The organism is Aromatoleum diolicum (assembly GCF_012910955.1).
Classification (GTDB): domain Bacteria; phylum Pseudomonadota; class Gammaproteobacteria; order Burkholderiales; family Rhodocyclaceae; genus Aromatoleum; species Aromatoleum diolicum.
Genome location: NZ_WTVQ01000013.1, coordinates 1 through 57671, shown reverse-complemented (window position 1 = coordinate 57671; position 57671 = coordinate 1). Strand labels below are relative to the sequence as shown.

The 57671-nt window shown below is 62.9% G+C and carries 51 protein-coding genes and 1 pseudogene; 16 read left to right on the top strand and 36 right to left on the bottom strand.

Annotated features, from left to right (window positions below; all coding sequences use genetic code 11):
• Positions 1-30: 30 nt before the first annotated feature.
• Genes GPA25_RS09695 through rpsB form a run of 17 tightly spaced genes read right to left on the bottom strand, consistent with a single transcriptional unit; the run spans position 31 to position 15391 of the window.
• A complete protein-coding gene (locus tag GPA25_RS09695) occupies positions 31-825 on the bottom strand; it encodes a TrmH family RNA methyltransferase (protein WP_169260173.1) in 795 nt (264 codons plus the stop codon).
• A gap of 19 nt (positions 826-844) precedes the next feature.
• Positions 845-1300 (bottom strand): CopD family protein, encoded by a 456-nt coding sequence (locus GPA25_RS09690; protein WP_169260172.1) that lies wholly within the window; start codon positions 1298-1300, stop codon positions 845-847.
• Positions 1297-1911 carry a ribonuclease HII gene (gene rnhB, locus GPA25_RS09685; protein WP_169260171.1) on the bottom strand — a complete coding sequence of 205 codons (615 nt, stop codon included), beginning with the start codon at positions 1909-1911 and terminating at the stop codon, positions 1297-1299. The genes GPA25_RS09690 and rnhB overlap by 4 nt, the downstream gene beginning before the upstream one ends.
• Complete coding sequence (lpxB, locus tag GPA25_RS09680; RefSeq protein WP_169260170.1) at positions 1884-3059, bottom strand: lipid-A-disaccharide synthase; 1176 nt, start codon at positions 3057-3059, stop codon at positions 1884-1886. Before lpxB ends, rnhB begins: the two co-directional genes overlap by 28 nt.
• A 4-nt stretch (positions 3060-3063) precedes the next feature.
• Positions 3064-3834: an acyl-ACP--UDP-N-acetylglucosamine O-acyltransferase gene (gene lpxA, locus GPA25_RS09675; RefSeq protein WP_169260169.1), complete on the bottom strand. Its 771-nt coding sequence runs from the start codon at positions 3832-3834 to the stop codon at positions 3064-3066.
• A complete protein-coding gene (gene fabZ / locus GPA25_RS09670; RefSeq protein ID WP_169260168.1) occupies positions 3831-4268 on the bottom strand; it encodes a 3-hydroxyacyl-ACP dehydratase FabZ in 438 nt (145 codons plus the stop codon). Before fabZ ends, lpxA begins: the two co-directional genes overlap by 4 nt.
• A gap of 5 nt (positions 4269-4273) precedes the next feature.
• Positions 4274-5305 carry a UDP-3-O-(3-hydroxymyristoyl)glucosamine N-acyltransferase gene (lpxD, locus tag GPA25_RS09665; RefSeq protein WP_169260225.1) on the bottom strand — a complete coding sequence of 344 codons (1032 nt, stop codon included), beginning with the start codon at positions 5303-5305 and terminating at the stop codon, positions 4274-4276.
• Positions 5306-5312: 7 nt separating this feature from the next.
• Positions 5313-5816, bottom strand: a complete 504-nt coding sequence (locus GPA25_RS09660; protein ID WP_169260167.1) for an OmpH family outer membrane protein — start codon at positions 5814-5816, stop codon at positions 5313-5315.
• Between the two features lie 34 nt (positions 5817-5850).
• Positions 5851-8151 carry an outer membrane protein assembly factor BamA gene (gene bamA / locus GPA25_RS09655; protein ID WP_169260166.1) on the bottom strand — a complete coding sequence of 767 codons (2301 nt, stop codon included), beginning with the start codon at positions 8149-8151 and terminating at the stop codon, positions 5851-5853.
• A gap of 7 nt (positions 8152-8158) precedes the next feature.
• Positions 8159-9523: an RIP metalloprotease RseP gene (gene rseP / locus GPA25_RS09650; RefSeq protein WP_169260165.1), complete on the bottom strand. Its 1365-nt coding sequence runs from the start codon at positions 9521-9523 to the stop codon at positions 8159-8161.
• The gene (ispC, locus tag GPA25_RS09645; RefSeq protein ID WP_169260164.1) at positions 9520-10722 is read right to left on the bottom strand and encodes a 1-deoxy-D-xylulose-5-phosphate reductoisomerase; all 1203 of its coding nucleotides are present in this window, start codon (positions 10720-10722) and stop codon (positions 9520-9522) included. The genes rseP and ispC overlap by 4 nt, the downstream gene beginning before the upstream one ends.
• 3 nt (positions 10723-10725) lie before the next feature.
• Positions 10726-11553, bottom strand: a complete 828-nt coding sequence (locus tag GPA25_RS09640; RefSeq protein ID WP_169260163.1) for a phosphatidate cytidylyltransferase — start codon at positions 11551-11553, stop codon at positions 10726-10728.
• Complete coding sequence (gene uppS, locus GPA25_RS09635) at positions 11546-12355, bottom strand: polyprenyl diphosphate synthase (RefSeq protein ID WP_169260224.1); 810 nt, start codon at positions 12353-12355, stop codon at positions 11546-11548. Before uppS ends, GPA25_RS09640 begins: the two co-directional genes overlap by 8 nt.
• Positions 12356-12403: 48 nt before the next feature.
• Positions 12404-12961, bottom strand: a complete 558-nt coding sequence (gene frr, locus GPA25_RS09630) for a ribosome recycling factor (RefSeq protein ID WP_169260223.1) — start codon at positions 12959-12961, stop codon at positions 12404-12406.
• Between the two features lie 10 nt (positions 12962-12971).
• On the bottom strand, positions 12972-13688 hold the full coding sequence (gene pyrH / locus GPA25_RS09625; RefSeq protein WP_169260162.1) for a UMP kinase: 717 nt from the start codon (positions 13686-13688) through the stop codon (positions 12972-12974).
• A 10-nt stretch (positions 13689-13698) separates the two neighbouring features.
• On the bottom strand, positions 13699-14586 hold the full coding sequence (tsf, locus tag GPA25_RS09620) for a translation elongation factor Ts (RefSeq protein WP_169260161.1): 888 nt from the start codon (positions 14584-14586) through the stop codon (positions 13699-13701).
• 52 nt (positions 14587-14638) lie between these two features.
• Entirely contained in the window at positions 14639-15391 is a 753-nt protein-coding gene (rpsB, locus tag GPA25_RS09615; protein WP_169260160.1) for a 30S ribosomal protein S2, read from the bottom strand.
• A gap of 291 nt (positions 15392-15682) precedes the next feature.
• Here rpsB and map point away from each other — a divergent pair, with 291 nt between their 5' ends.
• Together map and GPA25_RS09605 are read left to right on the top strand one after the other, a co-directional pair.
• Positions 15683-16498 (top strand): type I methionyl aminopeptidase, encoded by an 816-nt coding sequence (gene map, locus GPA25_RS09610; protein WP_169260222.1) that lies wholly within the window; start codon positions 15683-15685, stop codon positions 16496-16498.
• A 22-nt stretch (positions 16499-16520) separates the two neighbouring features.
• Positions 16521-19100: a [protein-PII] uridylyltransferase gene (locus GPA25_RS09605; RefSeq protein WP_169260159.1), complete on the top strand. Its 2580-nt coding sequence runs from the start codon at positions 16521-16523 to the stop codon at positions 19098-19100.
• A gap of 21 nt (positions 19101-19121) precedes the next feature.
• On the opposite strand, the pseudogene GPA25_RS09600 reads toward GPA25_RS09605, so the two are convergent.
• Positions 19122-19340: pseudogene (locus tag GPA25_RS09600) on the bottom strand (YqhA family protein); the annotation flags it as partial.
• 128 nt (positions 19341-19468) lie between these two features.
• Here GPA25_RS09600 and GPA25_RS09595 point away from each other — a divergent pair.
• Positions 19469-20230, top strand: a complete 762-nt coding sequence (locus tag GPA25_RS09595) for a DUF2189 domain-containing protein (RefSeq protein WP_169260158.1) — start codon at positions 19469-19471, stop codon at positions 20228-20230.
• 33 nt (positions 20231-20263) lie between these two features.
• Here the strand turns inward: GPA25_RS09595 and GPA25_RS09590 are convergent, their stop codons facing one another.
• The 8 genes from GPA25_RS09590 to GPA25_RS09555 form a co-directional block, all read right to left on the bottom strand.
• On the bottom strand, positions 20264-21319 hold the full coding sequence (locus GPA25_RS09590) for a hypothetical protein (protein ID WP_246265556.1): 1056 nt from the start codon (positions 21317-21319) through the stop codon (positions 20264-20266).
• 102 nt (positions 21320-21421) lie between these two features.
• Positions 21422-21730, bottom strand: coding sequence for a metal-sulfur cluster assembly factor (locus tag GPA25_RS09585; RefSeq protein ID WP_169260156.1), 309 nt, complete (start codon positions 21728-21730; stop codon positions 21422-21424).
• A gap of 130 nt (positions 21731-21860) precedes the next feature.
• Positions 21861-22121 (bottom strand): hypothetical protein, encoded by a 261-nt coding sequence (locus GPA25_RS09580; protein WP_169260155.1) that lies wholly within the window; start codon positions 22119-22121, stop codon positions 21861-21863.
• Between the two features lie 56 nt (positions 22122-22177).
• Positions 22178-23491 carry a sensor domain-containing protein gene (locus GPA25_RS09575; protein WP_246265545.1) on the bottom strand — a complete coding sequence of 438 codons (1314 nt, stop codon included), beginning with the start codon at positions 23489-23491 and terminating at the stop codon, positions 22178-22180.
• A gap of 231 nt (positions 23492-23722) precedes the next feature.
• Positions 23723-24463: a 3-oxoacyl-ACP reductase FabG gene (gene fabG / locus GPA25_RS09570; RefSeq protein WP_169260153.1), complete on the bottom strand. Its 741-nt coding sequence runs from the start codon at positions 24461-24463 to the stop codon at positions 23723-23725.
• A 118-nt stretch (positions 24464-24581) separates the two neighbouring features.
• Positions 24582-25391: an enoyl-CoA hydratase/isomerase family protein gene (locus GPA25_RS09565; protein ID WP_169260152.1), complete on the bottom strand. Its 810-nt coding sequence runs from the start codon at positions 25389-25391 to the stop codon at positions 24582-24584.
• Between the two features lie 51 nt (positions 25392-25442).
• Positions 25443-27272, bottom strand: coding sequence for an acyl-CoA synthetase (locus GPA25_RS09560; RefSeq protein WP_169260151.1), 1830 nt, complete (start codon positions 27270-27272; stop codon positions 25443-25445).
• Positions 27273-27274: 2 nt separating this feature from the next.
• Positions 27275-28450, bottom strand: coding sequence for an ABC transporter substrate-binding protein (locus GPA25_RS09555; protein WP_169260221.1), 1176 nt, complete (start codon positions 28448-28450; stop codon positions 27275-27277).
• A 176-nt stretch (positions 28451-28626) separates the two neighbouring features.
• Here GPA25_RS09555 and GPA25_RS09550 point away from each other — a divergent pair, with 176 nt between their 5' ends.
• Positions 28627-29418 carry a helix-turn-helix transcriptional regulator gene (locus tag GPA25_RS09550; protein WP_169260150.1) on the top strand — a complete coding sequence of 264 codons (792 nt, stop codon included), beginning with the start codon at positions 28627-28629 and terminating at the stop codon, positions 29416-29418.
• A 134-nt stretch (positions 29419-29552) separates the two neighbouring features.
• Here GPA25_RS09550 and GPA25_RS09545 read toward each other — a convergent pair whose 3' ends face one another.
• Entirely contained in the window at positions 29553-30578 is a 1026-nt protein-coding gene (locus GPA25_RS09545) for a type I glyceraldehyde-3-phosphate dehydrogenase (protein WP_169260149.1), read from the bottom strand.
• 487 nt (positions 30579-31065) lie between these two features.
• Here GPA25_RS09545 and GPA25_RS09540 point away from each other — a divergent pair, with 487 nt between their 5' ends.
• Together GPA25_RS09540 and GPA25_RS09535 are read left to right on the top strand one after the other, a co-directional pair.
• Positions 31066-31458, top strand: coding sequence for a hypothetical protein (locus GPA25_RS09540; RefSeq protein ID WP_169260148.1), 393 nt, complete (start codon positions 31066-31068; stop codon positions 31456-31458).
• Positions 31459-31563: 105 nt separating this feature from the next.
• Entirely contained in the window at positions 31564-31965 is a 402-nt protein-coding gene (locus tag GPA25_RS09535; protein WP_169260147.1) for a hypothetical protein, read from the top strand.
• A gap of 552 nt (positions 31966-32517) precedes the next feature.
• On the opposite strand, the gene GPA25_RS09530 is transcribed toward GPA25_RS09535, so the two are convergent.
• The 4 genes from GPA25_RS09530 to GPA25_RS09515 form a co-directional block, all read right to left on the bottom strand.
• Positions 32518-33828, bottom strand: coding sequence for an NAD(P)-binding domain-containing protein (locus GPA25_RS09530; RefSeq protein WP_169260146.1), 1311 nt, complete (start codon positions 33826-33828; stop codon positions 32518-32520).
• Positions 33825-34388 (bottom strand): OsmC family protein, encoded by a 564-nt coding sequence (locus GPA25_RS09525; RefSeq protein ID WP_169260145.1) that lies wholly within the window; start codon positions 34386-34388, stop codon positions 33825-33827. The genes GPA25_RS09530 and GPA25_RS09525 overlap by 4 nt, the downstream gene beginning before the upstream one ends.
• A gap of 159 nt (positions 34389-34547) precedes the next feature.
• On the bottom strand, positions 34548-35081 hold the full coding sequence (locus GPA25_RS09520; protein WP_169260144.1) for a nickel-binding protein: 534 nt from the start codon (positions 35079-35081) through the stop codon (positions 34548-34550).
• A complete protein-coding gene (locus GPA25_RS09515; protein WP_169260143.1) occupies positions 35074-38019 on the bottom strand; it encodes an AAA family ATPase in 2946 nt (981 codons plus the stop codon). The genes GPA25_RS09520 and GPA25_RS09515 overlap by 8 nt, the downstream gene beginning before the upstream one ends.
• A gap of 218 nt (positions 38020-38237) precedes the next feature.
• On the opposite strand from GPA25_RS09515, the gene cysK reads away from it, so the two are divergent.
• The 3 genes from cysK to GPA25_RS09500 are packed head-to-tail and all read left to right on the top strand — an operon-like array spanning position 38238 to position 41323.
• The gene (gene cysK, locus GPA25_RS09510; RefSeq protein ID WP_169260142.1) at positions 38238-39731 is read left to right on the top strand and encodes a cysteine synthase A; all 1494 of its coding nucleotides are present in this window, start codon (positions 38238-38240) and stop codon (positions 39729-39731) included.
• A gap of 17 nt (positions 39732-39748) precedes the next feature.
• The gene (locus GPA25_RS09505; RefSeq protein WP_169260141.1) at positions 39749-40696 is read left to right on the top strand and encodes an isopenicillin N synthase family dioxygenase; all 948 of its coding nucleotides are present in this window, start codon (positions 39749-39751) and stop codon (positions 40694-40696) included.
• Between the two features lie 12 nt (positions 40697-40708).
• Positions 40709-41323, top strand: a complete 615-nt coding sequence (locus GPA25_RS09500) for a carboxymuconolactone decarboxylase family protein (protein WP_169260140.1) — start codon at positions 40709-40711, stop codon at positions 41321-41323.
• 137 nt (positions 41324-41460) lie between these two features.
• Here the strand turns inward: GPA25_RS09500 and GPA25_RS09495 are convergent, their stop codons facing one another.
• Positions 41461-41904, bottom strand: coding sequence for a PaaI family thioesterase (locus tag GPA25_RS09495; RefSeq protein WP_169260139.1), 444 nt, complete (start codon positions 41902-41904; stop codon positions 41461-41463).
• 492 nt (positions 41905-42396) lie between these two features.
• Here GPA25_RS09495 and GPA25_RS09490 point away from each other — a divergent pair, with 492 nt between their 5' ends.
• The 7 genes from GPA25_RS09490 to GPA25_RS09460 all read left to right on the top strand — a co-directional run bounded on the left by GPA25_RS09490 (position 42397) and on the right by GPA25_RS09460 (position 51282).
• The gene (locus GPA25_RS09490) at positions 42397-44577 is read left to right on the top strand and encodes a xanthine dehydrogenase family protein molybdopterin-binding subunit (protein ID WP_246265539.1); all 2181 of its coding nucleotides are present in this window, start codon (positions 42397-42399) and stop codon (positions 44575-44577) included.
• Positions 44552-45013: a (2Fe-2S)-binding protein gene (locus GPA25_RS09485; protein WP_169260137.1), complete on the top strand. Its 462-nt coding sequence runs from the start codon at positions 44552-44554 to the stop codon at positions 45011-45013. Before GPA25_RS09490 ends, GPA25_RS09485 begins: the two co-directional genes overlap by 26 nt.
• A 123-nt stretch (positions 45014-45136) precedes the next feature.
• Complete coding sequence (locus GPA25_RS09480) at positions 45137-46297, top strand: GNAT family N-acetyltransferase (RefSeq protein WP_169260136.1); 1161 nt, start codon at positions 45137-45139, stop codon at positions 46295-46297.
• A complete protein-coding gene (locus GPA25_RS09475) occupies positions 46294-46938 on the top strand; it encodes a DUF938 domain-containing protein (protein WP_246265536.1) in 645 nt (214 codons plus the stop codon). Before GPA25_RS09480 ends, GPA25_RS09475 begins: the two co-directional genes overlap by 4 nt.
• 405 nt (positions 46939-47343) lie before the next feature.
• On the top strand, positions 47344-47775 hold the full coding sequence (locus GPA25_RS09470; RefSeq protein ID WP_169260135.1) for a DUF29 domain-containing protein: 432 nt from the start codon (positions 47344-47346) through the stop codon (positions 47773-47775).
• Between the two features lie 196 nt (positions 47776-47971).
• Positions 47972-49192 carry a ChaN family lipoprotein gene (locus tag GPA25_RS09465; RefSeq protein WP_169260134.1) on the top strand — a complete coding sequence of 407 codons (1221 nt, stop codon included), beginning with the start codon at positions 47972-47974 and terminating at the stop codon, positions 49190-49192.
• 35 nt (positions 49193-49227) lie between these two features.
• Positions 49228-51282: a M1 family metallopeptidase gene (locus tag GPA25_RS09460; protein ID WP_246265535.1), complete on the top strand. Its 2055-nt coding sequence runs from the start codon at positions 49228-49230 to the stop codon at positions 51280-51282.
• 108 nt (positions 51283-51390) lie between these two features.
• On the opposite strand, the gene hsdR is transcribed toward GPA25_RS09460, so the two are convergent.
• The 4 genes from hsdR to GPA25_RS09440 form a co-directional block, all read right to left on the bottom strand.
• Positions 51391-53730 carry an EcoAI/FtnUII family type I restriction enzme subunit R gene (hsdR, locus tag GPA25_RS09455; protein ID WP_169260132.1) on the bottom strand — a complete coding sequence of 780 codons (2340 nt, stop codon included), beginning with the start codon at positions 53728-53730 and terminating at the stop codon, positions 51391-51393.
• A 1-nt stretch (position 53731) separates the two neighbouring features.
• A complete protein-coding gene (locus GPA25_RS09450) occupies positions 53732-54733 on the bottom strand; it encodes a virulence RhuM family protein/type II toxin-antitoxin system death-on-curing family toxin (protein ID WP_169260131.1) in 1002 nt (333 codons plus the stop codon).
• 23 nt (positions 54734-54756) lie between these two features.
• A complete protein-coding gene (locus GPA25_RS09445; RefSeq protein ID WP_246265550.1) occupies positions 54757-55965 on the bottom strand; it encodes a restriction endonuclease subunit S in 1209 nt (402 codons plus the stop codon).
• Between the two features lie 86 nt (positions 55966-56051).
• Positions 56052-57506: a class I SAM-dependent DNA methyltransferase gene (locus GPA25_RS09440; protein ID WP_169260129.1), complete on the bottom strand. Its 1455-nt coding sequence runs from the start codon at positions 57504-57506 to the stop codon at positions 56052-56054.
• Positions 57507-57671 lie beyond the last annotated feature (165 nt).

The following is a 57671-nucleotide window of genomic DNA, read 5'->3' as shown; positions in this document are numbered from 1 at the left end:
GACTAACGGGTGGATAACGCATACTTCCCCTTATGCCGGGCCGGACGTGCGACGCTGCCGCACCTGCTCGAACAGACAGATCGCCGCCGCCGCGCCGACATTCAAGGACTCGACGGCACCCGGCATCGGAATCACCACCATGCCGCGCGCCAGTGCCGCCACTTCCGCTGACAGACCCCGCCCTTCGGCCCCGAACAGCCACGCCACCGGCCCGCGCAGATCACAGTCATACACTATGCGGGCGCCGGCTCCGAGCCCGGTCGCCAGAATCTGGCCGGCGTAGTTTTTCAGCACCTGCGCGACCTCAACCTGCTCGTGGATACGCAGACAGAAATGTCCGCCCATGCCGGCCCGCAATACGCGCGGCGACCAGGCTTGCGCGCAGCCGGCCGTCAGCAGCACGTCGCGCAAACCTGCAGCGGCCGCGGTACGCAAAATCGTCCCAAGATTGCCGGCGTCCTGCACCCCGTCGAGCACGAGGAGCGAATCATCGAACACCTCGAGCGGCGCAGATTCCGGAAGGTCGATCACGGCAAGCACACCTGACGGCGTGTCGACAGGACTGACATGCGCAAACAACGCGTCCGTCAGGTGCAGTTGCGCCAGCTTTTCGCAGCGGCGGACCAGAGCGGCAACCTCTTCACGTGCCAAGCCCTGATCGCTCACCACCAGCTCGCGCAGCGGCCAATCGGCATCGAGAGCGGCGCGCACCAGATGAGCGCCATCCAGTAGAGTCTGGCCAACGCTGCGCCGGTCGCGCGCCGAGGTGGCCAAGCCATGCAGTCGCTTGACCGCGGGATTGTCCCGCGAAGTGATGGATCTCACGACAGAACCCGACGACGCGTCAGACACCCAGACCCAGCGTCGCAATTGCGATTGTCGCAATCCCCAGCGCCAGGTTGAAACCCACGCGCTGACGAATGTGATTGAGGGCAAAGGCCCCCGCCGCCCAGTCCTCACGCGCCACAGCAGCGCGCAAGCGACGCCACGGTCCGAACCAGATCGATACGAAAACGCCGATCATTACCAAACCGGTCAGCAGCATCACATGCCAGGCCGTCGGTGCGCGCGCGAACCCGGTGTCCAGCAGCATGGTGATGCCAGCGCCGAGAATCAACACGACCGAACCCCATACCAGCGGGAAAAATCGCGCAAACACACCCGCCCACACGGGCAAGCGCTGCGCGGGCGGCAGGACCATCATCGCCGGGCGCAGGCACAGATAGGCAAAAGCCATCCCACCGACCCACACGACCACGCCCAGCAGATGCACGAATAGCATCAAGTGATGAAACGTCATACAAGCGTTCCCGCGGGCCAGAGTTCCGGATTATTCAAAAGATCACGTACCGGACCAAAACTGCGCCGATAGCAATCGATCACGCCATGCCGGCGCAACGCAGCGAAATGCGCCGCCGTAGGATAGCCCTTGTGACCCGCAAAACCGTATGCCGGGAATTCCGCGTCGAGCGCCACCATCTGGGCATCGCGCACCGTCTTGGCGAGGATCGACGCCGCCGCGATCGCCGGCACCGTCGCATCGCCCTTCACCACCGCCTCGCACGCAACAGCCAGCGCCGGACAGCGGTTGCCATCGACCCGCACCAAATCCGGCACGCATGCAAGCCCCATCACCGCACGCTGCATCGCCAGCATCGTCGCATGCAGAATGTTGAGTCGGTCGATCTCCTCGACACTGGCCTCCGCGACCGCCCACGCCAGCGCCCGCTCGCGGATCAGCCCGGCCAGGCGTTCGCGCGCGCGTTCGCTCAGCTTCTTGGAATCGTTCAGGCCCTCGATCGGCCGGGCCGGATCGAGAATTACCGCGGCGGCGACCACCGAGCCGGCCAATGGCCCGCGCCCGGCTTCATCGACGCCGCAAATCAGGCCGGTTGACGGGACGGCTTCCATTCGGGAGTCCGGTTGAGATACGGCAGGATCGCCGCGGCCGCCTTTTCAGCGGTGTTCTGACGCAATTGTCGGTGCAGTACATCGAAACGTTGCGCCACTTGCGCGCATGCGTCGGGGTCACTCAGCCAGCGATCCAGCGCATCAGCCAGGGCCTCGGGTGTCGCATCGTCCTGCAACAGTTCTGGCACCACGCTTTCATTGCACAGGATGTTCGGCAAGCCCACCCACGGCAGATAGGCCATGCGTTTCATTAGTCGGTACTGCCACTTCCCCATGCGATAACTGATGACCATCGGCCGCTTGAGCAGGGCCGCCTCCAGGCTGGCCGTGCCGCTCGCCACCAGCACCGCATCGGCCGCCGTCATCGCATCCACGGCATGACCAAACAGCATCCGGATGGGCAAGTCCTCGGCGTCCGCAACCCGCAAGGCTTCGGCAAACAGCAGCCGTGTCTCGCGCGTCGCCAGCGGTACGACGAAAGAAATGTCCGGATGACGCTCCGCAAGTATCCGAGCGGTCGCAATGTAGATCGGCGCTAGATTGCCCACCTCGGATTGCCGACTGCCTGGCAACAAGGCGATCACGCGCGGGCAATCGCTTAGCCCCAGAAGTTCGCGTGCAGCACTGCGGTTCGGCTGCAGCGGGAAAACATCCGCGAGCGGGTGCCCGACATAGCTAACCGGGATCCCCGCCTTCTCATATAGCGCGGGCTCAAAGGGAAACAGGCACAGCATGTGCGACACGGAGCGCGCGATGCCCTTGATCCGCCCGCCCCGCCACGCCCAGATCGACGGGCTGACAAAATGGATCGCCGGAATCCCGGACGAACGGATCTTCCCTTCCAGCCAGAGATTGAAGTCCGGTGCATCGACCCCGATGAAGGCATCGGGACGTTCCCGCCGCACGCGCCGCAACATGCTCCTGCGGATCCCCGACAATTCCCGATAGCGCTTGAGAGCGTCGACATAGCCATGGACCGCGAGCCGTTCGCACGACCAGAGCGCATTGAAGCCTTCGGCCTGCATCTTTGGCCCGCCGATGCCGAAAAACTCGGCATCCGGCATTTGCTGCTTGAGTGCGCGGATCAGGTGACTGGCAAGCAAGTCTCCGGACGCCTCGCCTGCCACCATCGCAATTCGGGGTGCCATGCAATCAGCGAACGATACCGCGCGCAGACGATGCCACGAACGCCGCAAATGCCGACACTTCCGCATGCTCTGCAGCGATTTCCGCGATCCGCGAGCGCGCTTCGTCGAGACTCAGACCGGAACGGTACAGGGCACGGTAGGCACGCTTGATCGCCGCGATGCCTTCGGCGGAGTATCCGCGCCGACGCAAGCCCTCGCTGTTGATGCCGTGCGGCTTGGCGGGATTGCCCGCCACCGTCACATACGGCGGCAAGTCCTGCAGCAACACGGTACCGACACCGCAGAAACTGTGTGCCCCGACGCGCACGAATTGATGCACCCCGGTAAACCCCCCGAGGATCGCCCAGTCGCCAACATGGACGTGACCCGCGAGTGTCGCATTGTTCGCGAAAATCGTGTGATCCCCGACGTGACAGTCATGGGCCACATGCACGTAGGCCATGATCCAGTTGTCGTTGCCGATTCGGGTCACACCGGCATCCTGGCTGGTGCCGACGTTGAACGAGCAGAACTCGCGGATCGTATTGCGATCGCCGATCTCCAGCCGGGTCGGCTCCTCGTCATACTTCTTGTCCTGCGGCACCGCGCCGATCGAACAGAACTGGAAGATCTCGTTGTCACGACCGATCTTCGTATGCCCCTCGACGACTACGTGCGGTCCGATGCGGGTGTTGTCGCCAATTTCGACATGCTCGCCGACGAGCGAGTACGCTCCGATGGCAACGTTCGCCCCCAGTTTCGCACCAGGATGGACGATGGCAGTCGCGTGAATCATGACAGGGTCTTGAGCGCGCACATCAGTTCAGCCTCGGTCGCCACCTCGTCACCCACCCGCGCGACCCCCTTGTACTTGTAGATATTGCGCTTGCTCTGCGTGATCGACACGTCGAACAGCAGCTGGTCTCCCGGCACCACCGGCCGCTTGAAGCGCACATTGTCGATACCGGCAAAATAGACCACCGAGTTTTCGTCCGGCTTCACACCCATCGTCTTGAATGACAGCAAGGCCGCAGCCTGCGCCATGGCCTCGACGATCAGCACCCCCGGCATGACCGGATGATGCGGAAAGTGTCCCGGAAAGAACGGTTCGTTCATCGTCACGTTCTTCAGCGCGAGGATGCGCTTGCCCTCTTCCAGTTCCAGCACCCGGTCCACCAGAAGGAACGGATAACGATGCGGCAGATACTGGAGAATTTCGTTGATGTCCATGGAGCTCACTCAGGCGTTGATTCTTCAAGGCGTTGTTCGAGGGCGCGTATTCTATCGACGAGTGCGTCCAGATGGCGCAGGTGGGCAAAGTTTTTCACCCAGTCGCCGTGGCCCTGGACCGGCAAGTTGGCGGTGTACACGCCGGCACGGGTGATCGACTTGGTCACCAGTGTCCCGGACGAAACCACCACATCGTCAGCAATCCTGAGGTGGCCGATGATGCCCGCCTGCCCACCAATCATGCAGCGTGCGCCGATTGTCGTACTTCCGGCCACCCCTACGCAGCCCGCAATCGCAGTGTTGTCTCCGACGCGCACGTTATGGCCGATCTGGATCTGGTTGTCGAGCTTGACGCCGTTTCCGATCACCGTGTCGTCGAGCGCACCGCGGTCGATCGTCGTATTGGCTCCGATCTCCACGTCATCACCGACCACGACTCTGCCGACCTGCGGAATTTTGATCCAGCTGCCGTCACGCTCACGCGCAAACCCGAATCCGTCGGATCCGATCACGGCCCCGGCATGCACGATGCAGCCAGCGCCGATCACGCAGTCGTGATAGACGGTCACGTTTGCATTGATACGCGTCCCCGAGCCGATGCGTACACCGCGACCGATCCGGGATCCCGCACCTATCACTACTTGCTCACCCAGTTCGACGTCGGTATCTATCGACGCGCCTGCAGCGACCGTTACCGAAGACGGAATGGGGCTGGCCACGCTCGCGCCGGGATGAACGCCGGGAGCGAAGACTTCAGGGGGATTGAAAAGCTGCGCCACACGGGCGAAATAACTGTAAGGATCCCCCACGATGATGCGTGGCAGATCCGACAGATCTCGCGCTGCGGGAGCCAGGATGACGGCCGAGGCACGACAACTCTTGACGCGCGACTGATACTTCGGATTCGCCAGAAAGGCCAGATCGCCCTCGCCCGCCTGATCCAGCGTTGCAACCCGCCGCACCGTCGTGGCGGGCTCCCCCACCAATTCGCCCCCCAATCGGGCGACGAGCTCGTCCAGCCGGAACCTCACGTCCATGTGAGCCTTACTTACCGTCAGCAAGCGCCTTGACCACCTTGTCGGTGATGTCGATACGCGGGCTGGCATACACGGCTTCCTGCAGGATCACGTCGTACTTCTCCGCCTCGGCAATCTGCTTGACTGCACGATTGGCGCGCTCCAGCACTGAAGCGAGTTCCTCATTGCGACGCTGATTCAGATCCTCGCGAAATTCGCGTTGTTTGCGCTGAAAATCACGATTCAGATCATTAAAGTTGCGTTCCTTGGTGCGACGGTCGGCTTCGGCCATCGTCACACCGTTGCGCTCGAGGTCTTCCTGCAAAGTCTGCAATTCCTTGCCCAGACGCTGCAATTCCTGATCCCGCTTTTCAAACTCCTTTTCGAGGCGCTGCTGCGCACGCACCGCAGGTGCCGCTTCGCGCATCACCCGATCGGAGTTGACGAAGCCGATCTTCGACTCGGCGGATGCGGCAGGTGCGGCGATGCTCAGAATTGCAACCGCGAGAACGGACAGGGTCGTAACTTTCACGTATATCTCCAACGGAATCGGGCTGTATGGCCGATCAGAAAACCGAGCCGAGCTGGAACTGGAACTTCTGAAGTTCGTCGCCATCCTGCTTCTTGAGGGGAATGCCGAGACTGAACTTGAGCGGTCCGATCGGCGAACTCCAAGAGAACGCCAAACCTGTACTGTAGCGCAGGTCGCCAAAATTCGCCTTGTCGCCGGAGCCCCACACCGTGCCGACGTCGACGAAGGCCGACATGCGGAACGAGCGGTCCATACCCGATCCCGGGAGCGGGAAATAAAATTCGGCATTACCGATCAGGCGCCGGTTGCCCCCGAGCGCGTCCTCACTGACCTCATCCTTGGGGCCGATCGAGCTCTGCTCAAAACCACGCACCGAACCGATGCCGCCAGCATAGAAGTTCTTGTAGAACGGCAGCGGCTTGCCGCCGTACCCCTTGGCCCAGCCGAGGTCGGTGTTGAGCATCAACGCGTAGTCACGACCGAACGGGAACCAGTGCTGGTACTGATAATTCACCTTGGCATACTTCAGCGCGCCCGGCGGCACGGCAACTTCACCAAACACGCGCTGGTAACTGCCCTTGCGCGGGTAAATGACGCTATCCCGCGTGTCCCGCGCCCATCCGGCCGATGCCATGAGACTGGTCACGGCATCGCAGTTGAAATCGTCCTTGTTGGGATCGCAAAAATCCAGGTATTGCTGGGGACTGTCATCAAACGTCGTGATGACGGTACGATCCGCAGCAAGGCCGAAATTGATCGAGTCGTCCTCGCCGATCGGGAATCCGACACGCACGCCCGCACCGGTCGACACGGTCTTGTAGCGCGCCACCGACAGCGAATCCGAAGGATCGTAAGTGCGATGGTAAAGATCCCAGCCCAGGCTCACGCCATCGAGCGTGTAGTAAGGGTTCGTGAAGGACAGCGCGTAGGTCCGGCTCGACTTGCTGGTGTTCACGGCGAGTGTCAGCGCATTGCCGCTACCAAACAGGTTCTGTTGTGACACCGACGCTGACAGCACCACCTTCTCGGAACTCGAAAATCCCGCACCCAGCGAGAGATTGCCGGTGGCCCGTTCCTTGACGTTGAAATTCACGTCCACCTGATCGGTCGTACCCGTCACCGCCGGCGTCTCGACGTTGACCTCCTCGAAGTGCCCCAGGCGGTCAATGCGCGTGCGCGACCGGTTGATCTGCGCCGCGTCATACCAGGCGCCTTCCATCTGCCGCATTTCGCGCCGTACGACTTCGTCGCGCGTCTTCGTATTGCCGCCGACGTTGATTCGCCGCACATATACCCGACGACCCGGATCGACGAAGATGGTAAACGCCACCTCACGCTTTTCCTTATCTACCTCGGGTGCGGCATTAACGTTGGCAAATGCGTAACCTTCATTGCCCAGACGATCGGCAACCGCTTTCGTTGTCTCGGTGAGCTTTTCACGCGAAAAAATCTCACCGGGCTTGATCGCCACAAGCTTGTGGTACTCGGTCTCGGGCAACACCAGATCGCCGGCAAAACGTACCGCCGACACCGTATAACGCTCCCCCTCGGTGATGCTGAGGGTGATGTAGATATCCTTCTTGTCGGGCGTGATCGAAACCTGGGTCGAATCGATATTGAAATCGAGGTAGCCGCGATTCAGATAATACGAGCGAAGATTTTCCAGATCCGCCGACAGTTTCTGGCGCGAATACTGGTCGTTTTTCGTGTACCAGGTCAGCCAGCCCGGCGTAGTGAGCTGGAACAGCCCGCGCAGTTCGGATTCCTTGAACGCCTTGTTGCCTATGATGTTGATCTGGGCAATTTTCGCAACATCTCCTTCTTCCACTTTGAAGTTGATGCCAACGCGATTTCGTTCAAGCGGGGTCACGGTCGTTTCGATCACCGCTGCGTACTTGCCGCGGCTCAGATACTGGCGCTTGAGCTCCTGCTCGGCACGTTCAAGAAGCGCGCGATCAAAGATGCGCGATTCGGACAAGCCAACTTCGCGCAGCCCTTTCTTCAGCGCGTCCTTGTCAAATTCCTTGACTCCGACGAAGTCGATCTGCGCAATTGCGGGACGCTCGTCGACGAGCACGACCAGCACATCGCCTTCGACCTCGATGCGCACATCCTTGAAGAAGCCCGTCGCAAACAGGCCCCGAATGGCTTCGGCCGCCTGCGCTTCGGTGAAGGTTTCACCTACGCGCACAGGCAGATAATTGAACACGGTGCCAGCCTCGGTGCGCTGAATGCCCTCGACACGGATATCCTTGACCGTGAAGGGCTCAAAGGCGAACACCGGGGCAGCGGCGAACAGGGCCGCGATGAGCCCGGAAATAAGCTTGTGTTTCATCAGGGATTCAGCCGGAAATGAGACGATTTATGTCGTTGTAAAAGGCAAATGCCATCAGCATCGCAAGTGCAACCAGACCGATCTGCTGACCGATCTCCATGATGCGCTCGGGGATGGGACCGCCCTTGATAATCTCTATCACATAATACAGTAAATGCCCGCCATCCAGCACCGGGATGGGGAGCAGGTTCAGCACACCGAGACTGATGCTGATCAGCGCGACAAACTTGAGATAGTGGTCAAGACCGAGCCTTGCCGACTGGCCAGCGTAATCCGCAATCGTTACGGGTCCCGAGAGATTCTTCCAGGATATTTCGCCGGTAATCATGCGCCCGATCATCTTCAGGCTCAGCACGCTGGTCTCCCAAGTCTGTGTCAGCGCCTTGACCAGGCCGTCGACGGGACCATAACGCACCACGGCAAACATCGCTTCACGGCCGCCTTTGGGTTCGGCAACGGCCACCCCGATTCTCCCGACCTGAACGCCCTTCTCGTCCGCCGCGTCGGGAGTCAGTTTGATCTCCATGGGGCGCTGGTCTCGCAGAATCCCGGCGAGAAGTGGACGACCAGGATTATTGCGAACGCGCTCGACGAGATCGACCCACGAATCAAGCGGTTTGTCGTCCAGCGAAACAAAGCGATCGCCCGCCATCAAACCCGCCCGAGCGCCGGCCCCTCCTTCCACGATCTTGCCGATTACCGGCTCAATTATTGGACGCCAAGGGCGCAAACCGATATTCGTGATGAGATCGTTTTCGCCATCCTCGATGGCGATACCACTCAGATTCAAGGCACGAAATGCATCGACGCCTTCCGCGGTCCGCACCCTGAGCGTCACTTCACGTGCGTCGAGAGCGTGGCGGAGCAAAACCCAGCGCAGTTCGGGCCAGCTTCGTACCGGCTCATCGTCAACCGCCACGACCAGATCGCCTTCCCGGATCCCTGCGTCAGCCGCGATGCTCTGCGCTCCCGTCAGGGCTAGCTGTGGCTTCAGTTCTTCCGTTCCGGTGACAAACAGGCCCCAGTAGAGCACGATCGCAAGCAGAAAATTGGCAATCGGCCCGGCAGCGACAATCGCAAAGCGCCGTCCGACGACCTGCCGATTGAAGGCGCGATGAAGCTCCGCCGCCGGCACCTCCCCTTCCCGCTCATCAAGCATCTTGACGTAGCCGCCAAGCGGAAACGCCGCCAGCGCCCACTCCGTGCGATCGGCGCCGGCGGTCCAGCTCAGCAGCGGACGACCGAAGCCGATCGAGAAGCGCAATACCTTGACGCCGCACCAGCGTGCCACGAGGTAGTGGCCCAGTTCATGAACGAGGATCAGCAGGCCTAAGGCGAGAACGAACGGGATCAGGTATTCAAGTAAATTCATTGGCGCGTCTGGCGGACGAGAATTTCGCTACGCGCAATGTCGCGTGCGCGGGCATCCGTATCGATGATTGACTCGATCGAGTCGACCGGCAAGCCGACAGCTCGTTCCAGCGAAGCGGAAATAACATCGGCGATGCGCCTGAAACCAAGGCGCCCTTCGAGAAAGGCTGCCACGGCCTCCTCGTTCGCTGCATTCAACACCGCGGCGGCTGCCCCCCCTTCGCGCAGAGCCTGGTAGGCAAGTGCCAAGCAGGGGAAACGCTGGAAATCCGGTCGCTCGAAACTCAGGCGGGCGATCTCGAAGAGGTCCAGCGACTTCACTCCCGCATCGATCCGCTCCGGGTACGCAAGCGCATGCGCGATCGGCGTACGCATGTCGGGGTTACCCAATTGCGCAAGCACTGAGCCGTCCGCATATTCGACCATCGAGTGGATTACGCTCTGCGGATGCACGACGACGTCGATACGTTCGGCGGGAACACCGAACAGCCAGTGGGCTTCGATGACCTCTAGCCCTTTGTTCATCATCGTTGCCGAATCGACCGAGATCTTTCGTCCCATCACCCAGTTCGGATGCGCGCAGGCCTGATCGGGCGTCACACCCTCAAGGCTTTCGAGCGAACGCTCGCGGAACGGCCCTCCTGAGGCCGTCAGCAGGATGCGCCGAATCCCGCGTTCGTCGGGATTGCGCACATAGCTGCCGGGAAGCGCCTGAAACACGGCATTGTGCTCGCTGTCGATAGGCAGCAATTGTGCGCCGCTCGCCGCAACGGCCTCCATGAACAGAGCTCCGGAAAGGACCAGAGCTTCTTTGTTGGCGAGCAGAATCCGTTTGCCTGCACGCGCTGCAGCCAATGTTGGCACCAGACCGGCTGCGCCGACGATTGCCGCCATCACCGCATCCACTTCGTCGTGGGTGGCGACCATGGACAGCGCATCCGCTCCCGCCAGCACCTCGGTTACCCCGCCGTGCGCCCGCAATTTCTCTCGAAGTTCGGATGCTGCCGCCAGATTGACCATCACTGCATATCGCGGCGCAAAGCGTACGCACAGCTCGAACATTCGCTCGACCTGGACCTGCGCGGTCAGTGCGAAGGCCTGGAAGCGGTCCGGGTGACGGGCGATCACATCGAGCGTGCTCATGCCAATAGAGCCCGTCGCGCCCAACACGGTTATCCGTTGAAAATTCGTTTCAGGCATCGATCAATATGCGAACCAGAGAGCCGCCAGGCCCACCAGCGGAAGAGTGGAAGTGAGACTGTCGATGCGGTCGAGTATGCCGCCATGCCCGGGCAGCAGGGCACCGCTATCCTTTACACCGGCTTGCCGCTTGAGCAATGACTCGAACAGATCGCCCTGAATGCTTACAGCGGTGAAGGCGACAAGCAGGGGTAATAGAATTGGCAGCGAAAAACCGCGCACCAATTCCGAACTGCTGGTAAGCACGAGCATCAACCCGAAGGCCATCACGCCGGCGACGGCTCCGGCTGCACCCTCCCACGTCTTGCCAGGGCTGATTCCCGGCGCCAGCTTGTGGCGCCCGAAGGCGCGACCGGTAAAGTATGCCGAAATATCGGCCACCGATACGGAGGCGATCGCCGCGAGGAGGAGCCAGGGGCTGACCAGGCGTAGATGCGCCATCGCGAGGGCGGGCGGTACCAGAACGACCAGGCCGACCGCTACCGCGCTCGCGCTACCGCTGATACGCCATTTGCTGCCGAGCCAGAATGGCACGACAGCAAGCCAGAATAAGCCGCTGACGAGATAAAATCCGGTGAGCCGAACCGGCGGAAACTGAAGGGTTTGCGACAAGCCGCTTACTGCCCCAATGAGCAGGCAGGCTGCACCCATCATGGCCGCGAAAACGCCGCGCTGCCAGGATGAGAAGCCGCCTAAACCGCCCCACTCCCACGAAGCACCGGCGCAAACGAAGCTCACGAGCACGAGCCAGCCAAGCGGTGGAAGAAGGAATATCGCTGCAAGTAGGCCGGCGAGGAGAACGAGTGCCGTGATGACCCGGGTTTTAAGCATGGTCGCCCGTTGCACGATCCGTCGGGCGAGGTGTCGCCACGCTTTCCGTGTCGCTCAACTGCTCGCTGGTGCGACCGAAGCGCCGTTCGCGCGCCTGATAGGAACGAATCGCCAAATCGAGGGCGTTCTCATCGAAATCCGGCCAGAGCGTGTCGGTAAAGTACAGTTCCGAATAGGCCAGTTGCCACAGCAGAAAATTGCTGACGCGCTGCTCGCCCCCTGTCCTGATGAACAGATCCGGTTCCGGGCCGTAGTTCAGCGAGAGCTCGGCGCTCAGTTCTTCCTCAGTGAAGCCGCTGCGCCGATCCGGATTTCTTTCCAGCATTCGGGTCACGGCCTGCAGAATGTCCCACCGTCCGCCATAGTTTGCTGCGATCGTCAAAGTGAGCTTTTCGTTTGCAGCGGTGCGGACTTCCGCCCGTCGAATCATGTCGACCAGCGCGGGATCGAAACGCGAGAGATCCCCGATGACACGAAAGCGGATTCCGTTCTCGTGCAGACGGTCGACTTCCTTCTGCAGCGAGCGCATGAACAGTTGCATCAGGAACGAAACTTCGTCGGCAGGCCGGCGCCAGTTTTCTGAACTGAATGCAAACAGCGTGAGATGGGAAACGCCGCGCTCCATGCACGCGCGGATGACGCAGCGCACCGACTCGACACCGCGCCCATGGCCGGCAACTCGAGGCATGAAACGCTTGCGCGCCCACCGCCCGTTGCCGTCCATGATGATAGCGATATGTCGCGGAATGCCGGACACTTCGGGGACGTCGCGCGTGGAACTGGTAAAGGGCGAACCCGCCATAATGCGTCTCCCGCGTCCCGTCCGGTTGTGCATACAGATCCTCGCGGATCAGATCTGCATCAGTTCCTGCTCTTTTTGTGCGAGCAGTTTGTCGATTTCGTTGATGTGCTTGTCGGTCAGTTTCTGGATGTCATCCTGAGTACGACGTTCGTCGTCCTCGGAAATCGTCTTGTCCTTTATCGCGTCCTTCAGCTGCTGATTGGCGTCGCGACGCAGGTTGCGCACCGCGATTTTGGCATTCTCGCCTTCATGGCGCACTACCTTCGTCAGATCGCGGCGACGCTCTTCCGTGAGCGCGGGCATCGGAACGCGGATAATGTCGCCTTGATTGGCCGGATTCAGCCCGAGATCGCTGTCGCGGATCGCCTTTTCGACTTTCTGAACCATGGGCTTCTCCCAGGGCTGCACACCAATGGTGCGCGCATCGACCAGAGTCACGTTGGCGACCTGACTGATCGGCACCATGTTGCCGTAGTACTCGACCATCACATGATCGAGCAGGCCGGTGTGGGCACGGCCCGTGCGGACCTTGGCCAGGTCAGCCTTGAGCACGTCGATCGACTTCTGCATCTTCTGCTCGGTCGTTTTCTTGAGTTCGGCAATCATCATCGAGTCCTCAGGAATGAACCAGCGTGCCCTCGTCTTCACCCAGCACGACGCGCTTGAGTGCGCCCGGCTTGAAGATCGAGAACACGTTGATCGGCAGTTTCTGATCGCGACACAGCGCGAAAGCGGTGGTATCCATCACCGCGAGATTGCGGCCGATGGCTTCATCAAAACTGATGCGATGGTAGCGCTGCGCGCTGGGATCCTTGTGGGGATCGGCGGTATACACGCCATCGACTTTGGTAGCCTTCAACACGATCTGTGCAGCCATTTCAGAGCCACGCAGGGCTGCCGCAGTATCGGTAGTGAAAAACGGGTTGCCGGTACCGGCGGCAAAAATCACGACACGCCCTTCTTCCATGTGCCGGATAGCGCGTCCGCGGATGTAGGGTTCCACAACCTGGTCGATGCGCAGTGCCGACTGCACGCGCGCCTCGACACCAGCACGGCGGAACGCGTCAGCCAGGGCCATCGCATTCATCACGGTCGCAAGCATGCCCATATAGTCCGCGGTGGCGCGATCCATGCCGGATGACGCGCCCTTCATGCCGCGGAAAATGTTGCCGCCGCCAATCACCACGCCGACTTGCACGCCGAGGCGCGTGACCTCGGCGATTTCGGCGACGATGCGGCTGACCACCTCTTCGTTGATGCCATACGCGTCGTCGCCCATGAGGGCTTCGCCGGACAGTTTCAACATGATGCGCTTGTAGGCGGCGACACTCATCACAGACCTCTTACTTCTTGGCCGCAGCGGCCTGGGCCGCCACTTCCGCCGCGAAGTCGGTCACCTTCTTCTCGATGCCCTCGCCGACGACGTACAGCGTGAAGCTCGCAACCGAGGCGCTGCGGGACTTCAGCAGTGCTTCGATGGTGAGCTTGTCGTCCTTGACGAAGGGCTGACCGAGCAGCGTGACTTCCTTCAGGAACTTCTGCACCGTACCTTCGGCGATCTTTTCCAGCATCGCATCCGGCTTGCCGGCTTCGCGCGCCTTCTCGATGGCGATGCGGCGTTCGGTATCGATCAATTCGGCCGACACTTCAGCGGCAGCCAGAGCCTTCGGCTTGGCAGCAGCGATGTGCATCGCCAGATCCTTGCCGAGCGACTCGTCGCCACCGACCAGGTCCACCAACACGCCGATCTTGGCGCCGGCATGGATGTAACTGGCCACGACACCCTTGGCATCGATGCGAACGAAACGACGAACGGTGATGTTTTCGCCGATCTTGCCGACGAGAGCGGTGCGCACCTGCTCGACGGTCTGACCGCCGAGTTCGAGCGCCGAAATCGCATCGACGTCGGCCGGATTGCGCGTTGCCACGAGTTCGGCAACGGAGGCTGCGAACGCAAGGAAATCGTCGTTCTTGGCAACGAAGTCGGTTTCGCAGTTCACTTCGGCCATCGCAGCGAGCTTGCCATCAGCGGACAGATACGTGGCAACGATGCCTTCCGCGGTCACACGGGAAGCGGCCTTGCTGGCTTTGCTGCCGAGCTTGACGCGCAGAATCTCTTCGGCTTTGGCCATGTCACCAGCAGCTTCGGTGAGCGCCTTTTTGCACTCCATCATCGGCGCGTCAGTCTTCTCGCGCAGTTCCTTGACCATGCTTGCGGTAATTTCCGCCATGCTAACTCCTGAATCTCGTGTTCAATTCGATGCCATCGAGGGACGGCGCGACTCAGGCCTGTTCGCCAGAGCCTTCATCAACTTCGACGAATTCGTCGGAACCCGCCGCAACGATTTCCTGCAACACCTGGCTGCGACCTTCCAGCACTGCATCGGCAACGCCGCGAGCGTAGAGGCGAATTGCGCGCGAGGAGTCGTCGTTACCCGGAATCACGTAATCGATGCCTTCCGGCGAATGATTGGTGTCGACCACGGCGACAACCGGAATACCCAGCTTCTTCGCTTCGGTAATCGCGATCTTGTGGTAACCGACGTCGATGACAAACAGCGCATCGGGCAGGCCGCCCATATCCTTGATGCCACCGATACTCTTCTGCAGCTTGTCCATTTCGCGCGAAGCCATCAGCGCTTCCTTCTTGGACAGACGCTCGATCGAGCCATCCTCGACCATAACTTCCATTTCCTTCAGGCGCTTGATCGATTGCTTGACGGTCTTGAAGTTGGTCAGCATGCCGCCCAACCAGCGCTCGTCAACGAACGGCATACCGGCACGGCGAGCTTCTTCGGCTACGATTTCACGCGCCTGGCGCTTGGTCCCGACCAGCAGGATCGTGCCGCGATTGGCAGCGAGCTTGCGCACGAAGCTCATCGCTTCGGTGTACTTGACCATCGTCTTTTCGAGGTTGACGATGTGAATCTTGTTGCGCTGGCCGAAGATGTAGGGGGCCATGCGCGGGTTCCAGAAGCGGGTCTGGTGACCAAAGTGGATGCCAGCTTCGAGCATCTGACGCATCGTGACAGACATGTGTAACTCCGAACTTTAAGGGTTGAACCGCCGCCCGACATGGCTGATCACGCTGTATTCGTGGCAACCCCAACCGTCGCAGAGCGCATGCTCCAGCCGACGGACCCTTTCGGTGCTCTGTCGGGCGTGTGGATTTTGCCTGCCACCATTGGCAGACAAGCCCAAGATGATAGCAGGTTCGGACTCGGTGACTCAAGGTCGGCATGCAGACTCGATGCGCGGGCGCATCCGATTTGCCGCGGCATTCGCCATGCGATAGCCTTGCCTTTTGACTGCCTCAACCCCACGAAAATGAGCATCACCATAAAAACGCCCGAAGAAATCGAAAAAATGCGCGTTGCCGGACGACTGGCCGCAGAAGTCCTCGACTACATCACGTCGTATGTGAAGCCGGGTGTAACGACCGGAGAACTCGATCGCTTGTGCCACGACTACATGGTCAACGAGCAGCAAACCGTCCCGGCGCCGCTCAACTATGCGCCGCCCGGGTACACGCCCTATCCGAAATCGATCTGCACCTCGGTGAACCACCAGATCTGCCATGGCATACCCGGCGAGAAGGCGCTAAAGAAGGGCGACATCGTCAACCTCGACATCACCGTCATCAAGGACGGCTATCACGGGGACACCAGTCGCATGTTCCTCGTCGGCGGAGATGCCAGCATTCTCGCCAAGCGCCTGTGCCAGGTAACGCTCGAATGCCTGTGGCTGGGGATTTCTGCAGTACGCCCCGGGGCACGGCTCGGCGACATCGGCCACATCATTCAGAAGCATGCCGAAGGCAGCGGTTTCTCGGTCGTGCGTGAATTCTGCGGCCACGGTATCGGATCGAAGTTTCACGAGGAGCCACAGGTGCTGCATTACGGCAAGGCAGGAAGCGGACCGGAACTGCTCCCCGGAATGATCTTCACGATCGAGCCGATGATTAATGCGGGCAAAGCCGCCATTTCCGAACTGCCAGACGGCTGGACCATCGTGACCAAGGATCGCAGCCTGTCGGCCCAGTGGGAGCACACCATACTCGTGACCGATTCGGGGGTCGAAGTATTGACCCTTTCGGCTGGCAGCCCGCCTCCCCCACCGCTGGTCGCACCCTTGCTATCTTGAAGACCGGCCAGGCGTCCCGGTCATGAGTGTCATTTCCATCGACGAGATCCAGGCGACGATTGCGCACGCGCGCGAGCAGTTGTCGAGCGGCTGTGCGCGAATTCGCTCGGCCTACGAGGCTCATCCAGCCACCACCACGGTCCTCAGGGGGCGCGCTCGTCTTGTGGACGAGGCGATCATTCACCTGTGGCGGGTGTGCGGAATTTCGCGCGACGCCGCACTGATCGCGGTCGGCGGGTACGGGCGCGGCGAGCTGTTCCCGCACTCCGACGTTGATCTGATGGTGCTGCTTCCGTCGTCGGCAGACGGCAGTTTGCAGGCCCAACTGGCGACATTGATCGGCGCTCTGTGGGACGTCGGACTCGAGATTGGCCAGAGTGTGCGCACGCTGGACGAATGCCTGGAGGCCGCGGACCAGGACATCACGGTACAGACGAACCTGCTCGAAGCACGGCTCCTTGACGGCAACAAGGCCTTGTTCGACGACTTCTGCAAGCGCTATCGCGAGCAACTGGACGTTCGTGCCTTCTTCAAGGCCAAACAGCTTGAACAGGAGAATCGCTACGCGCGGTTCAACGACACACCGTTCGCGCTGGAACCCAACTGCAAGGAAAGCCCCGGAGGCCTGCGTGATCTGCAGATGCTGGGATGGATCGCGCGTGCGGCGGGCCTCGGGCGCAACTGGCGCGATCTCGCGCGACGGCGACTGATTACGGGGGCCGAAGCAAGCGACCTGCGCAGCATCGAACGCTTCTTGCAGCACGTGCGCATTCGCTTGCACTACCTGACCGGTCGCGCGGAAGACCGTTTGCTGTTTGACCATCAGGAGAAGCTTGCACTGGCGCTTGGGATCGAATCCACGGCCGCCAAGCGCGCTTCCGAAGTGTTCATGCAGCGCTATTACGTCAACGCGAAGAAGGTCACGCAGACCAATACCATTCTGCTGCAGAACTATGGCGCGGAAATCTTCCCCAATCGCGGCGGCCCGGCCTTCGTCATCAACGACCGCTTCCAGGCGGTGCGCGAGTTGCTGGACATCCGCAACGATGACACCTTCGAGCGCTACCCGTCAGCCCTGCTCGAGTGTTTTCTCCTTCTGCAGCAGCGGTCTGAACTGAAAGGAATGACTGCGCGTACGCTGCGTGCCTTGTGGCTGAATCGCAAACGGATCAATGCAGGCTTTCGAGCGGACCCCGTAAATCGCGCACTATTTCTCGCGATCCTGAAACAGAAGCGCGGCATCGTGCACGAATTTCGCAGGATGAACCAGTACGGCATCCTGAGTGGTTATCTGCCGCCGTGGCGACGCATCGTCGGACAGATGCAGCACGATCTGTTTCACGTGTACACCGTCGATCAGCACATCATGATGGTGCTGCGCAACGCGCGTCGCTTTACCATGGGGGAGCACGCGCACGAGTATCCGCTGATGACGCGACTCATCCTCGGCTTCGACCGCCACTGGCTTCTCTACATCGCAGCCCTGTTCCACGATATCGCCAAGGGCCGTGGTGGCGATCATTCCAAACTCGGCATGAGCGATGCGCGCGAATTTTGCGAACACCACGACCTGTCGCCCGAAGACACGGATCTGGTAGTTTGGCTGGTCGCCCAGCATCTCACCATGTCGCAGGTCGCGCAGAAGGAAGACACTTCAGACCCTGTCGTGATCAGGCGCTTTGCGGACGTCGTACAGACGGAGCGGCGCTTGACCGGGCTGTACTTGCTGACTCACGCCGACATTCGCGGCACCAGCCCAAAGGTCTGGAACGGCTGGAAAGGCAAGTTGCTTGAGGATCTGTTCTTCGCCACTCAACGCCTGCTGCGCGGAGCGACTCCCCAGCAGGCGCTGGGGCTGGACGATCGGCAGGAAAACGCGCGCGGACTGCTGCGCTACCATGGCCTGCGACCTGGGGTGGAAGACGCATTCTGGGTGCAACTCGACGCTGTCTATTTCATGCGGCACTCGGCGGAAGAAATTGCCTGGCACTCGCGCGTGCTGTATTTCCGGCCGGACGCGGAAGAACCCGTGGTGAAGGCACGAGTCTCCGAAGAGGACCAGGGCGTTCAGGTAATGGTTTTCACCCGCGACCAGAAGGATTTATTCGTTCGACTAACCGGGTTCTTCGGCCGCCTCGGCTTCTCGATTCTCGATGCCAAGGTCCATACGACGCGCCACGGCTACGCGCTCGACAGCTTCATTCTGCAGGATCCCGGCAACACCGCGCATTACCGCGATGTCATCACGCTGATCGAACATGACTTGACGGAGCGCCTCAAGCATCCCGGACCGCCGGATCGCCCGGCACCGGGGCGTTTGTCACGGCAGGTGCGACACTTTCCGATCACGCCGCAGATCAGCATCCACCCGGACGACTCGGGCAAGCATTTCATCCTGTCACTGGTTGCTGCAGACCGACCCGGTCTGCTCTTTTCGGTGGCGGAAGTCCTTGCGCGCCACGAAATCCGCCTCCATACCGCCAAGATTGCCACGCTGGGCGAGCGCGTCGAGGATACCTTCCTTGTGAGCGGCCAAGGTCTCGCACTCGATTCAAGAGTGCTGCAGATAGAGCGCGAGTTGCTCGAGCGCCTGCAGGTCTAGGCAAAAACGTTGGGCCGGCTGTCAGTGCCCCTTGCCCTGCAAACGGTCCATCAAGGCATACAACAATCCGGAGATGATGAAGGTCAGATGAATGCCCACCATCCAGGCGAGATGGCGATCGCTCAGATTCCCGACATTCATGAAGGCCTTGAGCAACTCGATCCCGGATATCGCGACGATCGAACCGATCAGTTTGATCTTCTGATCGGAGAAGCTGATGTGCCCCATCCACTCCGGCCGGCGTGTGAGGCAGGATCACATTCGCGACGCGAAGCGCTCCTCATGCAGGACTTGATACGCGTCGTGTCACGGCGCGGCGACCGGGCTTACGATGTGCGGACCTACTCCCTCCGACGCGAGATAAATCAATGATTGCCCGCCGCCCGGAACCGCAGCACATTCGCCCCGCGCACGTGATCACGGCGTTGTCGCATGGGCTCCGGCTTTTCGCACGGACCGCCCAGGTTTGCATTGTGTACGCCGGAACGTTCGCGCTGCTCGGGATGGTGCTGATCTGGTTGCTGTCCGTTGCGGGACTGGCGCCAATGGGGCTGCCACTCGTTGGAGGATTCCTGCTCGTCGCCCCCGCGCTGCTACCTGGATTCTTTGCGATTTCGGCTGTGCAGCGAAGCGGCCGCAAACCTGCGTGGCGCGATGTGGCAAAAGGGATACTGAACACGCCGCGTGCCCTTTGGGGACTGCTGCTCGTATGCGCCTTTCTGTTCGTGATCTGGATGACCGACGCCGGCATCCTCTACAGTTTCATGCTGGGACGAAACTATGCCGGGTGGGAGATGCTGTTTCCATTGTCTGCCACCTTGCTGCGGTTCCATCTAGGTGCGGCAGTGGCGGGAAGCCTGTTTGCACTGATCGTCTTCTGCATTACCGCCTATGCGGTTCCACTGCTCATCGAGCGTCGCGCGAACCTCGTCACTGCAGTGACGGCAAGCGTGCGTGCAGTATTTCGCAGTATCGCGGCTAACGCCTTATGGAGTCTGATTCTCGCGACAAGCGTAATCTTTTCGATCATCGTGCCCTTGCTTTTGACGATCGTGCTGCCAATCGTGGCGTTCGCGACCGAATCGCTCTACCGCGCCGTGTTTCCCGGGAGCGAGGATAGCCAAGATTAAGCTGCGCGCCGTCGCCGGATTGGGCAACCCTGTCTATTTTCTGCCTTGGCCTTTACCTTGATCTCGACCGCGCACGATGCTTGCCACCATCGTGACAATGAACAGCAGTAATGCCACGGCATTCGTTAGCGCGCCGAGCTGACGCAGCCCGGCGCCATCGCCTCCACCGCCGAGCACTCTCACCGCCAGAGAAATGTGCAGCATCAGTAGCGGAAGGTAGAACACGGGATGATAGGGAATCCGGACTCGCGAAATTGCCGGGAAAATGATCGGCGCATGACCGAACACCATCGCGAACACGAAACCCAGCGCGATTGCGTGCAAGCCCGCGTCACGCCACGGATGTGACAGAACGAAGCCGCCATTCAGGCCGATCACGGCGCCGATTGAAAGCCATACGTAGCCCGACAGCAGACAGAGCGCGATGTAACGGGTGAGTCCCTTCTGCCGGGCGTTATGCCGCGCGATGTCGTAACGCAGCAGCCACATCGCGAGCGCCAGCAAACCCGCTGAAAAGATCATCAGCCCGCTCTGCACCCACCAGAGACTTGTCACCGCGCCCGCAACAACGACGCCGGTGACGAGCATGAACAACGGCGCCGAGGCAGCCCGTACGGGCAAGAAGCGCGTCAACTCAAGGCGTTCGCCTGCGATGGTGATAACCAGAAACGCTAACCACCAGGGCACAGCCGTCTGTATTGCCCCGTCGACAATCCAGGCAAGAGTGCCCAAAAGCCAGCACGAGGCGCCAACGCAGAGCGTTGCCGTAAACAGCGCAAACTGGCGCTGCATGACTTTTACGCTGCCAAGCACCAGCACCGCGGCGGCGGCGACAAACATCGCCTGTGCCACGCTCAGTGGCAGACCGGACAGCAGTGCGAGACCTCCTGCGCCGGCACTCGCCGGTGCGAGGTAGGCCCACCCGCGAGCGAGCGCTACCGCTCTTTCCAGGCTGATCACCGTTCCGAAGAAGGCACACACCATCAAGGCGGCATGCCAGGCAGCCTGTACAGATGCGAACTGGGGTACATCGAAGGCAAGTCGCGCCATGCCGGCGAGCACTCCCACGAGCAGGCCGAGCATTCCCATCACGAGCAACGGAACGCGTGCCACCGGTTTGAGATCAGTGCTCACGGCCGTACGCATAAGGTTCCTATCAACCGACGCTGTTCAGACTTCATGACGCCGACGCTACCACCCGAAATGACCGCGAGCATCCTTGTTCATCATATTCGGGCTCCACGGCGGGTCCCAGACCAGATTCACGACTACCCGCATGTCCGGCGGCAAGGCAGTGTCGAGTGCCGCATCGATGTCGCCCATGATCATGTCGCCCATGGGGCAAGCCGGTGACGTCATGGTCATCTGAATCGACACCTCCTCCGGCGTGACCTCAATGCCGTAAATCAATCCAAGGTCGACGATATTGATGCCGACCTCAGGATCAATCACCTGGCGGAGGACTGCCTTCACGGATTCGATATCGGGCACTGCAAGCATTGGAAAACCTCCCCGTCTTCACTCTCGACAATTCTTGACCCGCACCAACACCTTCACCGTCTCAAGCGCAACTTCTCGGCGCTCGCGTCTGGGCCGCGTGAACGGGTTGCTTGCGCGTCGGACGCAAACGTTACCGCCGGAATTCGCGGAAGCCTGCGGCGCGCGCGAGATCGGCCTTTACTTGGTCGCGGCTGCGCTCATACATGATCTCGCGCCCCATCGCACTGCCGACGTACGCGGCGCCGTTGCGCGTTGGCAACAAGGTGCATCGCACGCTATGGACGCCCTCGCCCAGCACGACTTCGATCCTGTCCAGACTCTTGTTCAAGACGACGACCTGGAGATCCTGGCCGCTGCTGCTGACGCGTACCTTGATTTTCTCTTCGTTCATGGATCCATCCAATCTGTTGAGCAGCATCGCTGCAAAGTCGAGGACACCGGCGAGGGCTATGTGGGCACACGGGCCTTGTTTCGTTTATCCGCGTACATGGCCTCGTCGGCATGCTGCAGGAGCTGTTCGATCCCTTGGCCGTGCTCGGGATAAAGCGCAATGCCGATGCTCGCCAGTGTGCGTAGCATGCGGCTGTCGACATCGATCGGGTGACTCATCGCACCCCGGATTTTGTCTGCGACAGCCCGCGCGTCCTCCAGTGTCTGGACGTCTTCGAGCAGCACCACGAATTCGTCGCCTGCGAGTCTCGCAACGGTGTCCGCCTCGCGCACGCAAAGCTGCAATCGTCGTGCGACCTCCCGCAGCAACAGGTCTCCGGTTGCGTGTCCGAACGAGTCATTGACCTGTTTGAAATCGTCGATGTCGATGTATAGCACCGCCATGAGGCTTTGCTTCCGGACGCATCGGGCGACCGCAGATCTGATGCGGTCCTGGAACAGGCGTCTGTTTGGCAGCCCGGTCAGTTCGTCGTAGCGGGCGGCACGCAGCAGTTCGGTCTTCAATTGGGCGCGGTCGATGGCGATCGCAACCTGGCCCGAGACAAAATGCAGCAGTTCCTTGTCCTTGTCCGAGTAGTGGGTGCCCGGATCGCCCTTCACAACCAAGGCCCCGATCGTCTCTTGCTGGGTGATGAGCGGCACTGCGAGCCAGGGGCCGCTGTCGTCACCCGATGCGACATTGCCGGACAGCGCAGCCAGCGCGGCATCGTGCGACAGCATCGGACGAGCGTTGCATATGACTTGGGCACAGAACTGACACGCGATCGGTTCGTGCAGGACCGGCGAATTCCCATGCCGGTCCATCTGATAGGAAAAACTGAGCTGTTTTGTCCGCCGATCGCATGTGGCAATGGCCAGTCCCGCCACCGGCACCAAGGTCGCGATGATCCGGTGGACTTCTCGCAGCAGGACGTCCAGGTCGGTGGCGTTGTGCGCCGCTTCCGAAATCGCGTAGGTCGCCAGCTGCATTGCCTCCGCGTGCTTCTGCTCGGTCACATCACGAGCGACTCCGATCCGCAACTGGTCCTTTTCGGACCACCGGGCGGACCACATGATGTGCACCCGGCGCCCGTCCTTGCGGATATAGCGATTTTCGAATCCGATCCGCGAATGCCCCGCGATGACCTGTTTGGCTTCTTCCAGGGTCCTGGCGCGGTCTTCAGGTACGACGAAGTCGAGCAACGACTGACCCATCAGCTCCTCCGGCGTGTAACCGAACATGCGCTCGCACGCCGCATTCACGTACACGATGCGCCCACGTGCGTCGACGAGGAAGACCGTGTCGAGGAGCAGATCGACGAATTCGGGCAAGCAGTCCTCTCTTGTTTTTGTGACCATTTGAAGAGACTACTACCAATCGGCGAAGTGGTGGCCGGGTCGGGTGCCGACGACCCGCTTCAGGCGAATAGGCGCCAAACGGCGCACCTGTCATCTCGGTCGATCAGTCCGGCAGCACATATGGACCGGCCTGTACTTAATAGCACTTAACGATCCATCGGCAGGACGCGCATCGTGCGCCAATTTGTTACTTCGCGAATTCTCTCAAAGGGAAACCCCGCCGCTCACTTCGAGGGTTGCGCCATTGACGTAGCTGGCCTCATCACTTGCCAGAAATGCGTAGACGTTTGCGAGCTCCTCGGGCCTGCCGACACGGCGCAGCCAGCACGCCTGCTTGATCTGGTTCAGGATCTCCTCGGGTACGGTGTCGAGGATGTGGGTGGCGACCGTACCGGGTACCACGGCATTGACGCGTACCCCCTTGGGACCGAGTTCGCGCGCCCAGGTTTTTGTAAGGCCGATCACCCCAGCCTTCGACGCCGCATAGTTACCCTGCCCGAAATTGCCGTAGGTGCCGGCGATGCTCGAGGTGTTGATGATCGAACCTGAGCCCTGCGCGAGCATCGTTTCGGCGACCGCCTGGGTGCAGTTGAACACGCCCTTGAGGTTTACGTTGATCACTGCGTCGAACTGGGCCTCGGTCATCTTCACAAGGCGTGCATCCTTGGTGATGCCGGCGTTGTTGACGAGCACGTCGATACGGCCGTACTTGCCTTTGACCGCCGCGACCATCGCGTTGATCGTCACGCGGTCCGCAACGTTTACGACGTAGCCATCAGCCTGTCCGCCTGCCGCGCGCAGTTCCGCGACCACACTCTCCACCAGCTCGGTGTTGAGGTCGCAGACGATGACCACCGCCCCCTCCGCCGCGAACTTGCGCGCCGCCGCCAGACCGATGCCGTTGGCCGAACCGGTGATGATCGAAACCTTGTCCTTCATTCGCATGATGTTCTCCTTGAATGCTTCAAACGGATGCGTGCCTGGCAAGGCCCCCCCGCGAACGCCCCCGCGCTTGAATCTGAATTCGTGTCGCTGCGATCGCTCGCCGACCCCGCTCGACAACTCAGCGACCGTGATAATGCGGCTCGCGCTTTTCCAAGAATGCGCGCGGGCCTTCGCGGGCATCCTCGCTCGACAAGACGCTTCGCTTGCGCTCGTTCTCGAGGCGATACCCATCGATGAGCGAAACCCCGCTGGACTCGATGACAGTGCGCTTGACGGCCTGCACCGCCAGGGGCCCGTTTCTCGCGATTCGCTCGGCCAGTGCAAGCGCTTCCGGCATGACCTGCGAGGCGGGCACGACTCGATTCACCAAGCCCATGCGATAGGCCTCGTCGGCCGCGAGGGCGTCGCCGGTGAGCATGATCTCCATCGCATGGCAGTACGACACCTGCCGCGGCAAACGGACCATCGATCCCGCAAACGGGATCACCGCCCGCTTTACTTCGGGCAGCGCAAAGACAGCGTGTTCGGCGGCGATTCGCAAATCCGTCCCGAGCATCAGCTCGAACCCCGCCGCCATGCAGGCGCCGTTGATTGCGGCGATCACCGGTTTATGCAGCGGGTACTCGCGCAAGCCAGACGCCGCAAGGATCTCGTGATCCGATAGCAGTCGATGGTCCCACTCGTCCGTGGGAGCGCGTTCGCCGCTCAAGAGCGGGATCGTCCGTGCCAGGTCGCCCCCGGCACAGAAGGCGCGGTCGCCGCTACCAGTGATGATTGCCACACGCAACGCAGGATCGCCCGCGAATGCCTTCACGGCATCACTCAAGCGACACAGCATCTCGGGCGTGAGCGCGTTACGCGTTTGCGGCGCGTTCAGCGTGATCGTGGCAATTGCGCCGTGGCATTGAAATGTGATCGGAAGAGTCATTCAACAGTCCCTATCGTTGGACGCACAGGCGTAGTCATCGCGACCTGCCCATTACGCCTGAAAATCAAAAGGAATCGCGAATGGCCCCATGACCTCGCGTACGTGCGCTTCGAGTTCGGGCCGCAACGCCTTGTCCCCAATCACGAACCGAACTGAAGGCCCCGACGCGGTTTCCACGGCCATTGCCTTGACCTTGCCGGCAAGTCCTGCATCCGCCAGACGATCCTGGATCACCCGCTCCGTCGCCAGTGCGCGCAGTGCCGGCTTGTACACCTTGCCGATTGCCGTGACCGGGATGGCGGGAATGATGTCGATCCGCCGCGGGAAAGCAGGCCGTTCCGGAATGCGCTGCTCGATGAATGCGGCCAGCGCTCCCGAGTCGACCGTCGCCCCCGGTTTGAGTGACACGAAGGCCACCGGCATTTCCCCCGCATATTCGTCGGGTTCGCCGACCGCTGCGGCCATCAGGACGTCGGGGTGCATCAGCAGCGCATCCTCAATCACGCGCGGATCGATGTTGTGGCTGCTGCGGATGATCACGTCCTTGGCCCGACCCGTGACGAAGACGCGCCCTTCGCCATCGACATGACCGATATCGCCGGTAATCAGCCAGCCGTCTTCGGTGAACGTGCCCGTGTTACGTCGCGCATCGGTGTAGCCGGGGCCGACGTTAGGGCCCTGCACGCGAAGAATGCCCGTTTCTCCTGCAACACAAGCTCGCCCGTCGTCGGCCACCGCCATGACCTCGGTGAAGGGCAAAGGCAGCCCGCAGGATCCGGGGGTACGCGGTGCATTGAACGGCTCGATGCTGATAACGCCGGCGCACTCGGTCATGCCGAGAATGTTTCTCACCGGTATGTCGAAGCGTCGCTCGAAAGCCGTCGCGAGCTCGGTCGGCAGCGGTGACCCGCCAGTGAGCAGCGCACGGACGCTGTCGATGCGAGCCGCGCCGGGATCCGTGTTCATAAGGGACGCGATGACGGTGGGAACCGCCGCAAGCAAACTGGCGCGGTGACGCTCCACAAAGGTCCAGTAGCGCTGGACGAAACCGGCGTTGCGCATGCCGAGCAGCGTGGGCAACACGACCTCGCCGCCAGAAAGCAGCGTTGACAGACCAAAAACAAACGCCCCGGCGACATGGAACAACGGGAAGCCGTTCAGCATGACGTCGCGCTCTGTCATGGCATACATCTGGGCGGCGCCCCACGCCGCATGAAGCTGGTTGCCATGGGTGTGCTGGGCAAGCTTGGGTGCGCCGGTGGTGCCACCGGTATGAAACAAGGCCGCGAGCGTTGTCGGCCCGACCTGGCGCTCGAACGTGAGTGCATCGCCCGGCATCGAGGCGACTTCGGCGGCAAGAACGGCGGCGCCCGCCGCTCCGCCGACCGCCAGCACCTCGCGCAAACCCGGGCACTCCGCCAGCAATCGCGGCACTCGCGACCAGATATCGAGATCGGGGTTGGGCCCGAGTGTCACGAGGATGTTGGCTCGCGCGGCACGTATCAGTTCGCCGATGTGTTCTGCATTCAGCAGGTAATTGATCGGACAGACCACACCGGCCGTCTCGCCCCCCCACAATGTGAAGTACGCCTCCGGAATGGGTGGGAGGAGCATCGCAATGCGTGGCTCCTCGCCCGCTGCAAGCTTGTGGAAGAGGTTTGCGGTCCGCCTGATCTCCGTCATCAGTTCCGCATAGGTCCAGCTGCGCGGTGGAACCGCGGGATCCGGCTCGCTGATGAAGGTGAGCGCGGTCCGGTCCGAATGCTGCTCCGCCGAGTCCGCCAGAGCGTCGAATACGCTGCCGTGACGCATGAACTGCTCATACGGCTCGGCCGCAATGCGCGCAATGTCGCGCGCCGCTGAAATGTGGAACGTATTCATGCTTACTGCGCCTTGCCTACGGGAATGAGCGTCCACCGGCCCTTCTCGATCTTCACCATCGCGCGCGATCTAGCATCCATGCCATTGTGATCGTCAGGAGTCATGCTCATGATGCCGTGCGAAACCGTCACGTTTTTGGTGCCTTCAAGGGCATCTCGCAGCGCAGTCCGAAACTCGGGCGTACCGGCCTTTGCCTTCGCGAGGGCACCGGGGACTGCATTGCGCAGCAGCAGCATCGCATCCCAAGCATGGGCGCCGAAGGTGGTGACAGTGTCCTTGCCGAAGGCCTCTTCATAGCGTTTTACATAGTCCATCGCGGTGGTCTTGGTCGCCGACTCGGGGAGTTGTGCTGCAACGAGTACCGGTCCCGCGGGGAGAATCGTGCCCTCCACGTCCTTGCCGCCGACTCGCAGAAAATCGTTGTTGGCAACGCCATGGGTCTGGTAGACGGTTCCGTTGTAGCCACGCTCACGCAAGGTCTTTTGCGGAAGCGCAGCGGGTGTACCCGCGCCGACGACAGCCACCGCATCCGGCTTGGCCGCCATTACCTTCAACGCCTGGGCCGTGACACTCGTGTCGGCACGGTTGTACCGCTCAAGCGCTACGATTTTCACGTCCCGCGCAGCCGCGAACTTCTGCAGTTCGGCCAGCCAGCCATCGCCGTATGCGTCCGATTGGGCAATCACTGCCAATGCCTTGCCCCCTGCGCCTGCGAAATGATCGATGATCCCCTGGGCCATCAGCGAATCGTGCTGCGGCGTCTTGAATACCCACTTGCGCTTGGCATCCATGGGTTCCACGATTCGCGAAGCGCCGGCGATGCTGATCATCGGCGTTCCTTTCTCGGCAGCGACGTCGATCATCGCGAGCGAATTCGGGGAAATCGTCGAACCGATAATCACATCGACCTTGTCCTCGTCGACGAAGCGCCGCGCATTCTTGGTCGCCGTAGACGGATCGGACGCATCGTCCAGCACGATGTACTCGACCTTCTGCCCGGCAATTTCCTTCGGGAACAGCGTTACCGTATTTTTCTCCGGGATACCCAGGGACGCAGCGGGCCCCGTCGTCGACAAGGTGATCCCGACTTTGATCTGAGCCGCCGCCGAGCCGGCGATCGACAGACCTAGAATGGTAACGGTGGTAGCTACAACGGCCCAGCCTGGAACTGTTTTCATCATCCTTGTCTCCTACTGTTATTAGAATGGCAGTCAATGAGACCGCGTTCGTCGGCGCAATCGTCGATGGTCGCCGCAGTTGCGGCATTGAGCGGTCTCACAGCGCAAGACTAAGTCGAGCACAGAGGTTTGTCTGTCCCCTGCGATGGGGACACGTTTCGCGGGCCCTTCCCCTTATGCAATTGATCTCGCTTCAGGAATCAGTGGCTTCTGATTGCCGCACCGACGACAGCGCGGGGCAGGAAGCGCTCGTGGGCATCATCGGCTCGATCGGGGACGCGACGTTTGGGCGGGAGGCTCTGGCGCAACTCAACCGGTGGATGCCCCTTTGTTGGTGGTCTGTCTATCGCCTCTTTGACGACCAGCCCCCGACGCTGCATGCCTCCGGCAGCTTCGGCGTGTCGGACGGCACTCAGGAATGCTGGCGTGTATACCGGGCGTCGCTGTATCGAAGGGATGAAACGTTCTTTCTCGCCAAAGAGCATCTGCGTGAAGCTGACGCGGCCCTTCTACACTGGCATGCGACTGAATTTTCCGCACGTCACCGCGAGGCGATCTACTCTCGCCACGGGCTGCGTGAACGGCTGTCGATTGTTTCCGCACATGACGAATGCGGGCTGACGTCGATCAATTTCTATCGCAACGAAGGGCAGCAGGCCTTTTCCGACAAGGAAATCGACGCCATCCGGAAGCTCGGACGCCCGCTCCTCGCCTCGGTCAACCGCCACCTGTCCCTCTGCGGAAAGGCCAGTGTTGGTGGTTCACCACTATGTGCGCTTACCGGGCGTGAGAGAGATGTGTGCGACCGCATCCTCAAAGGGTGGACCCATGAGGGCATCGCAGCGGATCTGCAGGTGTCTCCGGCGACTGTGAAAACCTATCGCGACAGGGCCTTCGAGCGCCTTGGGATTCACCACCGAAACGAGTTGTTTGCTTTGATCTTGGGTCATTCGCACGCTGCCCCTTGAGCTGGGGGCGCGCCTGTGCGACGGCACCGCGGGTGCGCGACACGAACGCAGGAACGCCCCGCTCACTGGCGGGTAACTCGACTGATTCCAGGGTTCCAATCAAACATCAGTCACCACCCTCCGTCTCCAGATCGTCAGGCTATGCGTCGCGCCCAGAACGCCGCAACGTCCAGCATGCGGTTGGAGAAGCCCCACTCGTTATCGAACCAGACCAGCAGATTGGCCAGGCGGTCGCCGCTCATGCGTGTCTGACTGCCATCGACAATGGCCGAATGCCTGCTGTGATTGAAATCTATCGAGGCGTGCGGAGCATCCGAATAGGAAAGGTGCGGAAACGCAACATCGCTCGCCGCGCGGCGGAAGAGCGCGTTGATATCCGCCGACGTCGCACTCTGCTTCAGGGTGAGCACCGAGTCGATGGCCGAAACATTCGGTACAGGTATCCGGATTGCCTTGGCCTCAATGCGTTCGGCGAGCGCAGGCAAGAGCCGAGTCACCCCTCTGGCCAGACCGGTGTCGGCAGGGATCATCGACTGCATCGCCGAGCGCGTCATGCGTAAATCGGTATGGTGGTAGCCATCGATCAAGGGTTGATCGTTCATGACGGAATGCAGGGTTGTGAGGATCGCATGGTCGATCCCGAACGCCTCGTCCAGCATCGCGAGGATTGGAACGATTGCGTTGGTGGTGCAGGAAGCGGCCGAAACGACGCGCTCCGTGCCGGTCAGCGATTCGTGATTCATGCCGAACACAATCGTGCGATCGACGTCCTCGACACCGTGGCCGGGGTGGGAAAGCAGCAGACGCGGGCATCCAGCGGCGAGGAAAGCCTCGAGTTGATGGCGATATTTGTAGCGTCCGGAGGCTTCGATCATCAGGTCGATGTCCAGTCCCTTCCAGTCGACTTCATTCGGCGACGTGGCGTGCGAAACGGAGATTGCGGCGCCGTCGATGAGGAGGTGCTCATCGCGGACTTCAACCGTGCCGGGAAAGCATCCATGAGTGGAGTCGAAGCGGGTCAGGTAAGCCATGCTTTCGATATCGGCCGGCTCGTTGATGGCGACAACGGCAAGCTTCTCGCGGAGGGGGGATTCGTGCAGGGCGCGCAAGAAGCAGCGCCCGATGCGACCGTAGCCGTTAATGGCAATGCGGAAAGTCATGTAAACCCAGCCTGTTGTTCAGGAAGTGCGCAGCGTCGCCAATTCCGGCGTCAGCCGGATCGTGCGACACATTGTTCGCGAATGGTACACCGGGCGCCTCGGCGAAACGGGCATAGAACCTTCGGTGGAAGTCGTGGCGGCAGTTGTAACTGCGCAGGACCGAGCCCTCCTGCGCATCCGATTTGTGTGCGCCAACGCACCGACAGCCATACGTCTGCCCAATACTATTCGCCGACATCTGCAATCTGTCTCGATGGCATGATTTGTCGGATCGAATGAATGCGTTGGCCAGCCATTCAGGTGGCACGCAGGGCTGGCGGCGTCAAATCCGTGAAGAAACAGATGCGTTTGAAGTAGCGCGATCATCAGAGAGTCAGGTCGTCGTTTATGGAAATGCTTCCGTACGCCGCTGAGTACGACGCTCAATTTTGCGACCCAAAACCGTCACCGTCGCTTTCAGTTCTTATCCTTTTACTGGAGTAACGATATGGAAAATACGACTTCTGGAAATGCTTCCAATACTTTTGGAAATGCTTCCAATGCCCTTGGCAACTCACTTCCTGACGACGATGTTCTGACCAAGACAACGGCGGGTGCTCACGCGGCCGTCAACTCCATCGCAGATGCCGCGGATGTCGCGGCACGCAAGGCGAAGCCCACAATTGACCAGGTTGCCGCAATGGCACACCAGGTGGTGGATAAGGCGGCTGCATCAGCCGCCCCAGCTGTCGATTGGCTGGGTCAACAGGGCGAAAGTCTGAATGCCACACAAAAGAAGCTGGTTACAGATACTTCTGCCTATATTGCGGCGAATCCACTCATGTCTGTGGGTATGGCCGTTCTCGCGGGTTTTTTGATAGGCCGCATAATTCGTCGCTAAATTAGGCACGGTAGAGTTTCCACGCCGACTTCACTGGCGGCGTTAATCCCTTAAGCATCGTTACAGCAACATTTGTAGGGGTAGGCAATGGGGGCAGATTCGCAAATGGGCGATCCTCACGTGGCGACGCCACCACCGCCTTTGGGTGTGTTTGACGAATTGTCGAAACTGCTGGCTTTCGCGCGAGAAACACTCTCCGACTTTCTCGAACTAGTGTCACTTGAAACTCGTCGCGCTGGGTTAAGTCTGGTATGGATGATCGTGAGCGGGCTGGTTGCAACCATCTTCATCTTAACGGCATGGGCGGGTTTGATGGCGGTGCTTGCGATGTACCTTGTTTCACTTGGAATGCTTCCCCTCGCGGCGGTAATTGTAGTGGCAGCCGTCAACCTGATTGCCGGTGCTGGGATGCTGTACTGCTGCTTCTACCTGAGCCGTCACCTGCTTTTCGCGGCGACGCGGCGGCAGTTGACAGGCATTTCCTTGGTCAAGCCATCAGCGCCATGACGCGAGTTACTACATCGGCTGCCATTAATGCTGCCGAATTGCGCCTGTTTCAATCCAAACGCAACATCCGGCAGAGTGTTGATCGTACTCGGTCAGCCTTACGTACTGTCATAGCGCGGCCATCAACGTTGGTGTTTGTTGCGGTCGCGTTCGGCATTTCGGCGTCTTTGTTCTCAGCTCGGCGTCGCCCCTCCGTCGAAAGCGGGCCGAACAGCGCTGGCTACGCAATCAGAGCGTCCAGCCGTAGCCTTGTGCGAACGTTCGCCTCGGTATATGGCGCTCGGGTGCTGACCTTTGCACTTCAACATGGCGTGGCCGCATGGAAACAGAGCGGGTCGCACGTCAACGCCAGCACGCCGAGTATTTCGGCCACAGGCAATACCACGACCACTGAGCACGATAGTCCCGGTCAAAGCCAGCATGGCGTTGGGTGAACGGCAAGGTATTTCCCAAACATCGCAATCAGATGGAGGTAATTTCGACGTCTCGTCGCCATGTCGCGATCGGCCACTTGCCCTTGCGCGTGCGGGGACTAAGGGCGATGCCGCTATATCAGGAGGTGCATTCGAAACGCGTCCGTCCGCATTGGTCCGAGATGGCATCGAGATAGCCGGACAGGTGCGTTGCCAAGTCATTAGCGTCATCCCCGGCACCGTGGATGAAGCTCGACTTGCGCCGCCGCAGGAAAGGCAGCCCCATCACATACAGGCCTGGGGCGTCGGCGACACCGCCGTTGTGACGGATGTTCTCTTTGGGGTCGAGGACGGGCACCTTCAGCCACGAGTAATCCGGCTTGAAGCCGGTCGCCCAGACCACGGTGCGGATGCCGTCCCGCTTCAGGTCCAGGCCGAGGGTCGGTTTGTCCGGCAGGTGAGTCGCGTCGAAGCGTTCGGCGGGCGGGAGCGATCCGCCGTCCGCATGAGCGGCAGCCCACGCATCGATCGTCGCGAGCAGGCGCCCCATCTTCAGGTCGGCCAGGGCGCACACGTTGCGTAGCGACCCGGAGAACTGCACCTTTCCGTCGTTGACGTTGGCCACGCGACCGACGAGGCGCGCGCCGCCGGCGGTGAGCGCATTGAGGTCCATGATTGCCCGCTCGCGGGATCCGATCAGTTGCGGCGAGGCGACGCCGCGGGCGCGGCTGAGGTCGTCCTGTGCGTCGTAGCGCTGATCGAGAATGCCCGCCGCATGCATCCACCACTGGATGTCCCGCCCGCGATAGACCCGCGGCATGCGCACGTGCTCGCCGACGGCGAGCGTGACCGGGTGTCCTGCGCGCTGCAGTTCGTTGGCCAACTGCAAGCCGGTCGCCGATGCGCCGACCACCAGCACCCCGCCCGGCTCGATCTGATCCGGATTGCGGTACTGGTAGGGCGTGAGCTGCGCAACGCCCTCGGGCAGTGCGGCACCGAGCCGCGGCACACACGGCCGCCCAAAGGCGCCGCTCGCCACGACCACCGCGCGGCAGCGCCAGCGCCCGCGATCGGTCTCGACACGGTAGCCCGTGCCCTCGGCTGTCATCGCCGTGACCGTCGTGCCCGTGCGCACCGGTGCCCCGCTGGTCCGGGCGTAGCGGGTGATGAAGGCCGCCACTTCGTCACGCCCCATGTATCCGTCCGGATCCTCGCCGTCATAGGCCATCCCCGGCAAGCGAGTGAGCCAGTTGGGTGTGAGGAGGCGCAGCGAGTCCCAGCGCTCGTGGTGCCACGCGTTCGCAACCTCCCCGCGTTCCAGGACCACGTGGTCGATGCCACGCCCTGCGAGACAGTGGCTCATCGCCAAGCCGCTATGGCCGGCACCGACGATGACGACATCGACGGCGCCGACCTGCAGCGATCCGGCGGCAAAGGCCGCCGCGTTCATGACACCATGACCGATACGTCGGTCGGATTGGTGAAGATGTCGAACACCGCCGAGCGCTTCTGCGACTGCGCCACCAGGGCTTCGATTTCCTCGCGGGTGGCGTCCGCGTCGATGTCGAAAATCACCTTTACGCCGTCGAAGCCGTTGCGCACGTCGCCGTCGATGCCCAGGATCCCCTGCAGGTCCATGCCGGCCTCCAGGGTGGCCTTCACCGAACGGAGCTGGATGTTGCGGTTCTGGGCGACTGCCGCGATCCCCGCCGTCAGGCAGCCGGCCAGCCCCGCCAGAACGATCTCGACCGGTGTCGCGCCATGATCTTCGGCGGCGAAGAGCTCCGGGTGATCGCTGTCGATGCGGTGCGCCATGCGGTGCATCTGCTCCTCACCCAGGCCGAAGAAGCTGTCGATGGTCGAACGCGCGTGGGTGCCGTTGACCCACTCGCAGGTGGCACGCCAGTTGAAGCGGGCCGCTTCCGGCATTTTGCTGAGCGCTTCGCGGGCACCGAGCAAGGCTTCGACGTTGATGCCGTTGTCGACACGCAGTTGTGTTTGAGCGTCCATTTCCTGTCTCCTGAAAGTCTGTTGGGTTTGCCCGATCGCACATCAGGCAAGACGGACTTTCCGCCCGTGACGTTGGAGACAGCGTGAGAACGGCCGTGGTATTTGCAGCCGGCAGGACACGAGGCGCGTGGAATCCGCGCGCAACTGCGGAACGCCGCCTCAGGCGTCCGGCAGCAGCGCGGTAAAGCCCCAGACGTCGTCCATCGGCATCGCGGCGGTGCGCTGCGCTTCGCGCACCGACTCGGCATCGGGTGCGCGGTAGAGGCACAGCATGCGCGTGCGGTCCGTGGAGAAGCAGGTGCGCACGAATTTCACATGGCGCACGTCGAGGCACCAAGCCGCTGCGTCCTCCCTGGCCTGGATGTCGGCGACCTCGACGGGCTGGGCGAACGAGCGGCGCACGAGTACGTTGGCGGAGTCCGCGGTGAAGCGTTCAAGGGTCGGCGCATCGTGCACGGTTCCCGGCCACAAGCGGCGAACGTCGGCACCGCCGCTGCGCAAGACGATCCGCACCGACTCCGCATCCGGCGCGCGGAAGTTGCACACCAGTTTGCGGCCATCTAGCGACAGCAGGCTGCCGCGCCATTCGACCCGATGCATGCGGGAACAATCCAGTGCGCCGCTCCACGCCGCGTGGAGGTTCGCGTGGCTCACCGGCGGAAAGAAATCCCGTTCCAGGAAGAGTTCAACCATCGGCGGCCTCCGCCGGTCCGGTCACGCGCCGGGCGATGTCCTCCGCCCAGGCAGCCACCCCCGCGGCCTGCAGCCTCGCCACCGCGTCGGCATGCAGGCGCGCCGTCGCGTTTTCGCCCTCGGCGCTACAGCACTGCGCCAGCACGGCATGTGCAAGCAGCATCTCCGTCGCCCGCTCGAGGACTTCCGCACAGGCGAGCGCCTCCTGCGCGCGCACCGCGCCGCGGTCGTGCCGGCCGCGCTGGCAATCGAGCATCGCCGCGCGCGTCTGCGCGTACGCGAGACGATGCTTGGCATCAGCCAGCCGCAGATCCACCAGGGCCGCATCCAGCGGGGCCGGGTCGTCGTCGCGCGCGAACGTGCACAGCCCGAGCAAGGCACGCGCGAAGGGGGCTTCGCTGCCATCGCGAATCTTGTTGCCGAGCGTCACCAGATCCTGGCAACGGCGCGTGGCGTCCTCGAAGCGGCCGCGCTGGATGTCGATCATCGCCAGGTATTCGTCCACCTGATACTCGACGAGGCGGTCGCCGGCCCACTTGCACAGCGTGCGGGCGTGCTTGAGCAGTTCTTCCGCTTCGTCCATGCGATTCTCGTAGAAACGGAGCATGCCGATTCCCGCGGGAATCGCATGATGGGCGAACTGTCCGCGCTTGGCGCGCGCCTGGGCCTCCATCAGCATCGCGTCGGCCTGCGACAGGTCGCGCTCCAGCAGCACCAGGCATTTCGCGGTTTCGGCCAGGCCGATGATATGTTCGTGATCTCCACCGCTGCGTGCGACCCGCTCCGACTGCAGCGATTGCTCCCGGGCCTCCGCCCATTGGCCGTGCTGCCAGCGCACGGAGGCGGCCATGTAGTAGGCCCGCCGGGCGTGCGCCGAAGCGCCGTGGTCGAGGGCGCATTCGGCCAACCGGGTGTAGCGCTCCGCCTCGCCCTCCCAGTCCTGCAGGGGCGCCGCCGACAGCAGCACGTCGTGCAGATCGATGACGACACGAACCTGTTCGGCTGCGGGCAATTGCTCGGCCAGCTGCAGTCCCTTGCGGGCAAGGGACTGGGCGTCCTCGTTGGCAAAGAACCTGAGGCACAGCTTGCCCGCCGACACCATCGCCCGCGCCGCAAGACCGGCATCCCCGCTCAGGGACGCGTGATGGGCGAGGTCGGCCGCGCGCGCAAGCTCGAAGCTCTCGTCCTGTTCGAGCCAACTCGCCACCTTGCGATGCATGATCTGCCGGCGCACCGGCGAGATGTCGGTGTAAATCGCTCGCACGATGAGTTCATGGGCAAAACGCAGGCCACGCTCGCCCGACACGAGAATGGCCTGCCGCTCCGCCTCCTCCAGCGCCCGGCTGACCACGCTCGCATCCAGTCCGCTGACGCTCAGCAAGGCCGGAACATTCACGACGCATCCCAGGACGGCGGCCCACCGCAGCACGTCGGCGCCATCGGGGTCGAAGCGCGCCAGACGCTCCTGCACCAGTTCGAGGATCGAACCGCCCGTCTCCCCGCCGCCGTCGGCTTCCGCGCGCGCGAGTTCCAGGGCCAGCAGCGGATTGCCCCCGCACTCCCGGCTCAGGCGCGCACCATCTACACCAGCCGCCCTCACGCGGACGAGTGCCTCGATGTCTTCGGCCGGCATCGGCCCGAGACGCAATTCGCGCAGCACCCCCTCGCGACGCAGGCTCCGCAGGGCCTGCTGCAGCGCCACGTTGTCGCGCATCTCCGATTCGCGGGCCGCGAGAACGGCGAGCACGGGCCGCTCGCGGTTCAGGCGCAGCACGTAGTGCAAGGCCGCGACGCTCGACTCGTCGGCCCAATGCACATCGTCGAACTGCAGCATGACCGGCCGGCGCCCCGCCTCGGCAGCGACGAGCTCGCCGATCCGGGCCAGCAGCGACTCGCGATTCTGCGCAATGCCGCTGCCGAACACGCTCTCGGCGGCGTCCGGCAGACCGGTGCGGAGCGCGTCCATCCACAGGGCAAAGGGCCGGATCTGATCGGCCTCGAAGGCGCACGCGGACAGCACCAGCGCCCCCTCCTCACGCACGCGGGCGCGCATGCAGTCCATCAGGCAGGACTTGCCCAGGCCAGGGTCGCCGCGCAGAAGGACCAGTTCCCCACGACCGGCCGCGGCCTCCTCCCATGCAGCAGCGAGTATCGCCTGCTCCTCGCGACGTCCGACGAGCCGGCGATCCGCGGACAGCGGACGAGCCGTGCGCACGGGCGCGACCGCCGCCGCCCGGTCCGCAGCCGCATCGGGCGCATTTCCGCTCCCCTGCCGAGCCTCGCGCAAGGCGCCCGTGGACGTGATCCCGGCTTCCTTCAGCATGCGCATGCCGAGCTGGAGTTGACGGTCCGCTTCATCGATGTGGTGGGCTGCCACCAGCAGGCGAATCAAGGCCGCGCGCGCCGCCTCGTCATAGGGTGACAGGCACACGAGCTCGCGCGCATGAGCCAACGCGCGCTCCGGTTCGCCAGCGAGACGGCGTACCAGTTCCCGCAGCACGGTCGTCTGCGCCCGCGTGATGCGCTCGCGCTCCGCGATGCACCACGCGTGGAAGTTGTGGAAATCCGAAAACTCCAGGCCCTCGAGAAAGGTGCCGGCGTAGTCGGCCGCCGCTTGCTCCAACGATTCGGTGGACAGCCGGTTCGGATCATCAGCCGCCAGGGCCTGCAGCCGCACGGCGTCCACGTCGATCCCTTCCGGGTCGATTTCCACATGGCTGCGGTCGGCGCGGATGCGTTCCCGGTCGCCATCCTCCAGTAGCCGGCGCAGTTTTGACAGGCTCCAGCGCAGCGAGCCGCGCGGGTCGTCGGGAACCTCCCACAACAACTCGCACAGGCTCTCGCGGCGCAGCCGCCTGCCATGCAGGCTCAGGTAGGCAAGCAAGGCGCGTGTCTTCTTGGACGGCGGCAAAGGCAAGGCCAGCCCGTCGCGGATCACTCCGAATTCGCCGAGGAATTTGAGTTCAAGCATGAGCCCTGCGCGTGGAAAAACCTTCCGACGATTCCCACTATAGGAGTCGCTGCAGACACTACAAGCAAGCCGACAGCCCCGCGATGCCCCTCCCCCGCAAAAAACCACGCTTGTTTCAACGCTCGCTCCATCGGTGCCCCACCAGCATGGCCTCCAGCAAGACCCCGAATGGCGAGGAGAGAGCGATGGCAAAGTACGACAACATCCTGCAGACGATCGGGCGCACCCCGCTCGTCCGCTTGCAGAAGCTGGCACCGGCTGGCGTCAACCTGTACGTCAAGGTCGAGTCCTTCAACCCCATGGGCTCGGTAAAGGACCGCATGGCCCTGGCGGTGATCGAGCACGCGGAACGCAGCGGCGAACTCAAGCCCGGCCAAACCGTCATCGAGGCGACCAGCGGCAACACCGGCATCGGCCTGGCGATGGTGTGCGCACAGCGCGGCTACCCGCTGGTAATCGTCATGGCGGAGAACTTCAGCGTCGAACGGCGCAAGATGCTGCGCTTCCTGGGCGCGAAAGTGGTCCTGACCCCGGCGTCAGAGAAGGGCACCGGCATGCTCAACAAGGCCGTGGAACTGGCCAGGGCGCATGGCTACTACCTTTGCCGCCAGTTCGACAACGACGCCAATGCCGAAGTCCATACCCGCACGACGGCCCGCGAGCTGCTGGACGATTTCCGCGACGAATCGCTCGACTACTTCGTCTCCGGATTCGGCACGGGCGGCACCCTGCTCGGGGTGGCGCGCGGCTTGAAGGGCGCAGGCGCATCCACGCGCATCGTGGTCGCAGAACCGGACAACTCGCCCGTCCTGGCGAGCGGCATCCCGCAGCCGCGCGCGGCCGACGGCGCGCCGTCGGGCAGCCATCCCAAGTTCCGCCCGCACTTGATGCAGGGCTGGAGCCCGGATTTCGTGTCACGGCTGACCGAATCGGCCGTGGCCGAGTGCCTCGTGGACGAGATCGTCCCGGTGGCGGGCGACGACGCCATCCGCACCGCACGCGCCCTCGCCCGGCGCGAAGGCATCTTCGTCGGCACGTCGAGCGGCGCAACCCTCGCCGCCGCCCTCGCGGTCGCACAGCGGGCGCCGGCCGGGAGCAACATCGTGTGCATGCTGCCGGATACCGGCGAACGCTACCTGTCGACCCCGCTGTTCGAGGGCATCGGCGAGGAGATGGACGAAGCGGAGATCGAACTCTCGCGCTCGACGCCGGGTTACCGCTTCGACAGCCCGGCCGCCTGCCCGGCCATACCCCGGCCGGTGCGGCCCGCGCCCGCGCTCGACCCCGCGGCAGACGCGATGGTCACGGCGCTCGTCCGGGACGAGCCGGTGCTCCTCTTCGCGCTGGAGTGGTGCGAGTTCTGTTGGTCGGTGCGCAAGCTCTTCAAGCGCATGGGGATCGCCTATCGAAGCGTCGATCTCGACTCGGTCGAATACCAGGGCGGCGACCTGGGTGGAAAGATCCGCGCCGTGCTGGCGCAGCGCACCGGCAGCCCGACCATCCCGCAGATCTACGTGGGCGGCGAGCACATCGGCGGATGCACCGAACTGTTCGATGCCGTGCGCGACGGTTCGCTGCAACGGCGGCTCGCGGCACACGCGATCGGCTACGACGCGAACGTCGATATCGACCCCTACAGCCTGTTCCCCAAGTGGCTACAGCCGCGCAAGACGGCCTGAAAAGAAGGAGCGCCGACATGAATGGCATGCATGTACCCGTCCTCGACCTGACGCGGCTCGACGACCCCGCGACCCTGCGCGCGCTCGACTGCGCCTGCCGCGAATGGGGCTTCTTCCAGGTCACCGCCCACGGCATCGACGAGCGCCTGCTCCGCGACCTGCTCGACGCCGCGCATCGCCTCTTTGCCCTGCCCGCAGCGGACAAGCAGCGCATCGCCCGCAGCGCCGACAACCCGTGGGGCTTCTTCGACCGCGAATTGACCAAGAACACCCGCGACTGGAAGCAGATCTTCGATTTCGGACCGCCCGACGGCGCCCGGCAACGCCCCCAGTGGCCTGCCGAACTCCCCGGTTTCGAACTCGCCGTGCGCCGCTACTACGCCGCCTGCGCCGCGCTGGCGGCACGCCTCATCGACGCGATCGGCGTGAATCTGGGGATGGCACCGGGGCAACTCCGTCCCGCCTTCGGCGCCTTGCAGACGAGCTTCGTGCGCCTGAACTATTACCCTCCGTGCCCGGAGCCGGCGCGGCCCGAAGGCGTGCACACGCCCGAACACGGCTACCTGGGCGTCAATCACCACACCGACTCCGGCGCCCTCACCTTGTTGCTGCAGGACGAACAACCCGGGCTGGAAGTCTTTCGCGACGGGCGCTGGTACCTCGTCGAGCCGCTCGCAGGCGCCCTCGTGGTGAATATCGGCGACGTGGTGCAGGTCTGGTCGAACGACCGTTACCCCGCAGCCCTGCACCGCGTGCTCGCGAACACGAGCCGGCCGCGCTATAGCGCCCCCTTCTTCTACTGCCCGGCGTACGCCACCGACTATGCGCCGCTGCAGAGCACCGTCGATGCCGCACATCCCCCACGCTACCGCGCCATCAATTGGGGCGAGTTTCGGTCACGGCGCGCGGCCGGCGACTACACCGATCTGGGCGAGGAAGTGCAGCTCGCCGACTACACCCTCTAAGGAGACGCCATCATGGCCTACATCGAGACCATTGCCCCGGACGACGCGCAGGACGAAGTGCGTGCGATGTACGAGCGCCAGCAGGGCTCGTGGGGGTACGTGCCGAACTACGCCAAGGTGTTCAGCCACCGACCCGAAGTGCTCGCGCGCTGGGGCCGCCTGCTGGCGGAGATCCGCCGCCCCATGGACGCCCGGCGCTTCGAGCTCGTCACCTTCGCTGCCGCGCACGAATTGCGCAACAGTGCCTGCGCTCTGGCCCACGGCAAAGCGCTCACCCAGTTCTTCCCGCCGGCCGAAGTGCAGGCGATGGCCGAGGGCGGCGATGCGCCCGGCTTGAGCCCTGCCGAGCGGGCCATGATGGATTTTTCGCGCAAGGTGGCGCGGGACGCGACCACCGTCACGCAGAGCGACATCGACGAACTGCGCGCCTGCGGCATGAGCGATCCGGAGATCTTCGACATCGTCGCGACCTCCGCCGGGCGAGCCTTCTTCACCAAGCTGCTTGATGCGCTAGGCGTACTCGGCGATTCGCCTTTCGGCGCGATGGATGCCGTGCTTCGGGAGGCGCTGACGGTCGGCAGGCCGCTCGATCGGCGGACACCGGAAACACTCAACGTGCTCGCGTGACGCAAGCCACCCCGGTTGCCGTCGGATGCGGAACTTCCTTATCGCCGACGAGCACCGCGCAACGCGGGACGGCACCGGCGCGGGGCGATTTCAGCGCATTTGGCCGGGTCATCCGGATCAGCGTTCGTCGGGAAGACCTATTTCTCTGTTTTTCCGTGCATGACCATGATGGTCTGCTGCATGAGGGCGCAAAGAGATTCCTTACCATCTTTAATAGCGAAAACCTCAGCCTTGGTCACAATCAGCGTTCTGCCTGGTCGGACAACCTGTCCCCGAGCAATCAGCTTCTCGCCATCCGCTGGAGCAACAAGATTCATCTTGTATTCGACCGTCAACACCGAAGCACTGGCAGGCACCATGGTCATTGCTGCATAACCGGCGGCAGAATCAGCAATCATTCCGACCACACCGCCATGAACGAAGCCATGCTGCTGCTCTATGCCGTCCCAATGGGGGACATGGATTTCGGTAAGCCCGTGTTCGACAACCGGCAATGTCGCTCGAATCAGATGCATTGCGGTTTGCTTGTCGAAACTGGCGGAGACGGCTTCGGCAAAATCGGGGTTTGCAAGACGGGTCATAATGCCTCCGGGTTTTTGTAGATTTGGCGGTTGTGGCAGGAATTGTGGCACAACGAACCCGAAGTCAATCCGCAAAGCTTCAGCACCATGGGGGCAGGTTCTCGCAATGACGGGCGCCGCGAAGCGATGAAAATTCCGGGAGGGGGGATGTTGCATTGAAAGACCTGATCCCAGGTTTCATGCGCTATAAACGGAAAAGCGCGCCGGCAGGGGATTCGTGGATAGCCCGCACAATTGCCTGGCTGCCATGTAAGCCGAGTTGACCCACCGTAGCGCGAGATCTATCAATAGTGAGACCCAGCAGCGAAGCAACGTAGCGAGCGCAATTCGTCCCGCACTCAAGACGGAGATGGCCGCATGGTCAGCAGACGCCGGTTCATTCTCGGAACAGCCGGGGTGGTTGGTTCCCTTGTCGTGGGCTGGTCCGTCTTGCCGCCCAGGCAGCGGATGATCCCCTCTTCACCGCTCGCCAGCGCTCGCGGCGAGTTGCCCATGAACGGCTGGGTCAAGATCGCCCCGGATGGGGCGGTGATCGTCATGCTGACCAAGAGCGAGATGGGGCAGGGCGTCATGACCTCGCTGGCGATGCTGCTGGCCGACGAGATGGACGCGGACTGGTCGACCGTGCGCACCGAGATGGCGCCGATCGACGCGATCTACAACAACATCACCGCCGTCGTCGAAAGCCTGCCTTTTCGGCCGGACGACCCGGGCACGGTCAAACGCGTTGCGGACTGGATGACCGCGAAAGTCGCGCGCGAGTTCGGCATCATGGCGACAGGCGGTTCCTCCAGCATGAAGGACCTGTGGCTGCCGATGCGCGAAGCGGGCGCGGCCGCACGCACCATGCTGATTGCGGCTGCCGCTGAGCAATGGCGGGTGCCGGTCGCACAGTGTCGCGCTTCGTCCGGCCGTGTCCTCCACTCTTCGGGAAGGTCGGCAGGTTTCGGCGAACTGGCCGGGGCTGCAGCACGCCAACCGCTTCCGGACCATCCGCCGCTCAAGGACATCAAGGACTTCACGCTGATCGGCAAGCCGCTGCCGCGCATCGACGGTCCGGGCAAGCTCGACGGAAGTGCGGCGTTCGGCATCGACGCCTTGCCGGACGGGCTGCTGTACGCGAGCGTGCGCATGTGCCCGGTGCTTGGGGGCACCGTCGCGAGCTTCGATCCTGCGGGTGCGACCAGCCTTCCCGGCGTACGCAAGGTGCTCGCCGTCGATGGCTACCATGGCGGCACCGCCGGCATCGCCGTCATCGCGGACAGCCCCTGGCATGCCGCCAAGGCCTTGGATGCCGTCCCGATCTCCTGGCACGAGGGCGCGATGGCCGGCGTCAACAGCGCCGACGTGCTTCAACAGCTGGCGCGGACTCTGGACAGCCATGACGGCCGCGCCTACTACCAGACCGGCGACATCGAGACCGCGTTGGCGGGCGCCACGAAACGCATCGAGGCCGAGTATCGCGCCCCGTATCTCGCTCACATGACGATGGAGCCGATGAACTGCACCGTCCAGGTGAAGGACGGCGCCGCTAGCGTGTGGGTGTCGACGCAGGTGCCGACGATGGCGCGGCACGCGGTCGCCAAAGTGCTGGGCCTTCGGCCCGAACGGGTCGACATCCAGGTGATGCTGCTCGGCTGCGGCCTCGGGCGCCGTCTCGAGGTGGATTACATCGCCCAGGCGGCGGCGATTGCCCGTGCGGCGGACGGGCTTCCGGTACACACCATGTGGTCGCGCGTGGAAGACACCACGCACGACTTCTACCGCCCGGCGTGTGTGTCGCGCTTCAAGGCCGGTTTCGATAGCGAAGGCAGGCTGGTGGCGTGGTGGAATGCTTCGGCCGGGCAGTCGATCATTCCGCAGGTGCTCGAGCGCACCTATGGCCTGCCGTGGCCGTTCCGGGACAAGACGACATCCGAGGGGGCTTTCGATCTGCCCTACGAATGGCCGAACGTGCGCGTTGCTTACGCAAAGGTCGATCTGCCGGTGCCGATCGGCTTCTGGCGTTCCGTCGGGCACTCGCACCACGCCTTTTTCACGGAATCCTTTCTCGATGAAGCGGCCGCAACGATCGGCCAGGATCCGGTGGACTTCCGTCTGTCCTTGCTGAAACGCCATCCGCGGCATCGTGCGGTGCTGGAGCGCGCGGCGGCGCTCGCGGACTGGCGAACGCCCCTCGCTTCCGCGCCCCCCGAGCCAAGAAGGGCCCGAGGCGTCGCCGTGCACGAGAGCTTCGGCAGCATCGTCGCGCAGGTGATCGAAGCGTCGGTCGATGCGGATCGGCAGATCCGGGTGCATCGCGTGGTGTGCGTCATCGACTGCGGCTTTGCGATCAATCCCAACCTGATCCGGCAGCAGATGGAAAGCGGGATCGTCTTTGGCCTCAGTGCCGCGCTCCATGGGGAAATCGCGATTGAGAACGGGAGAGTGAAGCAGAGTACTTTTGGCGACCAGCACATCCTGCGCATCAGTGAGTGCCCGCTGATCGAAACCGACATCATGCCCAGCAGCGAACCTCCCGCAGGCGTTGGCGAGGCAGGCACACCGCCGGTCGCGCCGGCATTGGCCAACGCCTTGTTTGCGCTGACCGGAGAGCGCTTGCGATCACTGCCGCTCAGCTTCAAACCCGCCCCGGAGTGGAGTTGCCATGCCCAGACTCCTGATCAACGGTAAGACTTTCGACGTCGCGGCGGATGCGGACACGCCCCTGTTGTGGGTGCTGCGCGCCGAACTGAAACTCACCGGGACCAAGTACGGCTGCGGCGTCGGGATTTGCGGCGCCTGCACCATCCACCTCGACGGACTTGCAGTTCGCGCCTGTACCACGACGCTCGCGGATGCGATCGCCGGGCAGCACGCCATCACCACCATCGAGGGTGTGGCCGGGCGCGAAGCCGATGCGCTGCGCAAAGCCTTTACGGCGGTCGATGTCGTGCAGTGCGGGTACTGCCAGAGCGGTCAGTTGATGAGTGCCTGCGCACTGCTGAAAAAATCGCCGCGACCGACGGATGCGGAAATCGATGCAGCGATGGATTGCAACCTGTGCCGCTGCGGCACGTACCCGCGGATTCGCGCCGCCATCCACCAGGCTGCTGCGAATATCGTGTAGGACAAGCGGCCCCGGCTTGAGCGCGAACTTCGGGCAGCCGAGCCCATCCTTCAAAGGAATCGGAACGATTGATGGGGCCGCTGTCCAATGGGACCGCCGACCAACTGCCACTCGCGTTCGCTCATGAGAGATCTGAAAGTCCGCATCGCCAGCAGTGCTGCCGAGATTTCGCAAGACACCTGGAACGAGATTGGCGAGCCCGGCCACCCGTTCTTGAACGGCGACTTCCTGCGCATCCTCGAGGAGAGCGGTGTCGCCATTCCGGCGGCCGGCTGGCAGCCCTTGCACCTGGTCGCGACGCAGGCTCAGTCCGTCGTCGGGCTGTTGCCGCTTTACCTGAAAACGCATTCCCACGGCGACTTCATCTACGACTGGAACTGGAAGTCGGTCTGGGAGCGCTTCGGCCACCGTTATTACCCGCGCCTGGTATCGGGCCTTCCCTATACGCCGGTCGCGGGATCACGGTTGCTGATTTCGAAACGGTGCACGAACGGCGATCAGGTCCGACAGGCGCTGGTCGATGCGGCCCGGCAGGTCGTCACCGACAACGGCTTCTCGAGCTGGCATGCCGCGCTGGCATCCCCTGCCGACATCGAAACGCTCGAAGCCGCCGGCCTGCTCGTCAGCCACGACGTGCAGTTCCATTGGAACGATGCGGATTTCGGCGACTTCGATGGTTTCCTGCAGTCATTCTCGGCGGAAAAGCGCCGCAAGGTGCGCGCAGAACGGCGGCGCGCGGTCGAATCCGGCTTGCGCATCACCGTCCGGCATGGTGGCGACATCGGTGCGGACGAATGGCCGGCCCTGCATGCGATCTACAAGTCGACCTTCGACCGCTTCGGCAATTATGCGGCTTTCAGCCCCGAGTGTTTCGCCGAACTCGCGACAACACTGGGTGATCGCATGGTGGTCTTTACGGCCAGCGACGGCGTCGAACCGGTCGCGCTGTCGCTGTGTTTTCGCAGCAACGACACCTTGTTCGGACGCTACTGGGGCGCGCGGAGGCAGGTCGACAGCCTGCACTTCGAACTCTGTTTCTATCAGGGCATCGACTACTGCCTGCGCGAAGGCCTGACGCGCTTCGAGCCGGGCGCCGGCGGCGAGCACAAGATCGCCCGCGGCTTCACGCCGCAGATCGTTCGCTCCGCACACTGGATTCCCGATCCGGGAATGCGCCGGATCATCGCCCCGCACCTCGAGCGCCAGCAATCCGGAGTCGCCGCCTATCGCGACGATGCAACGACCCACCTCCCGTTTCGCAAATCGGTAGCCAGCCTCGCATGACCGTGCACACGTCCCTTGCATCGACAGCCCACCCGGCGATGGAAAAGCCGCATGCGCCAGCGACCGACCGCAACCGCGATCCGATCCTCGCGGTGCTGCGGCTGCACTTTGCCGACCGTCGCCACGTGCTCGAGATCGGTAGCGGAACCGGCCAGCACGCGATCCACTTCGCTGCCGCGCTCCCGCATCTGACCTGGCAAACGTCGGATCGGCCACAGTACCTGCCCGGAATTCGTCTGTGGCTCGACGAAGCCGGACTGCCCAACACGCCCGCGCCGATTGCGCTGGACGTCAATGCGCCCCCCGACCTGAGCACACGTTTCGACGCGATCTTCAGCGCCAACACTTTGCATATCATGAGTTGGCCCGAGGTGGAACGCCTGTTCGCCGTGCTGCCCGGCCTCATGACCCCCGGCGCGCTGCTCTGCTGCTACGGTCCCTTCAACTACCACGGCCGCTTCAGTAGTGAAAGTAACGCGCAGTTCGATGCGTCGCTGAAAAGCGAGAACCCGCAACGCGGCATCCGCGACTTCGAGGCGGTCGATGCCTTGGCGCATGGGGCGGGGATGACGAAGCTCGAAGACGCCGAAATGCCCGCCAACAACCGCTGCATTACGTGGCGATTTGCTTCACCGGCATGAAGGAGATTCGCCGATCGTGTGCGTCACGGGCCGCGTTTTGAGTCGACCAGCCCAGGTCGCAATCGATTGAATGTCGAACCCGGGGCACTGGCGCCCCCGCGCCAGACCTGCAGCGATTCGAGCAGCACCGGCGAGCGCATTGCGTAGCGATCCTTGCCCATCACGATAAGGGCCCGCTGGAATTTGAACGAAGGGATTCAAGAGAAATCTGAATTTAACGATGCCGGCGCGGCCCAATGGAGGGAGCCTGCCCTGCGATCTTGCAAGACTGCCTGCTTCAGGGCGCCCCGACGGCCGCCATGGCAGGGCTCAGGCGGCAAAGATGCGGATGGTCAGAACTCTCGAATTTCGCGGCCGAGCGACGTCGAACTTGTTTTGTGTGCGGCAAATCTATGGAGACCCATCATGCCTGCCTACGATCAAGACCGCGCGGCCTGGGCGGCCGAGCAGGCTCAGTTGCTGCGAGAGCGGAGGTTCACACAGTTGGACACCGAGCACATCGCCGAAGAGCTCGAGGCCGTGGGCCGCAGCGAGTTACGTACGCTGGCGACCTGCATGTCGGGCATGCTTGCGCAACTCCTTGCGGGACAATATCAGCCTGAGCGCCGATCTGCGGTTTGGCATGCCACGATCCACGCCCAGCGGAGAGAGATTCGGCACCTGCTGAACGAATCGCCGAGCCTGGCCGGGAAACTGCAGGAACCACGCTGGCTTGACGTGGTGTGGAGCAGCGCGGTCACCGAGGTCGTCACAGAGACCGGCCTCGACGGACTTCCGGCCACATGTCCCTGGTCACTGGCCGATGAGGTGCTCGCGGACGAGTGGTTGCCGAACTAGGCTGACGGCAATGCAGATGCTGCCCGTATCGCCGCCCAGGCCTTCTGCCGTGGCCGCGCGTTATATTCCGTTCCTGGCGCGGCCGAGGGGCGACGGCAGGCTGCTCTGAGCAAGGAAGGCAACGCGGTGCCCCCTGCTCCGGAACTCGGCGCCCGCAATGCAATCGGAGTTAGGCCCGCAACTCTCCCGGAAAGCGATGAACTCGAACTTCGCGCGCCTGTTCACTACCGCCATCGCCCTCGCGATGTCCGGTTTCGACGGCGTGGCCGTCGCCCAGGAAGTCCACGCCGCGACCGCCGCCCCCGCCTGTCTCACGCCCGCCGCCTGGAACAGCCTTGACGGCGAGCGGCCGCGCGTCACCGGCGCCATGGCCCTGCTGGCGGAGATGGCGAAGCGCGACGTGGTCCTGCTGGGGGAGCACCACGACGACGACGACCACCACCGCTGGCAGGTGCAGGTGCTGGCCGCGCTCCATGCGCAACGGCCGAACATGGTCATGGGTTTCGAGATGTTCCCGCGCCGTGTGCAGCCGGCACTGGACCGCTGGGTAGCGGGCGAACTCACGGTCAAGGAGTTTCTGCAGCAGTCCCAGTGGGACAAGATATGGAGCATGCCGGCGGAGTTGTATCTGCCGCTGTTCGAATTCGCCCGCATCAACCGCATCCGCATGGTGGCGCTGAATGTCGACGGAAAGCTCAACCATGCCATCGCGGAGAAGGGCTGGGACGCGATCCCGCCGGCGGAGCGGGAAGGCGTGGGCCGCCCCGCGGCACCAGCCGAGGCCTATCGCGATCTTTTGTTCCAGGTGTATCGCGAACACGGTGTCTGGAAAGGCAAGGAGGGCACGGAGGTAGCGCGGAGCGATGCCGCGTTCCGCTATTTCGTCGAGTCGCAGACCACCTGGGACCGAGCCATGGCAGAGGCCCTGACGCGATACCTGACCCCGGGCCCGGCGGCGGACAAACCCCTGGTGGTCGGCATCATGGGCAGCGGCCATATCCGCTTCGGCTATGGCGTGCCGCACCAGTTGCGCGACCTCGGCATCACCCGCATCGGCACCCTGCTGCCCCTGCCGGCGAGCGTCAACTGCGCGGAAGTTCGCACCGGCCTGGCGGACGCCGTGTTCGCGCTGCCGACGCACGCGATGGCCAAGCCGGAGCCGCCGCGGCTTGGCGTGCGCCTGGAAGATGAGGACGGCGGCGTGCGCATCGCCGAAGTAACCGTCGGCAGTCTGGCCGACAAGACGGGTCTGAAGAACGGCGACCGCCTGGTGGAGGTAGCAGGCCACGCGGTGAAGCAGGCGCGGTCTGCGATCGCATCGGTGCGCGGGCAGCCGACGGGCACCTGGCTGCCGGTGCGCGTGAAGCGGGGCGACGAGACGCTCGATCTCGTCGTCAAATTTCCCCCCGCGCCATGAAGGCGCGTTCCCTCGCGGGGGTGGCATTAGCCCTCATGGCTGTCCTGGCCCCTATCCTGGTCCTTTTCCCGTCCGCGGCGCGGGCGGCGTCGCCGACGCTGGAACTCGCTATCGAACTCGACCCCGGCACTCGCCGCCTCGCGGTGCGCGCGGACATCGTCCCAGCCTCCCGCGATTTCCGTTTTGAGCTGCACGAAGCCCTGGAAGTGACCGCCGCCACAGCCGACGGCAAGCCACTGGCGGTCCGCCCGGCGGGACGCCGCGGTCTGATTCGCGCCTGGCAGGTGGCGCTGCCTCCGGCTGCGGACAGGCTGCATCTCGAATATACCGGTACCCTGCCCGCCCTGGACCCCACGCTCGATCATCGCGACGTGCTGCAAGGCCTGTCGCCAGTGGCCTCGCCGGAAGGGAGCTTCCTGCCGTCCGGAGGCGCCTGGTATCCGCGGCCGGCAGCGCTGTTCACATACCGGGTGACAGTGACCGTGCCGGGGGACCAGCGGGCGCTGGTGCCCGGACGGCAGCAGTCCGAGGAAATTTCTGCCGACGGGTCGGGCCCTTACCGGGCACGCATCGAGTTCGCGCAGCCCGCCGAGGGCATCGACCTGATGGCGGGCCCCTGGGTCGTCCGCGAGCGGATGATGCCGCGGGCGTCAGCGGAACCGGTGCGCCTGCGCACCTACTTCTTCCGGGATCTGGACGCCATCCCCGGCCTTGCCGATGGCTACCTGGACGACAGCCAGCGCTACCTCGAGCGCTATGGCGAGGAGATCGGGAGCTATCCGTTCACCGAGTTCTCGGTGGTGGCGAGCCCGCTGCCGACCGGCTTCGGCATGCCAACGCTGACCTACCTCGGCGCCGACGTGCTGAAGCTGCCGTTCATCCGCGCCACCTCGCTCGGGCACGAGGTGCTACACAACTGGTGGGGGAACGGCGTCTACGTCGATTATGCTCACGGCAACTGGGCGGAGGGGCTGACCACCTTCATGGCGGACTACGCCTACAAGGAATCCGAGTCCGCCGAGGCGGCGCGCGCGATGCGGCTGGGATGGCTGCGCGATTTTGCCGCCGTGCCCGCCGGTGATCAGCAGTCGCTGGCCGATTTCCGCTCCCGCACCCACGGCGCTGCGGCGGCGGTCGGTTACGGCAAGGCGGCGATGCTGTTCGTGATGCTTCGCGACGCCATCGGCGAGGATGCCTTCCGGAGCGGCATCCGCGCGTTCTGGCAGGCGCAGAAGTTCCGCACCGCCTCCTGGAGAGACCTCCGGACGGCCTTCGAACGCGCCTCGGGTCGGTCTCTGAATGCCTTCTTCGAACAGTGGGGCGACCGTGCTGGTGGCCCCGCGGTCAGGATCGCGGGAGCCGGTGCCCGCCGCACGGCGGAGGGCGCGCGACTGACGCTCACGGTGGAGCAGAACGCCCCGGCCTATGCCCTGCACCTTCCGGTGCAGCTTGTCTTCCCTGACCGGGCGGAGATGCGCTGGATCGACGTCGAGGGGGAGCGCCAGGCGGTGACGATGGATGTGGGGGCGATGCCCACAGGCGTGCGCCTGGACCCCGAGCTGCAGGTCTGGCGCGTGCTCGGGCAGGAGCAGTTGCCGCCCATCCTGCGGCAGTGGATCATCGCCCGCGCTCCGAGTCTGGCGCAGGCCTCCGCTGCCCCGGATGTGCGCGAAGCGGCCGCCGCGCTGGCCCAGCGCTTCTTCGAGCTTAAGCCGCAAGCCATCGCGCTGGCCGAGATGACCCAGGGAAGCGCGCCGGTGCTGCTGGCGGGTCTGCACGCGGACGTGGATGCCGCGCTGGAGCGTGCCGGCCTGCCGCCCCGGCCCGAGCGTCTCGCCGGTCGCGGCAGCGCCCAGGTGTGGACCGTCCCGGTCCCGGCGGGCGCGCCGGTGGCGGTGGTTTCGGCGCGGGACGCAGAATCGCTGCGGGCGCTGCTGCGCCCTCTGCCTCATTACGGCGCGCAGAGCTGGCTGGTGTTCGAGGACGCGCGGCTTGTCGAGCGCGGCGTATGGCCTGCTCCCGCCCGGCTCATCCCGGTGCGCGGCGCAGAGGAAATTCAGCACCGGCCCGTAACTATGGCGGACTCTTGAAAGTTCGCTGGGCGTAACTTGCCGATTCCAGAGTCTTGAAACTGCTCGGGGCGGACCCGTCTTGGTATCGTCGTCTTCATTGCCGCTGATCGGCGACGGGTTGGTAGCCTACCCCTGATACAGGTAACGCTGGAAGCCGACGAACGCCTTGCGAACCACATCCGGCGAGCCCAGATCCGCGAACGCGTCGGCGATCGCGTTGTTGTACCTGAGCTTGAGCAGGGGGCCGAGCTTGTCCTCGTCCAGCTCCTCGACGCCGACGCTCACGTAGTGTGAAAGCACGAAACTCAGAAACACCTGTTGCTTGCTGTTGAACTCGACGCCGATAACCGCTCGCGCGCGTTCGGCGCGCTCCTCGCGGGTGAGCGGGACTTCGGCGTAGGCAACGTGGGCCAGCACGTCGAAGAGATCACTCTTCTCGGCGTCGATGATCGACTGCATCTCCGCCAGCTGATCCCGGCCGAAGCCTTTTTCGGCGAGGCCTTCCAGCAGTTTCTTGCGCGTCCCCGGCTCGCTCCACAGGGCGCGCAGTTCGTCCTCGTCCCCGAAGAACTCCGGTAACTTGCCGAACAGCGCTTCCATGAACTGCGCCGCGGACATCGGCGTACCGTCCGGGTGCCAGAAGCTGGTGGCGCTCATGTGCTGGATCTGGCGCTCTTTGCCGTCGGCGAGTTTCACCTTCACCTTCTGTCGCGGCGCGTATTCGCTCGCAGGTTCGCGCACTTCGGGCGGCACTTTCGGTTCCGGCGTCGCGCGTGGCTCGCGCGGCTCGGGCGCAATCGGCTCGCCGTCCCACTCCGGGTCACTGAAATGGTGATGCGCCTTCACGAAATCGTAGATCGTGAAGTAGTCCTTGCCGTCGTAGAGCCGCGTGCCGCGCCCGATGATCTGCTTGAATTCGATCATCGAATTCACCGGCCGCATCAGCACGATATTGCGCACATTGCGGGCATCCACGCCGGTCGACAGCTTCTGCGAGGTCGTCAGGACGGTCGGGATGCTCTTTTCGTTGTCCTGAAAGTCGCGCAGCCATTGCTCGCCCAGCACGCCGTCCTCGGCGGTGACGCGCTGGCAGTAGTTCGGGTCCTTGCTTGTCTTGGCCTGGTTGATCAGGTCGCGCACCGCCAGCGCGTGCAATTGGGTGGCGCAGAAGACGATGGTCTTTTCCTTCTGGTCGATGTCGGCCATGAAGATATCGACCCGTTTCTTCTCGCGCTCCCTGATCTCGATGATGCGGTTGAAGTCCGCTTCCTCGTACCGTTTGCCGGCCTCGATCTCGCCTTCCACCAGCGTGTCGTCGGACGTGTAGACGTAGTCATCCAACGTGGTGGCGATCTGCTTCACGCGGAAGGGCGTCAGGAAGCCGTCGTTGATACCGTCCTTGAGCGAGTAGATGAACACCGGCTCGCCGAAGTAAGCGTAAGTGTCGGCGTTGTCCTGGCGCTTCGGGGTCGCGGTCAGCCCCAGCTGCACGGCGGGGGCGAAGTATTCGAGGATGCCGCGCCAGTTGCTCTCGTCGTTCGCGCCGCCGCGGTGGCACTCGTCGATGATGATGAAATCGAAGAAATCCGGCGGATACTCGCCGAAGTATGGCGACGGGTGGCCATCCTCATTGGCGTTCAATGGCGGCCCGCTCATGAAGGTCTGGAAGATCGTGAAGAAGATGCTGCCATTCTTCGGCACCTTGCCCCTCTTGCGGATGTCGTCCGGCGCGATGCGCACCAGCGCGTCTTCGGGGAAGGCCGAAAAGGCGTTGTAGGCCTGATCGGCAAGGATGTTGCGGTCGGCCAGGAACAGGATGCGCGGGCGCCGCGTGGGTTCGCCCTCGCGCTTCCAGTCGCTCAGGTTCCAGCGGCTCTTGAACAGCTTCCACGCGATCTGGAAGGCGATGAAGGTCTTGCCGGTGCCGGTGGCCAGCGTCAGCAGGATGCGGTCGCGCCCCTCGGCCAGCGCGGCCAGTGCGCGCTCGATAGCGAGGTCCTGGTAGTAGCGCCCCTGAAAATGACCGCCCTTGTCCTCGAAGGGCACGGCGGCGAAGCGGTCGCGCCACGCGTTCTCGGTGGCGAAGGTGGCCTGCCACAGGGCTTCCGGCGTCGGGAAGGCCGGATGCTCGCCCTCCTCCCCGGTGTGCATGTCGATGCCGTAGATGCCCTGCCCGTTCGTCGCGTAGGTGAAGCGGAGCGCGAGCTTGCCGGCATAGTCCTTGGCCTGACCGACGCCTTCGGTCAGCGGCTTGTCCCAGGCCTTGGCCTCCACCACCGCCAGCTTGGTGTTGCGATACTCCAGCACGTAGTCCGCCGTCAGCGCCTTGCCGCGCTTGCCCGCGCCTTCCAGCCGACCCAGCGTGATCGGGTATTCGCGCCGGATGCGGCTGCCGTCGACCACGCCCCAGCCCGCCGCGGCCAGCGCGGGGTCGATGTGTTCGGCGCGGGTTTCGGCTTCGTTCATCTCACTTCCCGGCAGCCAGCATGTTCATGACGAGGCGGATCATGGTTTCCTTGTGGCTCGGGTCGGATTCCGCCACCAGCAGCGCCAGCGCCGCCAGTCCGATGTCGTTGATCACCGGCTGGCCCGCCGCATCGAGCAGGCGGCCGTTACGGTTGAGGAAATCGACGAACAGGAAGGCGCCGCTGCGTTTGTTGCCGTCGGAGAACGGGTGGTTCTTGATGACGAAGTACAGCAGGTGCGCGGCCTTCGCCTCCACACTCGGATAGGCCGGTTCGCCGAACACCGTCTGGTCGAGATTGCCGAGCAAGGCATCGAAGGCATCGCCACGCTCGCGGGCGAAGAGATCCGTGGCCTCGCCGCGCGCGATCAGGTCGGCCTTGAGCCGGGCCAGCGCCGCGTGAGCCTCCACGAGCGTCGGCAGCACGCCGCCGCGCTGCTCCGGCGGCTCGGTCAGCAGCCCCTCGTCGTAGCGCTGCAGCAGCAGAAAGGTCTGCGCGTAGCGGGTGACGATATCCACCAGCCCGCGCCCGGTGTCGGCCAGCAGCTCGGGGCTTTGCGCGGCTTTCTTGACCAGTTGCAGGGCGGCTTCGAGTTCGCGGGCGTTGGCTTCGAGGCGCTGGCGGTTGAGGGTGTAGCCCTGGGTCAGGTGCTCGCGCAGGGTGCGGGTGGCCCATTGGCGGAAACGGGTCGCCCGCGCGGAATTCACCCGGTAGCCCACAGAAATCACCGCATCGAGGTTGAAGTGCTCGATCTGGCGCACCACCGAACGCCGGCCTTCCTGTTGAACAGTTTCCATTTTGGAAACGGTTGCCGGACGATCCAGCTCGCCGCTCACGTAGATGTTCTTCAGGTGCTTGGAGACGGCGGCTTTCTGCACATCGAACAGCGTCGCCATCTGCTCCTGGGACAGCCACAGGGTCTCCCCCTGCAGGCGCACGTCCAGCATCGCAGTGCCATCCTCTGCCTGATAGATCAGGATATCTTGATCGCTGGTCGTGCCCATGACTGCCTCCGTTCAAGTCAATATCATAACTGACCGGCGAAGGCCTGATGCAGCAGGGATTTCTTCAGTTCATCCAGCGCGTCGAGCTTGCGCTGGTAGAGGGATTCAAGGCGTTGGGTTTCGGTTCCTAACTCCTGTGAGCGATCCACAACGCGTTGTTGAGTAGCCAGATCAGGCAGAGGGACCAGAAGCTCCTTTACCTCTCCGCAGGTCAGGTGCGGGACCGTTGAGCCTGACCTGATTTCCTGAAACTTCTGTTGCATTCCAGATGAACTGAAGAACAACGAAAGATAAGGACCAATAAAAGCACCTTCCGCAGAGGTAATCACAATCATTGCGTGGCAGTTATGCCCATCATGTTCTTTAGTGACTACTGCCGAGTGGCCGATGTGTCCGCTTTGAACCAAAAGCACATCATTGAATTTCAATATCGATTTCTTGTTTTTTTGATTGAATTCATTGGTAATGAATGTCTTTCCGTCGAAAAATAGCCGGTTGTTCTTAACATGGCGAGCGAGAAGATAGGGGATTCCTGAATCCTGGTAGATGTTCCGCGTTGGTCCGACGTAGCCATTTGTGAGGCGCGAAACCACATCACCCAAACGCCTCTCCTCCCACCCCTCGCCCCGCTGGCTGAACACAGCCTGCAGGTGGCTTTCGAACAGCGCGCGGGCGTTCCGGAGGTTCTGTTCGGCGTTGGCGCGGGCGGCGGCGATGCCGTCAAAGGCTTCGTCGAGGATGGCGACGATGCGCTGCTGTTCGGGGAGCAGCGGATGACTGATATGAAAAGCCTTGGCCTCGGGAAAGTAGATGGTCTGGTGCACCGAACCACTGGCAAACCTGAGAATCTCTTTTCCCTCTGCAATGAACAAGTATTTCAGGAAATCAGGATCAAGCTCGCTGGAACAAACCCAGTTCAAGAAGTCCTGACTGGTTGCCATCGGACGCCCCATCACCAAGACATAGCCTACTGACGCAGTGCGAGTCAGGCAGACCGTATTCGCAGGCAGCACTCGAGCGGACGAGTTCGCAATTCCAATGTCGTTGGTCGTCTCGTGTGTTTCCTGAATCCGTTTTCCATTGTTTCTTCTTGCATCCTGAATCCCGATCCAAGGTACTTGGCCACCCCAATATTCAGGATGTTTCCGGCTCGGCGTGTGCCCTGATTCAAGCCGGGCGATTTCTGTCAGCCGAGTCCAACGCCAACCGACGGGTGCCGGTGTGCGTGGCATGCCCACGGCGAGTGCAAGCTTCGGTGGTATATGCCGAGTGGTCGCGTCGCGCCCACCTGTCTCGGTTATTCGCAGCTCTGCCGATCTCATAGCAGCGCCCTGATCTGCGCCAGCACCTCCGCGCTCTCGGCATCCAGCGCGGCGATCTCGTCCATGATCTCCTGCGGACTGCGATGCGTCACCGCCTCGCCACCATCGGGATTCTTCACCGACAGGTCATAGCTCGCCGTATCGATCTGCGCGGCCTCCACGCTCCAACTCTTCGGCGAATCCGCAAAGGTCTTCTGCAGTTCCACGAACTCGGCCAGATCCGCGTCGTTGAGCGGGTTGGTCTTGCCCAGGCTGCGGCCGGGATCGAGTTGGTAGTACCAAACCTTCCGCGTCGGCGCGCCTTTCTCGAAGAGCAGCACCACGGTCTTTACGCCCGCGCCCTGGAAGGTGCCGCCGGGGCAGTCGAGGATGGTGTGCAGGTTGCAGGACTCCAGCAGCAGCTTGCGCAGGGACACCGAGGCGTTGTCGGAATTCGACAGGAAGGTGTTCTTGATGACGATGCCGGCGCGGCCGCCGGCCTTGAGCATCTTGATGAAGTGCTGCAGGAACAGGAAGGCGGTTTCGCCGGTGCGGATGGGGAAGTTCTGCTGGACCTCGGCGCGCTCCTTGCCGCCGAAGGGCGGATTGGCGAGGACCACGTCCATGCGGTCCTTGTCCTGGATGTCGGCGAGGTTTTCGGCGAGCGTGTTGGTGTGGATGATGTTGGGCGTTTCGATGCCGTGCAGGATCAGGTTCATGATCGCGATCACGTAGGCGAGGCTTTTCTTCTCCTTGCCGTAGAACGTGCGCACTTGCAGGGTCTTGAGGTCGGCGGTGCCGAGCCTCTTGCTGGCGGCGAGGTAATCGTAGGCTTCACAGAGGAAGCCGGCCGAGCCGCAGGCGCCGTCGTAGATGCGTTCCCCGATTCTGGGCTGCACCACCTGCACCATGGCGCGGATCAGCGGGCGCGGGGTGTAGTACTCGCCGCCGTTGCGCCCGGCGTTGCCCATGCGCTTGATCTTCTCTTCGTACAGCATCGACAGCTCGTGCTTCTCGCTCTGCGAGCGGAAGCGCAGCTCGTCGATGTGGTCGATGATGTCGCGCAGGGTGTAGCCGCTGCGGATCTTGTTCTTGATCTCGCCGAAGATCTCGCCGATCTTGTATTCGATGGTGTTCGGGCCGCTGGCACGCTGCTTGAAGCCATGCAGGTAGGGGAAGAGTTTGCGATCGACGAAGTCGACGAGGTCGTCGCCGGTGAGCGCCTTGTTGTGGTCGAGCTTGCCGTGTTCGTCCTTGGGCGCGGCCCAGGCTTCCCAGCGGTAGGGGGTGTCGAGGATGTAGCGGTAAGCCTTGCCTTCGAGCATGGCTTCGGCGGCCTTGTCCTGTTCCAGCCCGTCCAGATACTTGAGGAACAGCAGCCAGGAGGTTTGCTCGGTGTAGTCGAGTTCGGTGGTGCAACCGCTCTCTTTCCAGAGGGCGTCGTCGATATTCTTGAAAGCTTGTTCGAACATGGGTGCTTCGCGATTCCGTGCGGATCGGCCGGGAGTCGGCCGAGAATGGGCCAAGGGCGCTAATTTACCCGGTATTGCAAAGCTTCAGGCACTACTGCGACGCCGCCACGCTTTGGGTAGCCGCCCCCCACGACCACGACCTGCTCCGGCTTTTCGGCCAGGCGG

Coding starts and splice junctions, on each gene's coding strand:
- GPA25_RS09690 (WP_169260172.1), bottom strand. CDS start 1,300: ATGACGTTTCATCACTTGATGCTATTCGTGCATCTGCTGGGCGTGGTC.
- rnhB (WP_169260171.1), bottom strand. CDS start 1,911: ATGGAAGCCGTCCCGTCAACCGGCCTGATTTGCGGCGTCGATGAAGCC.
- GPA25_RS09440 (WP_169260129.1), bottom strand. CDS start 57,506: ATGTTCGAACAAGCTTTCAAGAATATCGACGACGCCCTCTGGAAAGAG.
- GPA25_RS09475 (WP_246265536.1), top strand. CDS start 46,294: ATGACCGTGCACACGTCCCTTGCATCGACAGCCCACCCGGCGATGGAA.
- GPA25_RS09640 (WP_169260163.1), bottom strand. CDS start 11,553: ATGCTTAAAACCCGGGTCATCACGGCACTCGTTCTCCTCGCCGGCCTA.
- GPA25_RS09585 (WP_169260156.1), bottom strand. CDS start 21,730: ATGCTTGCAGTGCCCGATATCGAATCCGTGAAGGCAGTCCTCCGCCAG.
- map (WP_169260222.1), top strand. CDS start 15,683: ATGAGCATCACCATAAAAACGCCCGAAGAAATCGAAAAAATGCGCGTT.
- GPA25_RS09545 (WP_169260149.1), bottom strand. CDS start 30,578: ATGACTTTCCGCATTGCCATTAACGGCTACGGTCGCATCGGGCGCTGC.
- GPA25_RS09445 (WP_246265550.1), bottom strand. CDS start 55,965: ATGCCACGCACACCGGCACCCGTCGGTTGGCGTTGGACTCGGCTGACA.
- fabG (WP_169260153.1), bottom strand. CDS start 24,463: ATGCGAATGAAGGACAAGGTTTCGATCATCACCGGTTCGGCCAACGGC.
- GPA25_RS09560 (WP_169260151.1), bottom strand. CDS start 27,272: ATGAATACGTTCCACATTTCAGCGGCGCGCGACATTGCGCGCATTGCG.
- GPA25_RS09580 (WP_169260155.1), bottom strand. CDS start 22,121: ATGAACGAAGAGAAAATCAAGGTACGCGTCAGCAGCAGCGGCCAGGAT.
- lpxD (WP_169260225.1), bottom strand. CDS start 5,305: ATGGACGTGAGGTTCCGGCTGGACGAGCTCGTCGCCCGATTGGGGGGC.
- GPA25_RS09485 (WP_169260137.1), top strand. CDS start 44,552: ATGCCCAGACTCCTGATCAACGGTAAGACTTTCGACGTCGCGGCGGAT.
- GPA25_RS09605 (WP_169260159.1), top strand. CDS start 16,521: ATGAGTGTCATTTCCATCGACGAGATCCAGGCGACGATTGCGCACGCG.
- GPA25_RS09480 (WP_169260136.1), top strand. CDS start 45,137: ATGAGAGATCTGAAAGTCCGCATCGCCAGCAGTGCTGCCGAGATTTCG.
- GPA25_RS09550 (WP_169260150.1), top strand. CDS start 28,627: ATGCAATTGATCTCGCTTCAGGAATCAGTGGCTTCTGATTGCCGCACC.
- GPA25_RS09470 (WP_169260135.1), top strand. CDS start 47,344: ATGCCTGCCTACGATCAAGACCGCGCGGCCTGGGCGGCCGAGCAGGCT.
- rseP (WP_169260165.1), bottom strand. CDS start 9,523: ATGAATTTACTTGAATACCTGATCCCGTTCGTTCTCGCCTTAGGCCTG.
- GPA25_RS09535 (WP_169260147.1), top strand. CDS start 31,564: ATGGGCGATCCTCACGTGGCGACGCCACCACCGCCTTTGGGTGTGTTT.
- GPA25_RS09540 (WP_169260148.1), top strand. CDS start 31,066: ATGGAAAATACGACTTCTGGAAATGCTTCCAATACTTTTGGAAATGCT.
- GPA25_RS09565 (WP_169260152.1), bottom strand. CDS start 25,391: ATGACTCTTCCGATCACATTTCAATGCCACGGCGCAATTGCCACGATC.
- tsf (WP_169260161.1), bottom strand. CDS start 14,586: ATGGCGGAAATTACCGCAAGCATGGTCAAGGAACTGCGCGAGAAGACT.
- cysK (WP_169260142.1), top strand. CDS start 38,238: ATGGCAAAGTACGACAACATCCTGCAGACGATCGGGCGCACCCCGCTC.
- pyrH (WP_169260162.1), bottom strand. CDS start 13,688: ATGAGTGTCGCCGCCTACAAGCGCATCATGTTGAAACTGTCCGGCGAA.
- GPA25_RS09465 (WP_169260134.1), top strand. CDS start 47,972: ATGAACTCGAACTTCGCGCGCCTGTTCACTACCGCCATCGCCCTCGCG.
- GPA25_RS09590 (WP_246265556.1), bottom strand. CDS start 21,319: ATGGGAATGCTCGGCCTGCTCGTGGGAGTGCTCGCCGGCATGGCGCGA.
- fabZ (WP_169260168.1), bottom strand. CDS start 4,268: ATGGACATCAACGAAATTCTCCAGTATCTGCCGCATCGTTATCCGTTC.
- GPA25_RS09505 (WP_169260141.1), top strand. CDS start 39,749: ATGAATGGCATGCATGTACCCGTCCTCGACCTGACGCGGCTCGACGAC.
- GPA25_RS09460 (WP_246265535.1), top strand. CDS start 49,228: ATGGCTGTCCTGGCCCCTATCCTGGTCCTTTTCCCGTCCGCGGCGCGG.
- lpxA (WP_169260169.1), bottom strand. CDS start 3,834: ATGATTCACGCGACTGCCATCGTCCATCCTGGTGCGAAACTGGGGGCG.
- GPA25_RS09595 (WP_169260158.1), top strand. CDS start 19,469: ATGATTGCCCGCCGCCCGGAACCGCAGCACATTCGCCCCGCGCACGTG.
- uppS (WP_169260224.1), bottom strand. CDS start 12,355: ATGGCGGGTTCGCCCTTTACCAGTTCCACGCGCGACGTCCCCGAAGTG.
- rpsB (WP_169260160.1), bottom strand. CDS start 15,391: ATGTCTGTCACGATGCGTCAGATGCTCGAAGCTGGCATCCACTTTGGT.
- GPA25_RS09450 (WP_169260131.1), bottom strand. CDS start 54,733: ATGGGCACGACCAGCGATCAAGATATCCTGATCTATCAGGCAGAGGAT.
- hsdR (WP_169260132.1), bottom strand. CDS start 53,730: ATGAACGAAGCCGAAACCCGCGCCGAACACATCGACCCCGCGCTGGCC.
- GPA25_RS09525 (WP_169260145.1), bottom strand. CDS start 34,388: ATGGACGCTCAAACACAACTGCGTGTCGACAACGGCATCAACGTCGAA.
- GPA25_RS09530 (WP_169260146.1), bottom strand. CDS start 33,828: ATGAACGCGGCGGCCTTTGCCGCCGGATCGCTGCAGGTCGGCGCCGTC.
- GPA25_RS09500 (WP_169260140.1), top strand. CDS start 40,709: ATGGCCTACATCGAGACCATTGCCCCGGACGACGCGCAGGACGAAGTG.
- GPA25_RS09555 (WP_169260221.1), bottom strand. CDS start 28,450: ATGAAAACAGTTCCAGGCTGGGCCGTTGTAGCTACCACCGTTACCATT.
- lpxB (WP_169260170.1), bottom strand. CDS start 3,059: ATGGCACCCCGAATTGCGATGGTGGCAGGCGAGGCGTCCGGAGACTTG.
- GPA25_RS09495 (WP_169260139.1), bottom strand. CDS start 41,904: ATGACCCGTCTTGCAAACCCCGATTTTGCCGAAGCCGTCTCCGCCAGT.
- GPA25_RS09520 (WP_169260144.1), bottom strand. CDS start 35,081: ATGGTTGAACTCTTCCTGGAACGGGATTTCTTTCCGCCGGTGAGCCAC.
- ispC (WP_169260164.1), bottom strand. CDS start 10,722: ATGCCTGAAACGAATTTTCAACGGATAACCGTGTTGGGCGCGACGGGC.
- GPA25_RS09490 (WP_246265539.1), top strand. CDS start 42,397: ATGAACGGCTGGGTCAAGATCGCCCCGGATGGGGCGGTGATCGTCATG.
- bamA (WP_169260166.1), bottom strand. CDS start 8,151: ATGAAACACAAGCTTATTTCCGGGCTCATCGCGGCCCTGTTCGCCGCT.
- frr (WP_169260223.1), bottom strand. CDS start 12,961: ATGATTGCCGAACTCAAGAAAACGACCGAGCAGAAGATGCAGAAGTCG.